Here is a 44,238-nt window from a genome sequence, read left to right as displayed (position 1 = left end):
CAGTTCGGTCCCTATCCGTCGTGGGCGCAGGAAGTTTGAGAGGAGTTGTCCTTAGTACGAGAGGACCGGGATGAACGGACCACTGGTGCATCTGTTGTCTTGCCAAAGGCATAGCAGAGAAGCCAAGTCTGGAAGGGATAAACGCTGAAGGCATCTAAGCGTGAAGCCCCCCTCAAGATAAGACTTCCCATCCAGAAATGGAGTAAGACCCCTTAGAGACTATGAGGTAGATAGGCTTAGGCTGTAAGTGCAGTAATGCATGTAGGTACTAAGTACTAACGGTTCGAGGGTTTGACCTAACAATAAAAGGTTAAAGTTGTAGTATTTGTTTTTGAGAGTATAAGGAGAAGGACACCCGAAAGGGTGTTTTTTTGTATGGGATCATTCCTGCGTATTCTATAGAGTTACAGGGTGATGAGCTAGTATGAGTTATTGTTTTTTTGAAATGCAAGAGAAAGAACCTAAAAAAGACACAAATTTGCCACAAAGATTTCTTACACTATCCTCAAGAAGTCATTCATAATAAGGAGCTTCCTTATATCTTTGAAAAGTTTTATAAGTCACATATAGAAAGTAATAAAACAGGAACAGGGTTAGGTCTAGCCATTGCTTATCAAATTGCTATAAGACATGATATAGAATTAAAGGTAGAAAGTAAAGAGGGACAAGGTACAAGTTTTAGAATGATTTTTTCTAAAAGAATGGCTATGTGACTTAATTACAGATAATAAGTAAAAAATAGTCTATACTTATTAAATAAAAATCAAAGGAGAAGGAGTGGGGGTTATGAAAAAAATGATAATAGTTCTTGGCTTAAGCCTGGTAATGCTTATAGGCTGTAGCAATAAGCAATCAGAAGAGCTTCAAGTATTAACAGCTCAAGAGGCTAAAGCCATAATAGATGATGAAGAATATGATGTTATTTTGGATGTACGTACAATTGAAGAATACAATGAAGGGCATATAGAGCATGCCATCCTTCTACCAGATTATGAGATCGAATCCAAGATAGAAGAGGTCATCTCAGACAAAGATGCACGTATCTTAATCTATTGTCGTAGTGGGCGAAGAAGTAATAATGCGGCAAATAAGCTAGTAGATTTGGGCTATACCCATGTTTATGATTTTGGGGGAATTATTGATTGGCCTTATGCTACTGTAAAAGAATAAAGAAATAGATTTATTAAACGATTAAAAGGGTTATGGAATGAGAGGCATTCCATAACCCTTTTGTCTTCAATGTAATAAGTTTTGAGGAACTATTTAATCTTCTCAAAGGGCGAGAATCATGTCTATTTTACGAACTAGATAAGCAAAATAAATTTAGCAAAAAATGAAAAAATAGTATCATTTATATAAAATTGTCATATATTGTTAATGTGTTAAGCAGTAGAAAAATGAAATCTATCATTTTTTAGCAAGTAGGAAAGGAGAATAAAGATGATTAATAGAAGACAATCTTATTATAATCGCCCAACTCCTAATGAGAATATGGGTATGAATATAATGCCTTCATCATATAGTAACAACTATGCTAACGAAGAAATACAAGAACTTCCTATCGCTATGGCTTATGTACCTTGGCAACAATGGAAAGACCTTTATGAACCCAAAGAGGCTTTTAAGAGGGGGACACTATTTAAACAATTGGATCTTCCTTTCTATGGTGGAAAGGGGACGAAAGCATGTCAATAAGAAATCAGCAAAGTGAACTATTAGATTTAATTAGTAGTATTAATTTTGCGTTATTTGATACCGTTCTTTTTTTAGATACACATCCAACGGATCAAAACGCATTAGCCTTTTATAATCAATACTTAAAATTGAGCAAGCAGGCTGTAAATGAATATGTACGTTATTTTGGACCACTTACTTCAGATGACGTTCAAGAAAGTAATGAATGGACCTGGGTTAATTCACCTTGGCCATGGGAAATGGAGGATTAAGTTATGTGGCATTATGAAAAAAGATTACAGTTTCCAGTAAATATCGCCAATCCTGATGCAAAAATGGCTCAGCTTATTATTAGTCAATTTGGAGGACCAGATGGGGAATTAGGTGCATCCATGCGCTATTTATCTCAACGCTATTCCATGAGTAATAAAAATGTCATTGGCGTATTAACCGATATAGGAACTGAAGAGCTTGCTCATATGGAAATGGTTTGTGCTATTGTTTATCAATTAACTAGAAATTTATCTATGGATGAAATTGAAAAATCTGGATTTGCTCCTTATTATATTGACCATACTACCGGTTTATACCCTGTTGCAGCAAGTGGCGTACCTTATAGTGTAATGACTTTCCAATCTAAAGGAGATCCCATTACAGATATGCATGAAGACATGGCTGCAGAGCAAAAAGCCCGTACAACGTATGATAATCTTTTGCGCGTTATAAAAGATCCTGATGTATGTGCTCCTATTAAGTTCCTAAGGGCAAGGGAAGTTACACACTATCAACGTTTTGGAGAAAGTTTACGTATGCTCCAAGATGATTTAAATAAAAAGAATTTCTATGCTTTTAATCCTTCCTTTGACAAATAGATCCATAGTTCATTCTATTAAGAAAGCTATATCAAAACTAAAGAGAAAATATACCTCAAAAGGTAGAGATTAAATAAAAAAAGTCTCTACCTTTTTTGTTTATGTTACAATAGATTTAATCATTAGAAGAGGCATATTAGCCTAGGATAGCCTAACTTTATTGAAGGGGTAACAAGTTATATAAAAAGGCTACTTGCAGGGAGTAGGAAATTAAAAGGGAGGAGAATGACTTAAAGTCTGTAAATTTTAAAAATAAAGTAGTATAATGATGCATAATCAGTAGTTTTTGCGATGGATACAATAGATTAAAAGGAGTATAGATATGGCTACAGTTAAAGATATAGCTAAAATTGTGGGGGTATCAACAGCTACAGTGTCAAATGTGCTTAATGGTAGGATAGGGGCTGCAGGTCCAGCTAAGACACGAGAGATATTTGAGGTAGCAGAGAGCTTACACTATCGTCCTAATAGCTTGGCAAAAAGTTTAAAGCAACAAAAGACTAATAGTATAGGTGTTATAACAGAAGATTTAACAGTTTTCAACACACCAGAGATTGTTGATGGGATTGATGAATACTGTGAGGAAAATAACTATGAGATTATATTGGCGAATATGCGTCTTTTTAAAAGGTATAATAATGACTTTACAGATACGCCTAAACATCAACAATTGTTTAATATGATGATTAGTAATATGGCAGCAAAGCAGGTAGAAGGCATTATTTATGTAGGATATCATTCTCGAGAGGTTACTTATTTACCCTCTCGCATTAATGTGCCGTTCGTATATGCTTATTGTTATCCTAAAGAACAAATCTACTCTTCAGTATTATTTAACGATGAGGTAGCCGCCTATAAAGTAACTAAATTGCTATTGAAAAAAAAACATAAAAAGATAGGGGTTATTTCTGGTCCACGACTTAATATAACAGCACAATGGCGATTAAGAGGATATCAACGTGCACTTCATGAACAGAATATCCCTTATAATGAGATGATCGTTTGCTATGGAGAATGGGATAGGGAGAATGGTTATAGGCATACAGATGAATTAATTGATGCAGGAGTGACAGCTATATTTGCATTTAGTGATAGGATAGCTGGTGGAGTGTATAAACGCTGTTTAGAAAAAGGTATCACTATTGGAAAAGATGTTTCATTATTCGGATATGATAACATTGATTGGTGTGAAGGTTATACACCTCCACTTTCTAGTGTGGCTCCTCCTCTTAATGAAATGGGACGCAAAAGTGCAGAATTAGTTTTTACACAAATTAAACAGCAAAAAATGCCTAGCATGGCAGAGTGTAAACCCATTCTGTTAAATTGTGAAATTTATGAACGTGCCTCTATTACAAGTCTATTATAGGTAAATAAAAGTAACCTAATCGATTCAGTTAATTTTCAAAAAAATAATAAATTTTAAAATATAACTTGAATTAATTAGTATAAATGTGCTAAGATACAAATATAAATAAACTGAATATATAAAAAATGTAGGTAAAAATTATACGAAGCGAGAGTTTGCTTCGTATAAAAAATACAGTTTACCTAATCGATTAGGTAACTATGAATGAAGTGGTGGGGGATGGTAATGAATAAAGTTCGCGCAAAGATAGTACTAGATAAGGATTTTCAAATAGGAACTGTAGATGGACGTTTATTTGGTTCTTTTATTGAACAGGTGGGAAGGGTGGTATATGACGGCCTTTATCAACCGGGTAATGTTTTATCTAATGAAGGGGGCTTTCGTAAGGATGTTATTGAAGCTGTAAAGATGCTAAGGATCCCTATTATTCGTTATCCAGGTGGCAATTTTGTGTCTGGGTATAGATGGGAAGATGGGGTAGGTCCTATTGAGGGACGTCCTAGGCGTTTAGAGCGTGCTTGGAGATCTATAGAAACTAATGAGGTAGGCCTTAATGAGTTTGCAAAATGGACAAAAGAAGTCCATGCAGATATTATGATGGCTGTTAATCTAGGGACACGGGGAATAGATGCTGCTTGTGATTTGTTAGAGTACTGTAATATGCCAAGTGGAACCTTGTATAGTGACAAGCGTGTTAAGCATGGGGTAAAGGAACCCTATGGGATTAAAACATGGTGCCTTGGCAATGAAATGGATGGTACATGGCAAATAGGACACAAAACAGCAACGGAATATGGGCGAGTAGCCTGTGAGACAGCACGTGCTATGAAATGATAGACCCTTCTATTGAACTAGTTTCCTGTGGGAGCTCGTATCCAGAGATGCCTAGCTTCCCTTGTTGGGAAGAAGAAACACTTACACATACATATGATGAAGTAGACTATATTTCTCTTCATCAATACTTAGGTAGTCGCGCAGAGGATGTGGAGGACCGATTGGCACAGTCTCTAGGTATGGAGCAGTTTATAAAAACAGTTGTAGCTGTATGTGACTATGTGAAAGCAAAAAAACGTTCAAGAAAAACACTTATGCTGAGCTTTGATGAATGGAATGTTTGGTACCATTCCATAGAAGCTGATAATAAAAAGATGCGACAGGAACCATGGAAAAAGGCACCCCAACTTTTGGAAGATATTTATACTATGGAGGATGCACTTTTATTTGGGACGATGGTTATTACCTTACTCAATCATGCGGATAGGATTAAGATAGCGTGTCTAGCTCAATTAATTAATGCAATAGCTCCTATTATGACAGAGCCTAATGGGGGAAAGCTATGGAAACAAACTATTTTTTGGCCTTTTCTTCATGCTTCACTTTATGGTAGGGGAATAGTTATGAAATCCAGTGTAGATAGTTCAAAGTATGATAGTAAAAATTTCTGTGATGTTCCTTATTTAGAAACGGCTAGCGTTTTTGATGAAGAAAAGAATGAGTTGACTCTGTTTGCAGTTAATAGAAGCATTCAAGAAACATTACAACTAACGTGTGACTTAAAAGGCTTTGGAAAGTGCCAACTTATCGAACATATTCAATTAACCTCTAATGATTTAGGAATGGTAAACACAGTAAAGAAGGAAAATATCTTTCCTACTCAATCTGCTCAGACAAAGGTGGAAGATACTTATTTAACTTCTTTACTTTCTAAAAGTTCCTGGAATGTAATTCGAATGAAGGTTCATTTGATGGATTAGATAAGAAATAGGAGAAGAAGCTTGAGTTAGTAGTATGAATACAAGATTACATGTAGCAAGAGCTACTGTAGAATAAAAAGAAAAGGGGTAATTAATAATGAAAAAGAAACTGCTTACACTTTTAATGGTTATCACATTGCCTTTTGGCGTTGTAGCTTGTGGGTCATCAAAGACTGAACCAGCCGAATCAGCTACACCGGCGACGCAGAAATCAGCTACTGCAGAAACTAAGGACTCTACAGCAGGAGAAAAAGTTCATCTTACTTATGCATTATGGGGAGGGGAAGATGAGGCTAAAAATACACAAAAAACAATTGATAAGTTTAATGCGTCACAAGATCGCATAGAAGTGGAATGTATGCCTATCCCATGGGAAACTTATATGGAAAAACTTAATACTATGGCAGCGGCTGGTCAGTTACCAGATTGTGCTATTATGAGCGAAGCCGGTGTTATTCAATGGGCAGAACAAGGAATGCTATATGATATTAGTAAAATGTATGATGGAAGTGAAGCTAGGCCACTTGATAGTTTAGCATTTACGTATCAAGGGAAACCCGTAGCTTATTCTACTGCTTTTGAATCTCTCTTACTTTATTACAATAAAGATATGTTTGATAAAGCAGGTATCCCTTATCCATCAGCTAATGCAGATGAAGCATGGACGTGGGATGAGTTTGTAGAGGTTGCTAAAAAGTTAACGTTAGATAAAAATGGTAAGACACCTAATGATCCAGGGTTTGATAAGGATAACATCGTTCAATATGGATGTATGATTGAAAATTTAACTTGGCAGCTTGAGGTATGGTGTTTATCAAATGGAAGTGGTTTTTATAGTGAAGATGGAAGCAAAGTTATCATTAATGACCCAGCAGCTATTGAAGCTCTTCAAAAAATTGCTGACTTATATTTAGTTGAACATGTTGCACCCTTATCTTCTGGTTTAACAGATGATGGTGTACAACGTTCACTTATTGCAGGAACATGTGCGATGACAACGAATGGTGCTTGGAATATAGGAACTTGCTTAGCAGCAGCGAGAGAAGAAGGCTTAAATTATGGTGTAGGTGTACTTCCTTACATGAAAGAAAAAGTAACGATTAATACAGGTGGTCCTAATGTTGTATTTTCACAGACAAAACACCCAGAAGAAGCTATGGAATTTTTAAAATGGTATGCATTAGAAGAAAACAACTGGGATGCTTTAATTGCAACAGGTATTTGGATGCCAACCTTAGATTCCTATTATAAAGATGAAACCTTAACGCGTAAGTGGCTTGAAAATCCAGCATATCCTGAATATGAAGAAGCTAAAGGGGTATTGGTAGACTATGCAATGGAATATGCGAAACCTGCATCTTGGTATTATGTAAACAACACCACAGATTTCAATAGTTTATTATCTTCTGTACTTGGAGATGTTTGGACAGGTAAGATTACAGCAGAGAAAGCAATTAATGATTGCTTTGTAGCACTAGAAGAAGCACACGCAGGAAATAACTAATCATTACTTATAAGTAGGCGCCTACTACATATTTAGGAGATGGGCGTCTACTTATATAACTGGAGGTATGAGTAATGCAAAAAAAAGAGTGTATGAAAAAAAGGGGAACTCCGGTAATGAGGCAGGAAGAAAGAACAGCATACTTATGTCTTATTCCAGCTTTTGTGGGGCTAATATTCCTTACGTATGTACCATTATTCGCTGTTCTTGTTCTTAGCTTATTTAAGTGGAAGGGGATAAGTGCACCTGTATTTAATGGGATCAATAACTATATTCGTTTGTTTGCAGTAGATCCTTATTTCAAGGACTCTATTAAAGTTACAGTTATATTTTCTATTATTGCAGTTATAGGAAGCATGATTTATTCATTAGTTATAGCAATGCTTTTGAATCGAAAGATCCCTGCAAGGGGCATGTTTAGAGTTCTTTTTTACCTTCCCTATATCTTACCAGCTGCTGCAGTTTATATCGGGTGGTCATGGCTCTATGAAACTAACTTTGGTTTATTTAATTATATTTTAAAAGCAATAGGAATAAAGAATATTATGTTTTTAAATGATTCTGTGGCAGTCATTCCATCATTAGCCTTGATTGCTGTATGGCTTTCAGGAAACCTAATCGTTATATTTTTAGCAGGATTACAAAATGTTCCTCGTGTTTATCATGAAGCTGCACAAATTGATGGAGCTAACAGTTGGCAAAGGTTTTGTAACATTACAATTCCTTGTATGTCTCCTATTATATTCTATAATTTGTTAATGAGTTTGATAACCAATATGCAAGTTGTTACGCCAGCTTTGGCACTAACAAACGGTGGACCGGGTAATTCTTCTATGTTTATGACATATTTGATGTACAAATATGCATTTAAAAGTAACCAAATGGGTTATGCATGTGCTATTTCATTTGTCTTTTTTATTATTATTGCTATTTTTACAGGAATTTTATTTAAGACAAGTAAAAGTTGGATTTTTTATGAAGGAGAGTGATAAGAGATGCAAAATGCTACCGTATCATCCACAACCCAAATGATAGTTCGTAAAAATAGTAATAAAATAGAGAAGATAGGGAATTTAATATGTTTTGCTTTTTTGATAATGATTGCAGCACTAGTGATGTTACCTATTTGGTGGATTTTTCGTTCTAGTCTCATGACCAATGCAGAGTTATATGCTTGGCCACCTGCTTTCCTTCCTAATAAATGGCTTTTTTCAAATTACAAAGAAACATTAGAGACCTTTAAGTTTTGGTTATATTTTTCAAATACAATGAAAATTATTGTACCGTCTGTGGTTGCAGGAACTTTCACAGCTACTTTATGTGGATATGCTTTTGCAAGACTTAGATTTAGAGGTAAAAAATTGCTTTTCTCTTTATGTGTAGGCTCGATGCTATTACCTAATATGGTTACATTGATCCCACTTTATATGATGTGGACACAAGGTTTTGGTTTAGGAAATACATATTGGCCACTGGTATTACCGTACTTTTGTGGAGGAGGAGCTTTTAATATTTTTTTGATTCGCCAGTTCATTAGCTCTATTCCTCGTGAATTAGATGAGGCAGCTACTATTGATGGTGCAGGGAGGATGCAGATTTTATTTCAAATTATTATACCAGCTATTAAGCCCGCAATGATTGTTGTAGCTCTCTTTTTATTTATTACTCTTTGGAATGACTTATTGCAGCAAACTGTCTATATTAATTCTCCAGATAAATTTACTATTGCCATTGGTCTATCAATGTTCAAGAGTGGATTAAAAGCAGATTGGGCAAAAATTATGTGCGCGACTTGTCTTTCATTCTTGCCTGGTGTTGTCATTTATTTATTTGGGCAAAAGTACTTTGTTGAAGGTATTGTTATGACAGGGATGAAAAATTAGGAGCTAAAAAGTTACAAGAAATAAACACATTTGTGATAGATAGCGAGGATGGATAGATGAAAAAAATAAAATTAAAGAGTATTGCATTAAGTGAGATTTCAATAAAGGATTCCTTTTGGAATAGGTATATTGATTTAGTAGATGAAATAATTATTCCTTTTTTGTGGGAGTTAATTAATGATAATGTAGAGGGAGCAAAAAAGAGTCATTGTATCCAAAATTTTAAAATAGCTAGTGGGAAGGAGCAAGGAGAGCATCAAGGATCTATTTTTCAAGATACAGATGTATCTAAATGGTTAGAAGCAGTGGCTTACTCTCTTGCAAAAAAAAGAAATCCAAAGATTGAAAAAATGGCGGATGAAGCAATAGAGTTAATAGCTCATGCACAATGTGAAGATGGTTATTTAAACACATACTATACCATTAAGGGAAAAGAGAGATGGAAAAATTTATTTGAAGGGCATGAACTGTATACTGCAGGCCATCTAATAGAAGCAGCTGTAGCCTATTATGAAGCAACGGGTAAAGCAAAAATTATGGAAGTAGCGTGCCGCTTTGCAGATTACTTATGTGAAGTATTTGGAAAGGAAGAAAATAAGATACATGGATATCCAGGGCACCCAGAAATTGAACTTGCTTTGGTTAAGTTATATCGCAGGACTGGTAAAAAGGAATATCTCGAATTAGCCAATTATTTTATCCGTACGAGAGGAGAGAAACCTTGTTATTTTTTAAGTGAAGACTGCATTAAAAACAAAAACTATCATTTTGCAGAATTTGAAGATTTTGATTTAGATTATTGTCAGGCACATATGCCTTTAATGGAGCAAACAACTGCCGAAGGACATGCCGTTAGAGCAGTTTATTTATATAGTGCAATGGCTGATTTAGCCTATGAGTATCAGGATCAAGATTTATTCCTTCAGTGCGAGAAAATTTGGAATAATATTGTGGGAAAGAAGCTTTATGTAACGGGGAGCATTGGTTCTGCTTCTTATGGGGAGCGTTTTACTACGGATTATGATCTTCCTAATAATACGAATTATTCAGAGTCGTGTGCGAGTATCGGGTTAGCTATGTTTTCCAGCAGAATGTTTCAAATAACAAGAGATGGAAAGTACATGGATGTTGTAGAGAATGCATTGTATAATACGATTCTTGCAGGAATTTCTATGGATGGAAGGCATTTTTTCTATGTAAATCCCTTAGAGGTTGTCCCAGAGATAGCCGAGAAGAATCCTACTATGCGTCATATAATAACCACTAGGCAATTGTGGTTTGGTGTAGCATGCTGTCCACCTAATATTGCAAGAACATTGGCTTCATTAGGAAATTATATTTATTCACTAGATGAAAATATAATTTACGTCAATCTATTTGTGGCCAGTAAAGTAACGGCACAATTAGGGGGGGATTGTGTAGAGTTAGAGATGCAAGCTAATTATCCGGTTGATGGGGAAATAAAGGTAGCCATTTCTTTAGAAAAAAGTAAAAATAAATTTACAGTAGCTATTAGAAAACCCGGCTTTTCTAATAAAGTGTTAGTCAAAGTCAATGGGCAAGTAGCTTCATTTATTTGTGACAAAGGTTATATTTATATAGAAAGAGAATGGGAAGATAAGGATGAGATAACTATCTCGTTAGATGTAGCTTTTAGATATGTGCATTGTAATCCAAAGGTGAGAGATAATATTGGAAAAGTATGTGTGATGAGAGGACCTTGGGTCTATTGTTTAGAGGAAGTAGACAATGGAGAGTACCTTTCTTCAATAGTAGTAGATACATCAAAGGAAATAGAAGAAGAATATGACCCCTCTCTATTAAATGGGTTATTATGTGCAAAGCTTAAAGGGAAAAAAATAGATTATTCAGAAGTAAAGCCTGTGCTATATGATGAAGGAAAACCCCAATATATTGAACAGACTTTTAAAGCTATTCCTTACTGTAGTTGGAATAATAGGGGAAAAGGTGAAATGCTCGTTTGGATGAAAGAGATGGAATAAGCTAGAGCATATAAGAGATAAAGAAAAGCCGCTAGACATTAAATAGAAAAATATTTAATGTCTAGTGGCTTTTTTGAATGTATTAGCAGCTTTCACGGATAATAAGTTCATGGGGGACGATGACTTTAAAGTTTTCCTTTAGGGTTCCTTTAATTTGCTCAAGTAAAAATTTAACTCCGTATTGCCCCATATCTTCTGTATGAATCTTAACAGTAGAAAGAGGAGGTGAAGTATACTGTGAAGTTGGAATATCATTACAACTGATAATAGCGATATCATCAGGAACAGAAAGACCTAGTTCGTTGAGTGCACGCATGGCTCCGATAGCTAAAGTATCACTAGCAATAAAAACCGCAGAGGGGATTTGAGTTTTATTTTCTTTAATTAAACTATGCATAAGCTCATAGCCATCCTTAAAGTCATAATTTCCTACTCTTACATAGCTTTCTTTATAAAGGTTTAACTTAGAGAGATAATTAATAAACTCTTCCTCCCTAGGATCTATAGGAAGTTGAGTGCTTCCTACGATATGTTCTCGTCCTCCGATATAAGCAATATGTTGATGTCCTTTGTTAATGAGATAATCTAAAACATTACGAGTAAGTAAAACAAAGTCTACTTGTATAGTGATAAAATCGAAACCAGGTGTAGCTGTATGAATAAGTACGATATTCTCAGATTGGTTTTTAAAGTATTCTATTTGATTTTTATCAAACTGTCCAAGCAAAATAAACCCATCCACTTTTTGTTCCCCTAGCTGCCAGGTTGTATCTTCCTCTCGATATATTTTTAGGAGGTTTATATTATTTAGTTTACATTCCATTTCAATCCCCATACGAATGGAAAGAAAATAAGGGTCATTAATTTCCTGAAGTTCACTATACCAATGGATAAGACCTATAGTAGTTGTGTCAGAAGGGACTTTAGGGTGACGAGGTGTTTTTTGATAAGATAAGTTTTCGGCTACTTCAAATATTCTTTTTCGTGTTTCTAGGGAAACATTAATCGTTTCATCGTGATTTAATACTCTAGATACTGTTGAGGGAGACACCTCAGCTAATTTTGCAATATCTCTTATGGTTGCCATGTGACTTTCACCTTTAATTTTTTTATTAGTATACCATATATTATAGCAGAGAATAGAGTAGTAAACAAATACAAAATATTTACTAAACACTATTGAATGTTAAGTAAACAAAATGTATAATAATAGTAAATAGCTGAATAGTTTTATTTATTTAAATAATATAAATAGGGGGTAAACGATATGAAAAAATGTGTATTTTGGTTTGTAACAGGAAGTCAACATCTTTATGGAGAAGAAACCCTTAAGGAAGTAGCGGAGCACTCAAAAGAAATGGTGAACTACTTCAATAAGAAGGAAGAAATTCAATATGAAATTATTTGGAAACCTATAGTAAAGACACAAGGTGAGATTACAGATTTATTTAAAGCTGCAAGCGGAGATGCCACTTGTGCAGGTGTCATTACTTGGATGCATACCTTTTCACCTTCTAAAATGTGGATTAATGGGCTAAAAAATTTTAAAAAGCCTATTTTACATTTACACACCCAGTTTAATGAAGAAATTCCTTGGGATACCATGGATATGGATTTTATGAATACCAATCAATCTGCTCACGGTGACAGGGAGCATGGTTTCATCTTTACACGTATGGGAATTGCTAGAAAAGTAATCGCTGGGCACTACAAAAATGAAACAGTGATTAAACGCATGGCAAGGTGGTTAAGAGTTGCTGCTGTAGCTTACTTAGGTGACGAAATTAAGGTAATGCGTCTTGGTGATAACATGAGGGATGTAGCTGTAACAGAAGGAGATAAGGTAGAAGCAGAGATTAAACTAGGCTGGTCTGTTGATTACTATGGTGTAGGTGACCTTGTGGAACGTATGGAGCAAGTAACAGATGTAGCTATTGACGAGATGATGGCAGCCTATAAAGAAAAATATGAGTTTGCAGAAGAGGTGCTCAAAGATGAAGCCAAGTATGCAGCAGTGAGATATCAGGCACAGCTTGAGGTGGCTTTAAGAGCTATGTTAGAAGAAGGTGGATACAATGCTATAGTGGATACCTTCCAAGACCTTCATGGTTTAAAGCAACTCCCAGGTTTAGCTATTCAAAATTTAATGGCAGATGGTTATGGCTTTGGTCCAGAAGGAGACTGGAAAATCGCAGCCATGACAAAGGTGATGAATAGGATTGCTGATAATAAAGGAACTTCTCTCATGGAGGATTATACGTATAATCTTGTACCTGGTCAGGAAGGGATTTTGGGAGCACATATGCTAGAGGTGTCTCCTGCTATAGCAGCTTCTAAGCCTCGGATAGAAGTACACCCATTAGGCATAGGTGGCAAAGAAGCACCTGCTAGACTTGTATTTGATAGTAAACCCGGTAAAGCAGTATGTGTTTCACTTATAGATATGGGAGGCAGGATGCGTCTTATTATTGCAGATGTAGAGGCAACCCCATTACCTCATCATTTACCTCAATTACCAGTGGCAAGAGCCTACTGGATTCCACAACCTTCTATGACAGAAGGTGCAGAAGCTTGGATTTACGCAGGAGGTGCACATCATACTGTCTTTTCTTACGAAGTAACCCCTGAAGACTTAATAGATTGGGCAGAAATGATGGATATAGAGTATGTACACATTAATAAAGATACTAAAATTGCCCAATTTAAAAAAGAGCTTCAATTAAGTGAAATACTTTGGAAATTAAGGTAGAATACCACTTAAAATTAAAGTAGAATAGAGGAAAGGCTGTAGAAGCTTAAATAAATTAGAGTAGCCAGGAGGAGTCAAAATGACACTAGTAAATCAAATACTAAAAGAAGCTATTACACAAGGGAAAACGAGCCTGGGCATTGAACTTGGTTCAACTCGTATCAAGGCTGTTTTGGTGGATGAAGAGCATCAGCCTATTGCTTCAGGAAGTCATGAATGGGAGAATAAGTTAGAGAACAATATCTGGACTTATAGTTTAGAAGCTATTTGGAAGGGGTTGCAAGGTAGCTATGCCGCACTTGCTGAGGAAGTTAAGGAAAAATATGATGTCACACTTGAAACAATAGGAAGTATCGGTTTTAGTGGAATGATGCATGGTTATATGCCATTTGATGATAAAGGCCAGTTACTTGTTCCTTTTAGAACTTGGCGAAATACCATTACACAAAGAGCATCTGATGAGCTTTCTGCATTATTTAACTTCCATATTCCACAAAGATGGAGTATTGCCCATCTCTATGAAGCAATATTAAAGGGTGAAGAGCATGTAAAAGATATTGCTTATATGACAACCTTGTCTGGCTACATTCATTGGCAGTTAACAGGGCAAAGGGTACTTGGTATTGGGGAAGCTTCAGGGATGTTTCCTATTGATTCTACTGTTAATGATTATGATTCTAAAATGATTAAACAATTTAATGAAAAAGTAGCTCCTAAAAACTTTAAATGGAAAATAGAAGATATTTTACCTAAAGTGTTAGTAGCAGGAGAAGAAGCAGGTATACTAACTGAAGAGGGGGCAAAGCTCCTAGATGTGACAGGACACTTAAAAGCAGGAAGTCTATTATGTCCACCAGAAGGTGATGCAGGAACAGGTATGGTAGCAACCAACAGTATTGCTGAGAGAACAGGTAATGTATCAGCAGGAACTTCTGTGTTTGCTATGCTTGTATTAGAAAAGCAGCTCTCTAAAGCTTATGAAGAAATTGACTTAGTGACCACACCTACAGGACATCCTGTAGCGATGGTACATTGTAACAACTGTACTTCAGATTTAAATGCATGGATTGATTTATTTAAAGAATTTACGGATAGTCTAGGAATGGCTATCGATAAAAATAAACTTTTTTCTGTCCTTTACAATAAGGCTTTAGAAGGTGATGCAGATTGTGGTGGGTTATTAGCTTATAACTATTTCTCAGGTGAACATATCACACATTTACAAGAAGGAAGACCTCTTTTTGTAAGAACACCTAATAGTCAGTTTAATTTAGCTAACTTTATGCGTGTACATTTGTTTACAGCATTAGGAGCACTTAAGGTAGGCTTAGATATTCTAATGAAACAAGAAAATGTAAAGGTGGATGAGGTTCTAGGCCATGGTGGTTTATTTAAAACCAAAGGTGTAGGTCAAAAAATACTAGCAGCAGCTATGAATGCACCTATTTCAGTTATGGAAACAGCAAGTGAAGGTGGTGCATGGGGCATTGCTATTTTAGCAGCTTATATGAAAAATAAAGCACAGGGTGAAACATTAGATAAGTATTTAAATGATAAGATATTCTGTAAAGAGCAAAGTACAAAAATAGAGCCAGACCCAAGGGATGTAGCTGGATTTGCAACGTTTATAGAACGTTATACTGAGGGCTTAGCTATTGAAAAGATGGCAGTAGAAGCACTGAAATAAGGAGGAAACCACGTGTTAGAAGCGCTAAAGAAACAAGTTTTTGAAGCAAATATGGAGTTACCTAAGAGAGGCTTGGTTGTTTATACTTGGGGAAATGTAAGTGGTATTGATAGAGAAAAAGGACTTATTGTGATTAAACCAAGCGGTGTAGAATATGAAGAGATGACAATAGAGGATATGGTTGTTATTGATTTACAAGGAAATGTAGTAGAGGGGAAATATAAACCTTCTTCTGATACACCGACTCATGTGTATCTCTATAATACTTTTAAAGAAATAGGGGGCATTGTGCATACGCATTCGAATATGGCAACAAGCTTTGCTCAAGCAGGTAGAGGCGTAAGCGCATTAGGTACAACCCATGCAGACTATTTTTATGGAACTGTTCCTTGTACGAGAGCCTTGAGAAAAGAAGAAATAGAAGGGGAATATGAAAAAGAAACAGGTAAGGTTATTGCAGAGAGCTTTAAAGAAATAGACCCTATGTCTATACCTGCAGTACTTGTAAAAGAGCATGGTCCTTTTACCTGGGGAAAAGATGCAGCCGATGCAGTTTATCATGCAGTTGTCCTTGAAGAAGTATGTAAGATGGCATTTAACACGAACTTACTGATGCAAACAGGCACCGCTGCAATGCAAAAGGCATTATTAGATAAACATTATTTAAGAAAACATGGTGCAAATGCTTATTATGGGCAAAACTAATTAGATATGTAGCTTTGACTAAAAGAGAACTACACGCTATAAGTAGCAAGTAGTTCTCTTTTTTAAACAAACAAAAATGGGAAGTTGCTTTTACTATCTATTGAAGATATTAAAGAGTATATAATTTTACATAAAAGTAGTTTAAAATATAATATAAGTAAGTAATAAATTTTAATAATTATATAATTTTTTAATTATTAAACCTTAAGGAGTGAAGTATGAAAAAAGAAGTTAGGTTTCTTACCTTTCGTGCCAAACTTGCATTATGTTTTATCTGTGGAACATTATTTGCTTTAGGTTTGCAAACTTTCTTGTTTTATTTGTCATCTTCTCAAGTTATCTATACACAAGCAGAAGAATACAGCTACAATACATTAACTAATATGCAGGGAGATATTTATAATTTCATAAGAAATATTGAGAACAATATTTTGAAAATCTATGATAGGAAGGAGTTCATGGAGGATTTAGGGACTGGAGAAAATCTCATGTTAATGAAATCTAAATATGCTAACTTAGCTTATAATATAGCCCTTGATTCTTTTGCATCCCAGCAAAATATTAATGCGATATATATATATGATAGTAACCATCAACTTATCAGTTTTTATCGTCATGCCATGACACCCAAATATTCTTACCCAGAGGATATTTATGTGGATAAGGAATATACTAATGCAGATATTGTTTTGGAGTATACAAATGGAACTAATAAAAATCTTTTGATATCTAGTTATTATAATGAGAATAGGCAAGCAAATATGATTCGTTTTGCTGTTAAAATCTATGCAGATAAAGGGCAACGTAAAATAGGATACATTGTATGTGATGCTGATCAGAAAAGTCTTCTTAAAATTATTAAGAAATATAATGATTCACAGGAGCAAATTATATGGTTGCAACCTATAGGTGATAGACCGGTTGTACAGACAGGTAGGCTAGAGGGACAAGATGCAGTCTATTATAAACAAGTTACAGAAAAGGTAGAGCATAATGATTTAGCTGAGAGTGATGATTTAAAGAAAAATAGAAGTGTTTTCTTTGAAATACCTCAGCAGAGATATAATCTAAGAGCATTTTCTTTAACGCCTCAATCCTTATTAGAACAGAATTATAAGGCTTTAACTGAAACGTTATGTATTACAGCGATAGCTATTGTTTTTATTTTTGGGATAGTTTCTACACTTATCTCAAAGAATCTTACGACTTCCCTTACTAATATGGTTAATACCATGAGCCAAATCAGAAAGGGAAATACATCCTTGCGTGTGAGTCATTTAAAATCAGATGAATTTGGGAAGTTAGGAGAAAGTTTTAATGAGATGTTAGATAGGATAGAACAGCTTATTAGAGATGAATATGAAGCTAAATTACTACTTAATGATGCTCAATATAAAGCGTTACAAGCTCAAGTTAATCCCCATTTTTTGTATAATACATTGAATACAATGAGTAGTATTGCAGCCGTTCAAAACTGTCAGCAGGTTAGTGAGCTAAGTAGTGCTTTATCACATATATTTAGATATAGTTTAGGAATGAAAGAACCTACAGCAAGTATTCGGGAAGAATTACTTCATTTAGAAAACTATATGTACATTATTAATGTACGTACACAAAATAGTATTGAAATTATTATGGATGTAGACAATAGTTTATTAGATGAGAGAATACCTAGATTATCTATACAGCCTTTGGTAGAAAATTCAGTTTCTCATGGACTTAAGAATAAAAGAGGAGATAAAAAGATTTGGATAGAAGTAAAACGATTAGAAAAGGATATGAGTATCGCTGTAAGAGATAATGGTATAGGAATGCAAGCAGATACTATCAATAAGCAATTAAATACAGCAAAATTAGCTTCACTAGAAAGAGATGCTTCTATTGGCATTGCAAATATTGATGCTAGAATCAAATTGTTATTCGGTGATGATTACGGAATAACAATTGAAAGTAAAGAGGGTGAGGGTTGTACAGCATTTTTGTATATACCCTCTATATATGAGGAGGAATGTAAAAATGAGAACTCAATATAAGGTGCTTATTGCAGATGATGAATATTGGATACGTGAAAATCTAAGGACTATTTTAGATTGGGAAAAGTATTCGTTTATATTTATGGAACCAGCTATTGATGGAGAGGATGCATTAAGAAAGATTGAAGAAGACTGTCCAGATATTTTAATTACAGATATTAATATGCCGTTCTTAGATGGGATAGAATTACTAACTATAATCAAAAAGAGGTTTCCTAAGATTATCACTATTATATTGAGTGGGTACAATGATTTTGAGTTTGTGAGACAAGCAATGCTTTTAGAAACAATGGATTATCTATTAAAACCTGTAGAACAACTAGAACTTATCAACGTATTAACAAATGCATTAAATAGATTGGATAAGAACGAGCGGCTGGCTAAAGAACAAGTAGTGATTAGGGATAAACTTAAAATAGCAGCATCTCTTATGCAAGATAGAGAATTTAGTATGTACATTGCAGGAGAGGATTTAGAGCTCGATCAAATAGTGAGTCAAGGACCCAATAAATTTATGGAATTTAAGAAATTCTATGTAATGGTTATTAGAGTGAATTATAAACATAGTACAGCACGATTACAAAATCAAGAGCAGGGTGGAAGTTATAAAGTTAAACAAAAGATTATCGATTTGATAAGTAGTGAAGAAACGATACTCTTTAATAATATATTTTCTATAAATGAATACATACTCATTTTAAATAGAAACAAAGAAGATATAAAGTCTCTTAGTGAGTTATTGATAATCTATTTAGAGGAGGTCTTATCTGCAAAGCTCCATATAGGCATAAGTCAAGAACAGTGGAACTTTAAAGAGATAAAGAATGCCTATCAAGAGGCAGTAGGGACTTTTGGATTTATACCTTATTATGAGCAGAGTATTACTCTATGGGCACAAGATGTGAAAAAAATCCCTCTCAGAAAGAGAATGGTTCAAGAACAAGAAAAGCAACTTATTGTAGCTTTACAGAATAAAAATAAGAAAATTATTAAACAACTACTTTTAGGAAATAAGGGGATAATTACTGAGCAGTGTAAACAATGGTTATTTATAGAGCTTAAGCAAACTCTTTATAGGATTATTTGGATTATAGAGAATAATATAGATGCTAATACAAAAGAAAAACAATTATTGTTAGAAAGTTTTAGTGAATGGGGAGAAGAAGCTCTAAACACTTTTGAGATAAAAGAAGTTATAGAGGTATTAGATCAAATATTAGATGAGGCTCTACCTACTAAGGAACAGGGAGATCATAATAAAACTATAAGAGATACCATTTGTTTAGTGAAAAAATATATTGATGAAAAATATTTCGAGAACCTTTCTTTGACAATCCTTTCCGAAGTTTTTTTTGTAGAAAAATCATATCTCTCCAAGGCATTTAAACAAGAGACAGGGGAAAATTTGATGTTGTATATTGCTAGAAGACGTATAGAAAAAGCTACAGAATTAATTAGAGACAACAATTTAAGCCTTACAGAGATTTCATTTTTAGTAGGATATGAGGATTATGCTTATTTTAATAGAGTATTTCGCAAAGTTATAGGTAAGAGTCCTAGAGAATATAAGTCTCAATATGAGATGCTAAAGGTTTAGTATAGTAAAAAGACAACGCTTTTTTATGAAAATAAGAGCGTTGTTTTTTGTATGTAGATAAAATATAAAAATTTTAAAATATATTTAGATAATATAAAAATAAAATTGGATATTTTTAATAAAAAATAATCTAATTTCAATATTTTATAAGTAAATTATACTATTTAATCCTAATTATATTCAGAAATTAAATGTTATATTGAAGAAGATATAAAATATATGTTTTAAGAGGGAGGCTTTTATGAATAATTGGAGAAAACGAACGATAGCATTTATATTAAGTATGGCTATGACCATGGTTTGTTTCCCAGCGAATGGTATAGTAGCAAATAGTTTGCAAAATGAAGTACCAAGTCTTGCTTATCGGTATTCTTTTGAAGATGTAGTAGGGCAAGAAGTCAAAAACGATATTTCAGGAGGTTCAAGCGCTCAACTTGGAGATTCAGCAACTGTAGTAAGAGATGATGAAAAAGGCTCTTTGGTACTTAATCTTCCAGGAGGGCCAGCAACAACAGGGAGCTGGCTTACTTTACCTAATGATTTATTTTCTCAGGTGAGCGGTGAAGATGGCTTTGCTATTTCTATGGAAGTTAAACCATCTGCAGTAAACGGACATTCATTCTCGCGTATTTTTAGTGCAAGTCCTAATGTTCTTGGAGGAACGGAACGTGGTCAAAATGGAGGATGGGATTGGCTAGACCCCGAATTTGCTATTTTGCGTGGAGGTAGTGGAGGTGGAAGCGGTTGGGACTATAACTTAAGAATGTTTAGTGGAACTCAATCGGATGGTAAAGCACAATATGGTGTAGATACTTATTTTACAAAGGGGCTTGAAACTGATACATGGCAGCGCCTTATTGTTACTATGAAAGAGGATGATTATGCTGTATATTTAAATGGAAGGAAAGTAGGTGATTTAGATTCAAGTATCAAAAAACGCTTTAATGAAACAGATATCACCGAAGCTTTAAAAAGGTTTTTTGAACCTTCTTATATAGATAAACTTATTCATTGTGCTATTGGGCAGTCTCTTTATACCTCAGATGAGAATTTTGCAGGTCAAGTGGATGAGTTTAGGTTTTATAATTCTTTTTTAGGAGAAGTAGATATTGCTAAGATAGAAGGACCTGGCAATCCAACAGAGCTGATTCAGCTTATAAATACTGCAAAAGCTATAGAAAAAGGTAATTATACTACAAGTTCTTATAACTATTTACAGGTCAGTATCGTTAAAATGGAGGACTTCTTAACTATTAAACCTTGTGAGGGACAGTTAGAAGAAGCTGTAGAGAAACTACAAGTAGCTATTGATGGTTTAAAAGAAAAGACATTAACTAATAATGGTATAGCCTTTGAGTATAACTTTGAAGCAATAGAGGATAATAAGGTAGTTAATAGTATTACCAATATAGCTGATGCTACATTAGGGGTTACTGCACAAATTGTGGATGATGAAGAAAAGGGAAGTAAAGTACTAAATCTAATGGGTGGTGATGCTAATTCTGGAAGTTGGTTAACTCTACCTGATACTTTATTTAGTAATATTGAAGCTGAAGAAGGTTTAACTATTGCAATGGAGGTTAATCCAGCGGAAATCAATAACACTCAATATACTCGTTTATTCTGTACAAGTTCCTATCCACTAGGGGGCAATTATAATGGGCATAATGGAAACTGGGTAGATCCGGAATTTGCTATTACACGTGGTGGTGGTGATTATAATATAAGATTGTTAAGTGGCAGAAATGGTGCAGGTATAGCTAAGGATGGTTTGGATATTAAATTTGAGAAAGAAATGGTAGCAAATGAATGGCAAACCATCATCATTACAATGAAAGGAGATACTTTTGCAGCATACATAGATGGTAGTGAAATAGCGGGACTAGATAGCCCTGTTGTAAAACGTTTATCAGCTACAACTGTATCAGAGGGCCTTAGTGAATTCTTTAAACAAGAAAACTTAAATTCTTTAGTGTACAATTCATTAGGACAAGGTTTATATACTTCTGATAAAAACTTTACAGGAAAAATTGATAATTTTAGGTTTTTTAATAAGTTCTTAACGAGGGAAGAGGTTATGGATTTGGTTGGTGAGGAATATAATACATCTTTAATAAGTTTTACTATTGATGGAGAAATAATTACCATGCCAGAAGGAACAACCCATTATAAGCATCCTGTGAGCAGTCTAGAAGAGGTAGAAACACCTAAAGATATTATTCTAGGAAATAGCAATGCCATATATGAAATAGAAAAGGTAGATAGTTTTACCTATTGCATCAAGGTAACATCACCAAATGGTAAATCAACTACAAATTATTATATTGATTTCGCAGATAGCACTATGGGACCTTTAGCTATTTTTGATATGAGTAAGCCGACAGGGCCTATTCAATATGGTGCAACAGGTTTCCTCTATGGGATGAGTGAACCCAATATTCCAACTGTTGATCTTTTAGGTCAACTTAAACCACAAGTTATGGTTCAAAAGGCGCCAGACGGTCTGCAACATCCATCAGGGGATGGCACACGAACAGCAGATACTATACTTGAAGCAAATCCTAATATCGACCACATAGAGATTTATGTGCAAGACACTTATTATCAATGGCCTTATGAATATAAAGGATTAGAGGACTACAAAAGTGTAGTAAGAAGTGTTCTTGAAAAGGCTAAGCAGGATAAAAATAAAGATAAGTATGTTTATGTACTATTCAATGAGCCTGACAAATTTGGTTTGGGGGTAAAATGGGAACAGGAAATGGTGAATTTTGCCAAGCTTGGAAAGAAGTCTATGACTTAGTAAAGGATATTGACCCTAGTGCTCGAGTAGCAGGACCAAATCTAGCGGACTATAATTATTGGGAAATGGATACCTTTATGAAATTTGTTTCTGAGAACAATTGTGTGCCTGATATTATGACATGGCATGAACTTTATCAAAGTGATGGAGACTTCATGTATACATGGGAAAAGCATTTGGCAGATTATAAACGCCTAGAAGAAAAGTATAATATAGGCCCACTTAAGATTGTTATTAATGAATATGCTAAATTTCATGATAATGGAACGCCAGGGCATCTTATACAATGGATTGCACGCTTTGAAAATAGTAAAGTATATGCATGCCTTCCTTATTGGTATTTAGCTAACTCATTAAATGAACTAGCGGCAGATGCAAATAAACCTAATGGAGCATGGTGGCTTTATAAATGGTATGCTGATATGTCAGGGAATACAGTTCCTACAGAGATTTATAATACAGAGGGTGATAATCTATATGGTTTAGCCTCAATAGATGATGATAAGGAAAGAGCCTATGTATTATTTGGGGGTGAAGAAGGTGCATCTTCCATAGTCTTAACAGGATTAAATGAAACAAGGACTTTTGGTGGGGAGAGTACAGCTCATTTAAAATTATATAGTACTAAATTTACAGGTTTCTATGGCCATTTTGATAAACCGTATGTAGAGTTTGATGGAGATGTTCCAATTACAAATGGGACTCTTAACTTAACAATACCTGATGCAGATAAATTAGATGCTTATTATGCAATTATTTCTCCAGCCACAGGTAAAGCTTCTAGCTATGAAAAGATATGGACGAAAACATATGAAGCAGAAGCAGCTAATTTAGTAGGCTGTACAACGCAGCAGATACAAGGAGAAAATACGTCAAATGGCTATTATGTAAAAGGTTTATCTTCACCTTCAAGTAAGGTAACCTTTAATGTGAATGTACCACAAGATGGTAAGTATAAATTAGAAATTTACTATGGTAATGAAGCACCTCTTACTCAAGTTGTGGAAGGAAAAGCACCACAAAATAGAGCGCAAGGTAAACTTGCAAAACAACTCCTTAAAGTAGATGGAGAAACACATAGTATTCGCACATATGCATCCACTATTAAATCTCATTATTTCGGCTGCGATACAGTTTATATAGATTTAACAGCAGGCAATCATAATCTGGAACTAAGTAAACACAGTGGTGTAGATGCAACACTTGATAAAATTCAATTAACCTATGAAGGTCAAATAGGAGAAGAGGAAACCTATAATTATCGATTTGAAGCAGAAGAAGCACAATATAGTAGTAGCTTCACACTTCATAATACAAAGTCAGGTTATCATTCAGCAGGTTATTTGCATGGAACGGGAGAAATAATTTTCCCAGTTGTAGTGAAGGAAAATGGTTATTATGATGTAATTCTAGAATATGCAGCTCAAACAAGTGCCACACCTACTCTCTCTAAAAAAGTAGTAACCTATGCACCTGATGCAAAAAAAGAATCTGCTATAAATACAAAGTGGAATGTACTAGACAACTATTCACTCACAGCTTCTAGTAGCTTAGTAGAAAGCAAACCTCTTAAAGTTTATTTGACAGCAGGTATCAATCTTCTTAAGTTAAATAGCATACAAAATATTGATTTAGATGGTATACAAGTTAACTATGCTAAAACAGCTAACAAAACACAAATTATAGTTATTGAAGCAGAGGACGGTAACTTATTTGGGACAGCAAAAATTATGGCTAATGAAAATGTTTCAAATGGTCAATTAGTAGGAGAAATTGGTGCTAATAGGGAAAATGGCATGAGCATTAATGTGAATGTAAAAGAAGCAGGTGATTATAAGCTATCTATTGACTACATCAACAATGAGCCAGCTCCACCGATTGTAACGTCAGAGCACCCTAATGGCTACATCCACCCGTATAATACTGACTTAGTAGAGCGTTATGCACAGATTAGTGTAAATGGAGATACGCCTCAAACAGTATATTTCATCAATACATTATCATGGGACTCTACACGTAATATAGTAGTAGATATTGTATTAGAGGAAGGAGATAACATTATCACTTTCTATAACGACAATTCATATAAGTTTAGTAATGTTACTCAATATGCACCTAACTTTGATAAGTTTGAAATTGCCAAAGCAAAGATAGATAATCCTGTAGACAAAACACTACTCCTAGAACTTATAGAACAAGTTAGAATGTTGGAGCAAGAGAAATATACAGAAAAATCTTGGATAAGTATGCAGGAGGTTTTACAAGAAGCTCAGTTAGTATTAGATAGAGAAAAAGCTTCACAAAATGAAATAGATATAACTCATCAAAAACTATTACAAGCTAAAAACAGCTTAGTCTTAAAGGTAAATGATTCTTCAGGTGGCTCATCAAGTAACTCTTCTGGTAGTTCATCAATACCACAAAAATCTACTTCGCCTATAACTTTAGAACAATTTATCGCGCAGGTTCAAAACAGAAGTGAAAAAGAAAAAAAGCAGTTTAAAACGGTTGTATTAGATAATGTGCCTTATACTCTTCCAGAAGGAATGAAGATAACAACTATCCAGTCTGAAAAATTAGGTAAAGAAGAATTAGCCCTTATTAATAAAGATATTTCTGTACTTGATAAACTAAACATAAGACTACAAGCTAATGTAGCTACTATAGCCATAAAACAGCAAGGAGTAAGAGGTTTTACAGATTTGAAACCAACACATTGGGCAAAAGGGTCTATAGATAGACTGATGAAAAAGGGGATAGTTTATGGCTATGAAGATGGTAGTTTTAAGCCGGAATCACCACTATCTTTAACAGAAGCTTTTGTATTTCTTGATAGGGTATTGGTTAGCAATAATAGTATAGACATGAAACTTCCAAGGAGCACTGTAGAGAAGTATATTACAAATAAAGATTCTTGGTCTTTCTATAGCACAGCTTCTATTAGTTCTAAGTTAGAAGAAAAATTATTAAAACAAATTAGCTCTACTATGGAAAGCAACATTACACGTGAACTTCTCGCACAAGTTTTATTTGAGATTACAAATGGTAAGTTAGAAAAAGTAAAACCTAGTATGACATTTAAAGATAATGAGTCTATTTTGTATAAAGAAGCAGTAGACTATTGCCAACAAACAGGATTAATAGCGGGTTTACCAGATGGAACTATGGAACCTAAGAGAGGACTTACCAGGGCAGAACTTATGTCAGTTTTGGAAAGATTAGATAATTTATTAGTAGTTAAAGAAAAAGATAAGTAATAACTAAAGAAATAGATTAGGTTAAGAAAAACCGTTCAAGTCTAGTTGCTTAATAAAGCAAAGGCTTGAACGGTTCTTTTAGTTAGCAAAAGCACATTTTTAAATAGAAATTAGCTAAAAACCTTAATAACACTATTTAGTGCATTAATTGAATCTATACTACTGTTCATATCCTGGTGAATTATATTCATATCAGTAACGATATTAGAGGTTTTTTGAGAGATACTTTCTATATTAGTAGCATTGTCGTTAATAATAGTTGTAATTTGCTTAATAGCTTCGATGGTAGAAGTAAGATGTGTATCCATCACTGAAGTAATCTGATTAAAATGAAGCATAAGGTCTCCTACTTTCGTAGCATCTATATTATATTGTTCACTTGTATTAACTAAAAAAATATAATCGGATAGGACAGTTTCATTAATAAAAGTAGTAATAGACTGAGAAGTATCGGACAAAGTATTTACTGCTCTAATAACTGTAGTAGCAATGTTTTGAATTTCTGATACAGTTTTTTTAGAATGTTCAGCCAAGTTACGGATTTCTTCTGCTACCACAGAAAAGCCTCGTCCGGCTTCACCAGCTCTAGCTGCTTCTATACTTGCATTAAGAGCTAAAAGGTTAGTCTGAGATGTAATATCCAAGATAGCATCAGCCAGTTGCTGAATTTTATTAACCGAAGTACTCTCTTCTATAGCAACTACGAGTTGTTTTTCTACCTTAGAAATAACACTTAAGGCCTTATTTTGAGAAATTAGAGCTTTGTTTTTTAAGGACAGGGCTCTTTCAGAGATTTCATTAGCTGTGAAGGAACCTTCTTGAGCATGTGTGATAATACTGTTCATCATATTATCGATTTCATCGGTAGAGGCATTAAGCTCTTGAATGGTAGAGGCACTTTCTTGTAGACCAGCGGATAAGGCTTCTAAGGAAAAGGATGTTTTTTCTATATTTTGATTGGTATGAGCGATATTAGTAAGACTACTTTGGGCAAAATCTTTAATTTGTGTATTTGTTGTTACGATAGATGCGATAATATTTTCTAAATGATTTATAAAAAGATTAAATGCATAAAGAAGTTTTCCTACTTCATCTTCATATGAAATATTCATTTTTTGTTTTAAATTAACGTTACCTTTTTGTATTCCTTCTATAAGCAAATTAACATTTTGTGCTGCTTTTTGGATAGGGAAAACGGTAGTACGATGAAGAAGATAAAGACTACTTAGCATGATAAGTAGAATTATAAAAAGGCTAAGATAGGCTTGACTGATAGCTTGTGTATAAGTAGCTTGAGTATTTTGCTGTTCTTTTTGAGAGCCTATAATTTCAGTCTGGATTATTTGAGTAATAAGGAGATTAAGCTCTTCGGCTAAATTACTCATATCTCCCCAAGCTGTACGTCTTGCTGCAAAAGCTTTTCCTTCACTAGATTGCTCAATACTTTTATCAAATAATATAATGTAAGATTGATAAAGGTTATCAAAGCTGGAAATTATCTCTTCTTCATAATGTGAGTTGCTTTGTAAGGAGTTTAAATGATTTTGGATAGAGGCTTTAGTAAGTGTAATTTTTTCTGTTACGGCATTTTTGGTAGCTTGATCAGGAGCAATAAAATGCTGATGACTATAATATTGTAAATCCTTAAAATCACTTTGCATTTGTTGCATTTGCACAATGCTAGGTAAATAGATAGAGGTAATAGTCGTAGAAGAATCGGTTACTCTTTTTAAGGAAAAAATATTATTTAAACATATGATTAGAATACTTATTAGAATAAAAGAGAAGCTTAATAATATTTTTGTACCTATTTTAAATTTTTTAATAGATGTTATGAATTTAAAACGAGAGCTTTTAAGTTTTTTAGACTTTCTATTGGAGAAATTTGGGGTATACATAGTCCACACCTCTATTTTAGTTAAAACTTATTTCAAATATACGTGCACTATAAGGTGGTAAGCTTACATGTAAAATATGACATGAATTATCAAAATTAAAAGTAGTAGAAAGTTGTGTTGGAAAACTACATTCAATATTTATTAAGGCATGTTTAAGTTTTTGGAGAGGGATATCTACGCTAGCGGTAGTATCTTTAGTATGCCATACTGCTAAAAAGGCTTTAGTCCCACAGTCTATACCTACGGCTAAGAACTCATCAGAAAAAGAAGCTAAACCTAAAGGCCAGAAAGGCAAACCATCCTTTAGTAAGTTATTAATTTCTTTATGATAACGAATACCTTCTTTGACGATAGCTAGACGATCTGGCGTAATTTCACCTAAGTGACCACTTTGATGAATTCTAAACAACATGCTATTAACCATATTAAAGACAACCTCTTCTAAAGTACCTTCTCTTAATGGGTAGGACCAGATTGCAGCTTGTTCTGGTGTGACAGCTGTCATGCAGTTTGCAGCTATAGCAGCCATTTTAATGTAGTTAGTTTGATCTGTAACAGATTGGATACTATGACGACAAAGCATAGAGTAGTCCATACGCATCCCACCACTACTACAGTTTTCTATAATAAGATTAGGATATTTCTCAAAAATAGCATCTAACCAAGAAAGGTAGGCGCGTGTATGTGCTAGCAATCCTTCTCCTGCGCTATCAGCATCCTTATCTGTACCTGGACCGATATCAATATTATAATCCATTTTAATATAGCCAACATTATAGTCTTCTACTAAACGCTTAATAACTGAGTCGGCATAAGCACGAACTTCTTTGTTGCGATAGTCTAATTGATAACGACCTTCATCAATAAGTGGAATGCCATTTCTTTGGAAGAACCAGTCTTTAGGAACCCTATCTACCATAGGACAGTTAATACCCATTACTTCAAGTTCTAACCATAGACCAGGAATCATACCTTTAGAACGAATATAATTAAGTGGTTCTTCAATACCATTAGGGAAGCGTTCTAAAGAAGGGAGCCATTCTCCTACACCATCCCACCAATAACCAGGGGCATACCAACCACAGTCGATACAAAAATAATCACAACCTGCAAGATGGGCAGCATCAATAAGAGGAATAAGTTTTTCAGTAGTAGGATCGCCCATTAAACAGTTCATATAATCATTAAAGATAACAGCAGGATTTTCATTATCTTTATTAGGGCGTCTAATCGCACGGCGATATTTAGTAAGTTCTTGAATAGAGCACTCAAAGTCACCAGCTACAAAGCTAAGAGCACAAGCTACGCTTATAAAGCTTTCGTTAGGTCTTAGATTTTTTATAAAATGATTATCTGTATAAGTAGGGCCAGATAGCTGTAGATAAAGTTCATTTCCACTATCACTGATTTCCCAATGCCAAGAAGAACTTGTTTCAATTTGCCAAGTAATGGTCTGATTGAGTTCACTATGTTCAAAGCTACCCATGGGTAAATATTCGCAAGATGCCCATGATCCTGTATTAGAAAGGGCAATAGGTTTAACGGAAAAACATTCACGATCATTTACAATATCATAACCTAACTCGTTGAGTGTATAAGACTTCCACTGAGCTTCTCCATACCAAGTGCTATGAGGAATATATACTTTACTACCTTTATCGCGAGGCAAGGAACTTGCTCTGGAAAGTCCGGTTAATGCAAAAGAAGAGATATATTCAATAGGTCTTATCACATTTGAATTATTTTGAAGCGAAGTCCAACACTTGATGACAGATATATGATGATAAAACTGTATATGACTAGTGACTGTTAAATCGTTATAAGATTGAACAATTTCTAATTTCCTTCCATATTCATTGAAATAATCTATATGGTTTTGATAACGCAATAAATAACCAGGACAAGTTCCAGTATGTTTGCTTCCATGATGAATATTTTGATTCATACCAGTTTCATGAACTTCTACTAGACGGTAAAACTTTTTAAAGTTTTCATCTATTTCTTGAGAAGGTTGAGGATGAGATCCTATATGTAAAAGATACACATCTCCATCTTCTGTAATGTGTATATTAATATAAATTCCATTTTCAAAAATATTGATATTCATAATAACCTCCAATAGTTTAACCTTTAACAGCACCTACTGTCATACCTTTGATAAAGTATTTTTGTAAACACATAAATAAAATAGCAATAGGTAAAACGGAAATAACGATGGCAGCAAAAGCTGTAGAATAGTCACTAGCTTGTTGAGAAAAAAGTGATTGCATGGCTACGGTAAGTGTTTTTAGTTTTTTACTGCTTACGAATAGGCTTGCCATTAAATAATCATTCCAGATTTGGAAGGATAGCATAATAGTAAGAGTAGCCATAGCAGGTTTGAGTAGAGGTAGCACAATAGAAAAGTAAGTTCTATAAATAGAACAACCATCGATTTTGGCAGCCTCCTCTAGTTCTATAGGTACGGTAGACATAAAGCTTGTCATAATAAAGACACCGAATGATATGCCTGTTGCAATATACATGAGGATAATACCTAGTCGTGTATTGGTTAAAGAAAGCTTATAACCAATAATATATATAGGTAAGAATAAAGCTTGATAAGGAATAAGAATACCTATAACGAAATACACATAGGCAAATTTGAAAAAATTACCTTTAGCTCTAGCAATAGCCCATGCAGCGGCTCCACACAATATAACGAGGATGGCAACGGAAATGGCAGTATACAATAAAGTGTTAGTAAAACTGACAACTAAATTTAATTTATTAAAAGCTGCTTCGAAATTACTTAGATTGAAAGTTTCAGGTAATGCAAGAGGGTTACCTATATAGAGTTCTTTTTTTGTTTTCATAGAATAGTTAAAGATAATTAAGATAGGAGTTAAGAAAAATAAAGCAGCTAAGGTCATGAATACTTGGAGTAAGAATGTACTTGATGTATATTTTTCTTCTTTGATTGTTTCCTTTTCTTCTTGCTTTTTTGATTTAGAGTAGATTCTTTGGGATTTAATAAATTCTGTGATCTTTTGCATTATGCTTGAACCTCCTTTTTGCGGAGAACTTTAACTTGGATTAAAGCCACAATAAGTAAAATAGCTACAAGTGAGATAGAAAGAGCACAACCGTAGCCATATTGACGACCACTAATGGCTGTCGTATAAATGAGCTGAATAATAGAAGTAGAAGCACGTCCAGGGCCACCGCCTGTAGCAGACACAAGAAGATCATAAACCTTTAAAGAGCCTGTTGTAATACCTACGATACAAATTGTAAAAGCAGGAGCTAACATGGGAATAGTGATATGAATGAATTGCCTAATTTTAGAGGCACCATCTACTTTGGCAGCTTCATAAAGATCACTTGGAATAGACTGCAAGGCAGCGAGATAAATAAGCATCCAATACCCAACCCATTGCCAATTATTAGCAATTAATAAACCGGATAAGACAGTATCCTTATTTCCTAATAATAAAAAGTTAATATTTGTGCCTAATAAGTCATTTAAAGCAGGTAAAACATTAGAAAACATTTTGAGCCATAAAAAACCTGTGACAAGTGCACTAATTAAACAAGGAAGAAAAAGGATAGTCCTATAGATTTTTTTGCCTTTGATGGAACTATCTAGGGCAACAGCAAATAATAGTGCAAATATATTTTGAAGTATTGTATTCCAAAGTGTAAATTTAATTGTGAATAGCCAAGCATCTTTGACATACACATCAGAAAAAAGTTTAATATAATTCTGAATGCCAATAAAAGGTTTATCAATAGTCATACCATCCCAATTTGTAAAAGAATAACGAAAAGCTAAAAAGAGAGGAATAATGAGCCCTATTGTAAAAATAAGCATACCGGGAAGTATGAGTGTCATATGTTGTAAAGTTTCTTTACGTTCAAGTGAATTTTTTTGCACGATATCAACTCCTTTAATAAAAGTGATAAAAGCTGAGAAATAAGCACATTACTTACTTCTCAGCTCTAAAAATTTGTGTGTTATTTAGAGGCTAATATCAAGGTTTGCTATTAGCTTTTCTAGCATCAGCAGCTTTAAGAGCATCATCTAGAGAGGCATTACCTTGAAGCCATTCAGCGATATCTTTTGCATTTTCTTCTTGGAAGCCACCCCATTGTAGTTGGTTATTTCCTGTATTAGCATCTACAATTTGACCAGAAGCAGCATATTTGTCGATATCTACCTGACTTGGATTTGGGAAGGTAGGGCTTACGTCTTTTAACATAGAGGCAGTCTTTGTATAGTTATAAATTTCAAGGGCAAGTTCTTTATCAGTGGTCATTACTTCAAATACTTTGTCAATAGCCTCTTGATATGGAGATTCCGCACTCTTCATAAGCGTAATGTTTGGTTCGAAGATGAGTTTTGCATCACCTGTTTGATTAGGAAATGGGAAGATTCCAAATTCAAAATTTTCATCGATATCAAGGAAGTTTTGAATAGACCAAGAACCAGAAACTTTCATAGCAGCTTTGCCTTGTACAAGTCTTGCATCACATTCTGTTTGTTCAAGAGAAAAGGTTTCATCTTTCCAAGTGTTATCAAAGATGAGTTTATTGTATTCGTAAGCTGAACGATATTCAGGAGAATCAATAAAGCTTACTTTATCAGCTCTTAAATCATCACCCCAAGTAGGGAATTTATTAAAAACATCATTAATAGCAAATTGCATAGTAATATTACCAATACTCCAGGTGTCTGCATGGTGTGTTGCAAAAGGAGTAATACCTAAACTATTAAGCTTATCAATTACAGCTTTTAATTCTTCTTGAGTGGTTGGAATAGCAATATTATTATCTGTAAAAATTTTTTTATTGTAGTAAACACCTTGATACAGGGCATTATAAACTAAACCATACACTTTACCATCAATTGTTACACCAGGAAGAGCCTCGCCAAGGACGTTATCCATATAAGATTTACCAGTTAAATCACCAAGCAAGCCTTGAGCTCCATATGTAGCAATATCTTGAGCCTTACCAATCATAATATCAGGAAGACCAGATTGCATATATTGTTGCATTTTAGGTTGAAAATCTTTTCCCCAGTCAATACATTCCCATTCTAAAGTGATTTCGGGATATTTTTTTGCAAGGGCTTCATCAATCATATCTTCTATTCCTGCATCTGTGGTAGACTGACCAGCTAAGACACGTAATGTAACTTTTTCGTTACTAGAAGCTGGGGCAGCTTCATCTTTTTTCTCTACGGAAGCTGGAGTTGTAATAGCACCTTCCGAACTTGTTTTTCCACCACACCCAACAAGTGTAGTAGCCCCCATGATACCAACCATCGTGAATGAACATATTTTTTTGAAATTCATATAAATCCTCCCTTAATAGTATTAAAAATAATGACTTATATAAGTATAAAGTAACTATAACAAATTAATAAAAAAACAAGTAGGATAAAATAGAAAAAACTACTTATAAAAAATAGAAAAACAAATATTTTTAGTACAATTAATACAAATGGTGGTGGTTATAATAAACAAATATTTGTAATTTATTTCAAATACAAACGACTTAAATAAGTTTTAAAATCCATTTAAGACATTTGTATTTAGAGTTATTTTAAAAAATCATATAAAATTTACACAACATATATAAAACAATCTGTCTTTTATGAATAATATTTTATAATTTTAAAATAAATAAAAAAATTAAATATCATTTACTAAAGGATAAAAAGTGGATGATAAATAATGTAAGGATAAAAAAGAAAGGGGAAAAAGATAAAAAAATGTCATATAATGCAAAAAAAGATAAAAAATAATTGAAATAGTTGAAATTTTGTTGGTTTAAATATAGTATACTTATATAGTCAAATTTATTATTATTAAAGTATAAATGGTTATAGTGCTGATTAAGGTGTTGGTAAAATTTCAGTGAGTTGAGGGTGAGAGGGCATATGATCAAGGTATTTTTGGTGGAAGATGAATTTGCAGTACGGGATAGAATGAAAAAGAATATTAATTGGGAGGATAATGGATTTCTTTTAGTAGGGGAAGCCGGAGATGGTGAGATGGCTTATCCGATGATTCAGGAAACGCAGCCAGATATTATTATTACAGATATTAAGATGCCTTTTATGGATGGTTTAGAACTGAGTAGATTGATTAGGGAGACCATGCCTCAAACGAAGATTATTATACTCAGTGGTTATGATGAGTTTGAATATGCTAAGGAAGCCATTAGTATAGGGGTTATTGAATACCTACTCAAGCCTATACCCGCCAAAAAGCTTTTAGAATCTATGAAGCATGTAGCGACGATTATTAATAAACAAAAAGAGCAACAAAGATTTTATGATAAGTATAAATTAGATACATATGAAAATGAAAAACAGGAAAAAAAACAGTTTTTTAATGACTTAATGATTTTAAAGCTTTCAGTATCTGAACTTATTAAAAGAGGGAAAGAGCTTTCTATTGAGCTTAATTCACCTAAGTATAATATATTACTTATAAAAACTTTTATTAAAGATAAAGAGGTAAATGGCTACTGGGAAAGTAGTTTAGGTATAGGCAGACAATTAGAAGACAAATTGCAGCAGTCACAAGAATACATATTATTTGATCGAGAAGAAGAAGGCTGGGTTGTTCTTATAAAAGGTGGAAGTGGTAGCATAAAGCTTTTAGAAAAGAAAGGTATTACCCTTGTAGAAGATATCTTAAAAAAAGAAGAGAATTTATCTTATTGTATAGGTGTTGGACAAGAGGTGAATAGGCTAAGTGAACTTATTAGAAGCTTTGAGGCAGCTAGTAAGGCGATAGCCTGTAGCTATATTATGCCAGATAAAAAGGTTATTTATCATGAGCAGTTAGGGGAGTATAGGCCCATGAGGGAAGATGAGTCTATTAGCATAAAAAATATAGATGTCACTAAGTTTGATAAAAAGCCTATAGAAAGTTTTTTAAGAAACGGATTAAGAAGTGAAGTTCCTCTTTTTAGTCAAAGCTATTTTAAAGAAATGGGGACCGGAGTAGATTCTTTAATGTTTCGACAGTATATTATGATGAATATCTACTTTAGTGTTATTACTTTTATTAAGCAACTTGGTTATAGTGAAGAATATATTGTGGAAGTGTGTGGTGATTTTAAAGAGGTAACGACAGTCATTCAAAATAAGGAAGATACAAAGGAGGCATTAGAGAACATCTTAAATCAAGCCTTACAATTTAGAGATAGGGTATCTACCAATAAATATAATTTACTTTTAGATGAAGCAAAGGAATATATTCGTGAAAAATATAGTGAGGAGACGATTTCCCTTAATTCAGTAGCAGAATATGTAAATGTTAGCCCTAGTCATTTTAGTACCATTTTTAGCCAAGAAACGGGACAAACCTTTATTTCTTATTTGACAGAAATCAGGATGGAAAAGGCGAAAGAACTATTAAGATGTTCCAATATGAAAACACTTGAGATAGGTTATGCTGTAGGGTATAAGGATCCCCACTATTTTAGCTACCTTTTTAAAAAAACGCAGCAATGTACGCCTAAGGAATATCGCAAGGTAAATAGAAAAGAGTAGAAAAATAAAGGGGGACATTATGAAGGAGAAGTTTACTAACATATCCTTACGAACTAAGTTAAAACTGTTTATGTTTTTTATGCTGATACCTATGATGTGTATGGTCATTTATCTTATTATCAAGCTAAGCACTTATACGGATAAATATACGCCCATTGTTAATGATGTCATGATTGCTAGTGAGTTTGATATGCGGTTTAAAGAGCAAATTGATTATACGATGTATCGTATTGCTATTGGTTCAGATGAATACGAAAACTCTAACATAGAGCAAATTTTACAGGAAATGGATGACTATCTGGAACAGCTCAAGGAAGGTACTGCCTTAGAAAGTAATAAAAAGCAAGTAAGGATGGCTCAACGTAATCTAGTAATTCTTGAAAAGAGTATTTACAAATTGATCAATAATTGTAAAGAAACAGGGCACTATGATGAAAATATGTCTATCTTAGATAATGATATTTATGTTTTAACCAAATTAATTACAGAAGAAATTCGGGAATATATGTATTATGAAGCCTTAGAACTTGAAAAGGTAAGAAAAGCTGTTGAGACAGATATTCATACGACGCTCAAGGTGGTTTTCTGTATTTTGATGGTGGTATTAGGGGTAACATGGGCGTTAGTTATTGTGATCTCTGATAGTATTTCAAAACCAATTAGGCATTTATGTGAAATTACAAAGCAAGTAGGAACTGGAGATTTTACCATGCAGAAAATTAAGGGGGGAGGGGATGAAATTGCTACCTTAGAAAGTAGTTTTAATAATATGCTTGTTAAGATTAATAAGTTAGTAGACAACATTAAAAGTAAACAAAATACTCTAAGGCTAGCAGAATTAAAGCTTTTACAAGCTCAGATTAACCCTCATTTCCTCTACAATACCTTAGATGCCATTAGTTGGATGGCAGAAGATGGGCAAAGTGAAGAAGTTGTTGATTTGGTTTCTGCATTATCAGAGTTTTTTAGAGTAAGTTTAAGTAAGGGACGGGATTACATTACCTTAAAAGAAGAGGAAAGTCATATAAGAAGCTATTTACAAATTCAGCAGTTTAGATATGCAGATATTTTAGAATATGAAATCAATATTCCACAAGAGTTAAGTGAATTTCCAATACTTAAGCTTACTTTGCAACCTATTGTAGAAAATGCTCTTTATCATGGCATTAAACAAAAAAGAGGAAAAGGTAAAATTAGTGTAGAAGGCGAATATAGCAATCAAGCCATTTTACTGACGGTAAAAGATAATGGCATTGGTATGACGCAGGAAACCTTAGATAAAATTAGAAAAAGTATAAAAAAGGAAGGACCTGTAACGTTAGATACAGGTTTTGGATTAGCTAATGTCAATGAAAGGATACGTCTAAATTATGGTAAAGAGTATGGACTTAGGATTGAAAGCGAGTACAATGTGGGGACGACGGTTGTTGTCCATCTTCCTATGAAACCTTTAGAAAAGGATTTGGAAGAAAAAAAGATAAGCTCTAAAATAATATAACTTTTATAATAAAAAAACAAACTTTTTGGACAATATAACCACAATAAATAGATAACTCAATAAATAATTCAAAATTATTCAAAATATAGTCTGTATTAAGTTAAGATAAACTTTTCTATAATAACAGTATAAACAATACTTACTCAGCTATTAAAAATCATTAAGGGGGTAAAAAAATGAAAAAGTTATTTAGTATTTTATTAGGGGCAGCAATGTTAGGCACCATGTTAGTAGGGTGTGGTGGAGGAGCTAGTGCTCCTAAAGAATCAGCAGCACCTGCACAAACTGAAGCAGCAAAACCAGCAGAGACACCAGCACAGGAAGAAGCAAAAGAAGAAGCACCAGCGAATGATTTAATTACAGTTGGTTTCTCTCAAGTAGGTGCAGAATCTGACTGGCGTGTAGCCAATACGAACTCTATGAAGGAAACACTTTCAGAAGCAAATGGCTTTAAACTTATCTTTGCAGATGCACAACAAAAACAAGAAAATCAAATTAAAGCAGTACGTGACTTCATCTCTCAAGAAGTAGATGTGATTGTTATCGCTCCTGTTACAGAAACAGGTTGGGAAACAGTGCTTGGTGAAGCAAAAGATGCAGGTATCCCAGTTATTATCGTAGACCGTATGATTAATGTAACAGACCAATCTCTTTATACTTGCTGGGTAGGATCTGACTTCTATCAAGAAGGTGTAGATGCTGTAAAATGGTTAACAGAATACATGAATGGTCTTGGAAGAGGTAGTGAAAATCTTAATGTAGCAGTACTTCAAGGAACTATCGGTTCTTCAGCTGAAATTGGTCGTACAAAAGGTGTAAGAGACGAATTATCTAAATATAGCAATTACAAAATTGTTCTTGAACAAACTGGTGAATTTACACAAGCTAAAGGTCAAGAGGTTATGGAATCTTTCCTTAAATCAGGAGAAAAAATTGATATCTTAATCGCTCAAAATGATAACATGGCTTTTGGTGCAATCGATGCTCTTAAAGCGGTAGGTAAAGTTCCAGCTAAAGATGTTATTATCGTATCTTTTGATGCAGTTAAAGCAGCTTTTGAATCAATGATTGCTGGCGATATGAACGTATCTGTAGAGTGTAACCCACTTCATGGTCCACGCGTTGCAGAGCTTGCAAAAGCTATTATGGAAGGCAAAACAGTAGAAAAAATTCAATATGTAGAAGAAGGCGTATATCCAGCAGAAACAGCAGCAGAAATTATGCCACAACGTCAATATTAAAAATAATATATAAATAGGTTTAGAACATAAAAAGTGCGAACCACGGAACCATCCATAAGGTTTCACGGTTCGCATTTTCCTTATGTTAATAATTTTAAAAAAGTGAGAGCAATATAAAAACTAGTTTATAAGGAGGTAAAGATGAAAAATATAAGGAAGAAATCACTTTCGCTTTTATTATCTTTAACTGTACTAATGAGTACATTTTTAGGATTGACGCCAGTTAATGTATGGGCAAGTTCGTCTATCTTACTCTTTGAAGATACATTCCAAAATCCTCAAACCACTAGCCAAGCATGGTCTATTAATGCAGGAACTTGGGATGCAGAATGGAGTTTAAAGAAAAATCCTACAGAAACGGAGAAAGATGCACTTTTTTATGAACGTAAAGCGAGCGAGGGCTATTTAACGGTAGGAGATACAGCCTGGTCAGATTATACAATTGAAACAAAAGTATACATGCCTACAGGTGATTCATGGATTAACCTAAGAGGGCGTGTGCAAGCAGATAGTAGTAAATATTATCAAATGACTTATAATCCTGGTACAAAAACTATCGGGTTAGAAGTAGTAACAGCAAGTGGAACAACAACATTGAAATCTTATTCAAAACAATTAAACGCCAATCAATGGTATACATTTAAAATAGCTTTTAATGGCAGTACAATTAATTGCTATCTAGACGGTGAGAAGATTATTAATGTAGTCAATAGTACTTATACTTCTGGGAAAGTAGGTTTAAGAAGTAACTGGGGAAGTATGTATGTTAGTGAATATAGGGCAAAGAGTATTCCAGTAAATACTGAAGCTTTGAGTTGTACAGCAAAAACAGCGTCTTCTGTTACTTTAGACTGGTCAGATATAACAGGTGCTACAAGCTATACATTATATCGAGCCGAAAATAATGATAGCGATTATAAAGAGGTTTATAACGGAGCAGCATCTAACTATGAAGATACAAATGTAACACAAGGAACGCCTTATTACTATAAGATGACGTATACAAACGAAGAGGAATCTCAATATAGTTCATCATTAAGAGTCATTCCTTCAGAGACAAGCTATGCGATTAGATTAGATGAGACAGCCTATACACTAAACACAGGAAAAACACATGCTACTAAAGTAACTAGAGAAAATGAAGATACATCTACGATAGATGTAACAAGTGAAGCAACCTATTCTTCATTAGATGAAAGTGTAGCTACAGTTAATGCTGAAGGTGTAGTCACTGCAGTTGCATTAGGTAGTACTAAGATTAAGGTGACTTATGATGGCAAAGACTATGAAGTGAATGTTACAGTAGCCAACGATAGGGTTGTACATTATACCTTTGATGAAGGAACTGGAACAGAGGCAAGTAGTTCAGCAGGTAGTCTTGGAAATGCTATTCTTAAAAATGGAGCACAATGGTTACCAGGAGGTGGTGTTGTCCTAGATGGGAAAGATGACTACATAGAGTTACCACAAAATATTTTAAACGGTTTAAATAATGTAACTATAACAGCACATGTCTATATAAGTCCAGAGAGTAAAAATCCATTTTGGATTTTTAACTTTGGTTCTTCTACAGACCCTAACAGCGATGGCAACGCCAATTACTTAGGCTTCCTTCAAGATGGAAGCGGTAATTATAGAGTAGCCGTTACAAAAACACGTTGGAGTGGTGAAAAAAACACCACTGCAAGTTCTCCTCTTCCAAGGGGTATCTGGAAAACAATTGCTTACTCTCAAGAAGGCAAAGTGGGCAGAATATATATTGATGGTGTTAAACTAGGAGAAACTGCAGACGTAGGTTATTTAGCAAGCGACATTATTAATACAAAGAACTTTATTGGTAGAGCTCCTTATGTATCAGATAATTACGTTAAAGGGAAAGTAAGTGACTTTACCGTTTATAATCGTACATTAACAGATGCAGAGCTTCAGAAAATCAGTGCAGCTAATAAAGCACTTGGTTTCCAAAAGGATGTAGATAGCTTATCTTTAGGAGATATAAGTGCTGTTAAAGCAGACCTTAAACTTCCTACTCAAGGAGAATATGGCACTACAATTACTTGGGCATCTAGTAATATAGCTGTTATTGGAAACGATGGTAAAGTAATGAGACCTGCTAGTAATGCAGCAGACGCAGAAGTAGTTTTAACAGCAACGATTACGGATGGTGAAAAAACAGCGACAAAGCAATTTATAGTAAAGGTTATAAAGGCACCTAGCAGTACACAAATAGTTGCTTTAGATAAAGAAGCTATTACTTTATACAATTTAGATGACTTAAGAGGAAATATGACATTACCTACAATAGGTGAAAATGGTTCAACCATTACTTGGGAATCTTCACCCAGTCTTATTACACCTACAGGAGAGGTAACAAGACCGAACCATGGAGATGGGGACAAAACGGTTACATTAACAGCCACCATTAAACATGAAGCAATTACGGATACCCGTGAATTTTCAGTGATTGTAAGGGAACTTCCAAAACAAGAAGATTTAGAAGGCTATTTATTTACTTATTTCATTGGAGATGGAAAAGGGCAGGAGCAAATGTTTTTTGCTTTAAGTGAAGGGAATACACCTTTGAAATGGCAAGCAATGAATGATGCGAAGCCTGTTTTGACAGCAAAGTTAGGAGAAGAAGGATTACGTGACCCAGTTATTGTACGTTCTCCAGAGGGTGATAAATTCTATCTTATTGCTACGGACTTACAAATTGCAGCAGGAAAAGGATGGGGAGCAGCTCAAACAAATGGTAGTAGAAGTATCTTTGTCTGGGAATCTAGTGATTTAGTGAACTGGTCTAAACAAAGATTAATGGAAGTTTCTCCAGAGCTTGCAGGTTGTACCTGGGCACCTGAAATCATCTATGATGATGATAAAGGGGAGTATGTGGTGTATTGGGCATCCAAAATCTATGCAGATGAAAGTAAGTCAGGTAGCCCTCATCACCGCATTATGTATACAACAACAAGAGATTTTTATACCTTTTCACCTGCGAAAGAATACTTTAATCCAGGGTATTCTGTTATTGATACGGTTATGATTAAAAATAATGGTAAGGTATATCGCTTTACAAAAGATGAGAGAGATAATGGGACAAATCCAGGCCAATCTAAAGAAGGAAAAATGATTTTCCAAGAGGTAGGAAGTTCTATCTTTGCAAATGACTTTACACGAACTCCAAATGACTTTGTCAAAAAAGGTGTGAAATGGGTTGAAGGACCTTTGACCTTTAAAGATAATTTAGAAGATAAGTGGTATTTGTTTGTAGATGAGTTTGGTGGTAGAGGGTATATACCTTTCTATACAACGGATTTAGGTACAGGTGAATGGATCGAAGTACCAAGTACGGATAAAAAGATGCCTTCACCCGCACCACGACATGGTACGATCTTACCACTAACAGCTTCTGAATATGCAAGATTACAAGCTCATATTCCAGTAGAATCACCTGAGAGGGTTGAGTTAGTAACAGGTGTTAACTTGCCGGCATCTTTAAGTGTACAAGTAGGGCAGGTTACAGAATTAGAAGCTACAGTTATGCCAGAAACAGCGGATAATCAAGAAGTTAATTGGGAATCAAGTGATGCTACAATAGTAACAGTAGAAAATGGTAAGTTATCTTGTCTAAAAGAAGGACAAGCAACTATTACAGTAAAAACAAAAGATGGGGGCTATATGGCTACCTGTAAGGTTACCGTAAATCCAGCAACCAACGTATCTGTACCGGTTACCAATGTTACGCTTAATACAACACAACTAGAATTAAAAGTAGGGAAAGAAAGGACATTAGTAGCTACAGTAGAACCTACTAATGCAACTTTAAAAGCAGTTAAATGGGAATCATTAGATCCTAATGTGGCTAAAGTAGATGAGAATGGAATAGTACATGGGGTAGGTATAGGAACTACACAAATTGTTGTAACGACTTTAAATGAAGGAAAAACAGCAGTTTGTAATGTAGAAGTTGTTTTAGCAGGTAATGAAGCACTTTATAAATTAGATGAGACACATGGAATAACTGCACAAGATACCTTAGAAAATAAAGCAGATGCACAGTTAAAAGGCGGAGTAACTTGGACACAGGGTATCAAGGAAGGTGCAGCTTACTTAAATGGAAGTGATGGTTATATTGTATTACCTGATAATATTATTCAAGATATGACGAATATGACTATTCAAATGTGGGTAAAACCAGATGCAGATAATAGGTGGGCAAGAATCTTTGATTTTGGCACAGGTGCTGGAGATAATATGTTTTTCACTTCCTATGGTTCACCTGGTGGTAAAAAGAATTCTATAGGGCTTCACCTTGTAGTGGGAAGTGTAGAAGATACTGTTTATGCAGTAGATAACTTTAGACTACCATTAGGTGATTGGGCACACCTTGCTATTACCTTTGAAGGAACAACTTGTATTATTTATATGAATGGTGAGGAAATAGCAAGAAATGAGAATATGCGTGTAACACCTAGTCAATTAAGTCATTCTATGAATTATATTGGAAAGTCAAAATATCCCGATCCTTATTTTAAAGGAGCAGTTGATGAATTTAGTATTCAAGAAAGAGCCTTAACACAAAAAGAAATCAAAGACGGTATTAAGACATATTTACATGAGCCAGAAGCAGTAACGATTCAAAGCTTACAAGATAAAGTAAGTATTAGTACTCAAGTAGGGCAAGCACCTATTTTACCTAACAAAGTAGATGTGACTTATAGCATGGGCATGAAAGATAAGATGAATGTGAAATGGGAGCAAGTAGATGCTTCAAAATATGCTAAAGAAGGAACTTTTGAGGTAAAAGGTACAGTGAATACCCATGAGTATCAAAATGTGAAGATTCCAGATCGTGCAGATCCTTGGGTATACAAACATACAGATGGCTATTATTATTTCACAGCCTCTTATACAGATTCTATCCATAATAACGATGGTAAGTATCAATATATTAAGCTGGTTTTAAGAAGAGCTAAGACAATAGAAGGATTAAATACAGCTGAAGAAAAAGTAGTTTATAGTATGGAGCCATTACAAGGAACAAGGAGTCCACATATTTGGGCACCAGAAATTCACTATATTAATGGAAAATGGTATATCTATTATACTCAAACAATTTCTTCAACAGATCAGTGGGCAATACGTCCTCATGTTATAGAGTGTGAAGGACAAGATCCTATGACAGATGGATGGAAAAACCCTGAACGTGTTAAAGCAGCAGCTGGAGATACATTAGCTTTTAGTGGTTTTTCATTAGATCATACTTATTTTGAACATAATGGTAGAAGTTATTTAATTTGGGCACAAAACAATCCTAACTCTAATCTATATATTGCAGAGATGGAAAATCCTTATACACTTAAAACTTCAGCAGTATGTATTGCAGTGCCTACATATAGTTGGGAGATTAAAGGCTATCGTGTTAATGAAGGGCCATCTGTTATCAAGCGAAATGGCAATATATATGTTTCTTATTCAGCAAGTGCTACAGATGCTAACTATGCAGTAGGATTTTTGACAGCATCAGAAGACAGTAATTTATTGGATGCTAATTCATGGGAAAAGACACGTTATCCAGTATTAATAAGTAATCCAGATACGGGAATTTACGGACCAGGACACAGTAGCTTTACTGTATCAGAAGATGGTACAGAAGATATCTTAATCTATCATGGACGTCCAGAGAAGAAATTAGTTAGTGGTAGTTATGAACCCCTTTATGATTCAGGTAGACATGCCTATGCACAAAAAATCTATTGGGATACAAATGGTAGACCCTATCTAGGCATTCCAAAGGGAAATACACAAGGAGAGGTAAGAACGGTAACAGCTACCATTACTGTAAGTGCAGGATCTGTTATAACGCCTACAATTACAGAACTAAAAAATGTGCAAGTAACTACAGTAGTGGGTACAAAACCTCAATTACCGCTGCAAGTTGAAGCAACCTATAGCGATACCACAAAAGCCATGGTAAATGTAGTATGGGATACTATTTTAGCAGAAAAATATGCACAAGCAGGTACATTCATTGTAGAAGGAACAGTAGAAGGGACAACACTTCGTGCTAGGACGGAAGTAACAGTTAAAGCTACTTCTTCAGGCGGAGGTGGTTCAGGCTCAAGCGGTAGCTCATCATCCGGTGGAGGAACACTCCCT

The 44,238-nt window shown here is 34.4% G+C and carries 27 protein-coding genes, 1 rRNA gene and 1 pseudogene; 23 read left to right on the top strand and 6 right to left on the bottom strand.

Translation table 11 applies throughout. The features are described from left to right. From CS063_RS14855 to CS063_RS14800, 12 genes and pseudogenes are all read left to right on the top strand, one after another. A 23S ribosomal RNA gene (locus CS063_RS14855) occupies window positions 1-299 on the top strand; the annotation flags it as partial. Between the two features lie 141 nt (window positions 300-440). Beyond that, complete coding sequence (locus tag CS063_RS14850) at window positions 441-713, top strand: sensor histidine kinase (protein WP_308415532.1); 273 nt, start codon at window positions 441-443, stop codon at window positions 711-713. Between the two features lie 73 nt (window positions 714-786). Further along, window positions 787-1,170: a rhodanese-like domain-containing protein gene (locus CS063_RS14845; RefSeq protein ID WP_099450484.1), complete on the top strand. Its 384-nt coding sequence runs from the start codon at window positions 787-789 to the stop codon at window positions 1,168-1,170. Window positions 1,171-1,440: 270 nt separating this feature from the next. Then, on the top strand, window positions 1,441-1,695 hold the full coding sequence (locus tag CS063_RS14840) for a spore coat associated protein CotJA (protein ID WP_099450483.1): 255 nt from the start codon (window positions 1,441-1,443) through the stop codon (window positions 1,693-1,695). Further along, entirely contained in the window at window positions 1,686-1,946 is a 261-nt protein-coding gene (locus CS063_RS14835; RefSeq protein ID WP_099450482.1) for a spore coat protein CotJB, read from the top strand. The genes CS063_RS14840 and CS063_RS14835 overlap by 10 nt, the downstream gene beginning before the upstream one ends. 3 nt (window positions 1,947-1,949) lie before the next feature. Beyond that, on the top strand, window positions 1,950-2,546 hold the full coding sequence (locus CS063_RS14830) for a manganese catalase family protein (protein WP_099450481.1): 597 nt from the start codon (window positions 1,950-1,952) through the stop codon (window positions 2,544-2,546). Between the two features lie 322 nt (window positions 2,547-2,868). Then, window positions 2,869-3,915 carry a LacI family DNA-binding transcriptional regulator gene (locus CS063_RS14825; RefSeq protein ID WP_099450480.1) on the top strand — a complete coding sequence of 349 codons (1,047 nt, stop codon included), beginning with the start codon at window positions 2,869-2,871 and terminating at the stop codon, window positions 3,913-3,915. A gap of 225 nt (window positions 3,916-4,140) precedes the next feature. Then, window positions 4,141-5,669 (top strand): annotated as a pseudogene (arfA, locus tag CS063_RS18240) (arabinosylfuranosidase ArfA). Window positions 5,670-5,766: 97 nt separating this feature from the next. Beyond that, window positions 5,767-7,173, top strand: coding sequence for an ABC transporter substrate-binding protein (locus tag CS063_RS14815; protein ID WP_099450479.1), 1,407 nt, complete (start codon window positions 5,767-5,769; stop codon window positions 7,171-7,173). 74 nt (window positions 7,174-7,247) lie between these two features. Beyond that, on the top strand, window positions 7,248-8,162 hold the full coding sequence (locus CS063_RS14810; protein ID WP_099450478.1) for a carbohydrate ABC transporter permease: 915 nt from the start codon (window positions 7,248-7,250) through the stop codon (window positions 8,160-8,162). Between the two features lie 6 nt (window positions 8,163-8,168). Next, the gene (locus tag CS063_RS14805) at window positions 8,169-9,056 is read left to right on the top strand and encodes a carbohydrate ABC transporter permease (RefSeq protein WP_308415531.1); all 888 of its coding nucleotides are present in this window, start codon (window positions 8,169-8,171) and stop codon (window positions 9,054-9,056) included. A gap of 56 nt (window positions 9,057-9,112) precedes the next feature. Next, window positions 9,113-11,059, top strand: a complete 1,947-nt coding sequence (locus tag CS063_RS14800; RefSeq protein WP_099450477.1) for a glycoside hydrolase family 127 protein — start codon at window positions 9,113-9,115, stop codon at window positions 11,057-11,059. Window positions 11,060-11,141: 82 nt separating this feature from the next. Here the strand turns inward: CS063_RS14800 and CS063_RS14795 are convergent, their stop codons facing one another. Next, window positions 11,142-12,146, bottom strand: a complete 1,005-nt coding sequence (locus CS063_RS14795) for a LacI family DNA-binding transcriptional regulator (RefSeq protein ID WP_099450476.1) — start codon at window positions 12,144-12,146, stop codon at window positions 11,142-11,144. 180 nt (window positions 12,147-12,326) lie between these two features. On the opposite strand from CS063_RS14795, the gene araA reads away from it, so the two are divergent. The 7 genes from araA (at window position 12,327) to CS063_RS14760 (ending at window position 25,890) form a co-directional block, all read left to right on the top strand. After that, entirely contained in the window at window positions 12,327-13,808 is a 1,482-nt protein-coding gene (gene araA, locus CS063_RS14790; protein WP_099450475.1) for an L-arabinose isomerase, read from the top strand. 79 nt (window positions 13,809-13,887) lie between these two features. Beyond that, window positions 13,888-15,495 carry a xylulokinase gene (locus tag CS063_RS14785; RefSeq protein WP_099450474.1) on the top strand — a complete coding sequence of 536 codons (1,608 nt, stop codon included), beginning with the start codon at window positions 13,888-13,890 and terminating at the stop codon, window positions 15,493-15,495. Between the two features lie 12 nt (window positions 15,496-15,507). After that, entirely contained in the window at window positions 15,508-16,200 is a 693-nt protein-coding gene (gene araD, locus CS063_RS14780) for an L-ribulose-5-phosphate 4-epimerase (RefSeq protein WP_099450473.1), read from the top strand. A gap of 218 nt (window positions 16,201-16,418) precedes the next feature. Continuing rightward, a complete protein-coding gene (locus tag CS063_RS14775; protein WP_099450472.1) occupies window positions 16,419-18,233 on the top strand; it encodes a cache domain-containing sensor histidine kinase in 1,815 nt (604 codons plus the stop codon). After that, on the top strand, window positions 18,217-19,830 hold the full coding sequence (locus CS063_RS14770; protein WP_180270815.1) for a response regulator transcription factor: 1,614 nt from the start codon (window positions 18,217-18,219) through the stop codon (window positions 19,828-19,830). The genes CS063_RS14775 and CS063_RS14770 overlap by 17 nt, the downstream gene beginning before the upstream one ends. A 241-nt stretch (window positions 19,831-20,071) precedes the next feature. Continuing rightward, window positions 20,072-22,633 carry a LamG-like jellyroll fold domain-containing protein gene (locus CS063_RS14765; RefSeq protein ID WP_099450470.1) on the top strand — a complete coding sequence of 854 codons (2,562 nt, stop codon included), beginning with the start codon at window positions 20,072-20,074 and terminating at the stop codon, window positions 22,631-22,633. Next, on the top strand, window positions 22,579-25,890 hold the full coding sequence (locus tag CS063_RS14760; protein WP_099450469.1) for an S-layer homology domain-containing protein: 3,312 nt from the start codon (window positions 22,579-22,581) through the stop codon (window positions 25,888-25,890). The genes CS063_RS14765 and CS063_RS14760 overlap by 55 nt, the downstream gene beginning before the upstream one ends. A 110-nt stretch (window positions 25,891-26,000) precedes the next feature. On the opposite strand, the gene CS063_RS14755 is transcribed toward CS063_RS14760, so the two are convergent. The 5 genes from CS063_RS14755 to CS063_RS14735 form a co-directional block, all read right to left on the bottom strand. Beyond that, window positions 26,001-27,788: a methyl-accepting chemotaxis protein gene (locus CS063_RS14755; RefSeq protein WP_099450468.1), complete on the bottom strand. Its 1,788-nt coding sequence runs from the start codon at window positions 27,786-27,788 to the stop codon at window positions 26,001-26,003. Window positions 27,789-27,804: 16 nt separating this feature from the next. Next, window positions 27,805-29,895, bottom strand: coding sequence for a glycoside hydrolase family 36 protein (locus CS063_RS14750; protein ID WP_099450467.1), 2,091 nt, complete (start codon window positions 29,893-29,895; stop codon window positions 27,805-27,807). 16 nt (window positions 29,896-29,911) lie between these two features. Beyond that, complete coding sequence (locus CS063_RS14745) at window positions 29,912-30,823, bottom strand: carbohydrate ABC transporter permease (protein WP_099450466.1); 912 nt, start codon at window positions 30,821-30,823, stop codon at window positions 29,912-29,914. After that, the gene (locus CS063_RS14740) at window positions 30,823-31,704 is read right to left on the bottom strand and encodes a carbohydrate ABC transporter permease (protein ID WP_099450465.1); all 882 of its coding nucleotides are present in this window, start codon (window positions 31,702-31,704) and stop codon (window positions 30,823-30,825) included. Before CS063_RS14740 ends, CS063_RS14745 begins: the two co-directional genes overlap by 1 nt. Window positions 31,705-31,801: 97 nt before the next feature. Beyond that, complete coding sequence (locus CS063_RS14735; protein ID WP_099450464.1) at window positions 31,802-33,127, bottom strand: ABC transporter substrate-binding protein; 1,326 nt, start codon at window positions 33,125-33,127, stop codon at window positions 31,802-31,804. A 587-nt stretch (window positions 33,128-33,714) separates the two neighbouring features. Here CS063_RS14735 and CS063_RS14730 point away from each other — a divergent pair. The 4 genes from CS063_RS14730 to CS063_RS14715 all read left to right on the top strand — a co-directional run. Further along, window positions 33,715-35,340: a response regulator gene (locus tag CS063_RS14730; protein ID WP_099450463.1), complete on the top strand. Its 1,626-nt coding sequence runs from the start codon at window positions 33,715-33,717 to the stop codon at window positions 35,338-35,340. Between the two features lie 19 nt (window positions 35,341-35,359). Next, window positions 35,360-36,838, top strand: coding sequence for a sensor histidine kinase (locus tag CS063_RS14725; RefSeq protein ID WP_099450462.1), 1,479 nt, complete (start codon window positions 35,360-35,362; stop codon window positions 36,836-36,838). 176 nt (window positions 36,839-37,014) lie between these two features. Next, on the top strand, window positions 37,015-38,079 hold the full coding sequence (locus CS063_RS14720; protein WP_099450461.1) for an ABC transporter substrate-binding protein: 1,065 nt from the start codon (window positions 37,015-37,017) through the stop codon (window positions 38,077-38,079). A 141-nt stretch (window positions 38,080-38,220) separates the two neighbouring features. Continuing rightward, on the top strand, window positions 38,221-44,238 hold a 6,018-nt coding region (locus tag CS063_RS14715), incomplete at its 3' end, for a family 43 glycosylhydrolase (protein WP_099450460.1).

The sequence above is a fragment of the Sporanaerobium hydrogeniformans genome (assembly GCF_002735925.1).
GTDB lineage: Bacteria > Bacillota > Clostridia > Lachnospirales > Cellulosilyticaceae > Sporanaerobium > Sporanaerobium hydrogeniformans.
The sequence above is the reverse complement of the archived record's forward strand: the minus strand, read 5'-3'. Positions and strand labels throughout refer to the sequence as shown.

Excerpts from the sequence above, each read along its gene's own strand:
- CS063_RS14845 (WP_099450484.1), top strand. The coding sequence starts at position 787 with ATGAAAAAAATGATAATAGTTCTTGGCTTAAGCCTGGTAATGCTTATA.
- CS063_RS14840 (WP_099450483.1), top strand. The coding sequence starts at position 1,441 with ATGATTAATAGAAGACAATCTTATTATAATCGCCCAACTCCTAATGAG.
- CS063_RS14835 (WP_099450482.1), top strand. The coding sequence starts at position 1,686 with ATGTCAATAAGAAATCAGCAAAGTGAACTATTAGATTTAATTAGTAGT.
- CS063_RS14830 (WP_099450481.1), top strand. The coding sequence starts at position 1,950 with ATGTGGCATTATGAAAAAAGATTACAGTTTCCAGTAAATATCGCCAAT.
- CS063_RS14825 (WP_099450480.1), top strand. The coding sequence starts at position 2,869 with ATGGCTACAGTTAAAGATATAGCTAAAATTGTGGGGGTATCAACAGCT.
- CS063_RS14815 (WP_099450479.1), top strand. The coding sequence starts at position 5,767 with ATGAAAAAGAAACTGCTTACACTTTTAATGGTTATCACATTGCCTTTT.
- CS063_RS14810 (WP_099450478.1), top strand. The coding sequence starts at position 7,248 with ATGCAAAAAAAAGAGTGTATGAAAAAAAGGGGAACTCCGGTAATGAGG.
- CS063_RS14805 (WP_308415531.1), top strand. The coding sequence starts at position 8,169 with ATGCAAAATGCTACCGTATCATCCACAACCCAAATGATAGTTCGTAAA.
- CS063_RS14800 (WP_099450477.1), top strand. The coding sequence starts at position 9,113 with ATGAAAAAAATAAAATTAAAGAGTATTGCATTAAGTGAGATTTCAATA.
- CS063_RS14795 (WP_099450476.1), bottom strand. The coding sequence starts at position 12,146 with ATGGCAACCATAAGAGATATTGCAAAATTAGCTGAGGTGTCTCCCTCA.
- araA (WP_099450475.1), top strand. The coding sequence starts at position 12,327 with ATGAAAAAATGTGTATTTTGGTTTGTAACAGGAAGTCAACATCTTTAT.
- CS063_RS14785 (WP_099450474.1), top strand. The coding sequence starts at position 13,888 with ATGACACTAGTAAATCAAATACTAAAAGAAGCTATTACACAAGGGAAA.
- CS063_RS14775 (WP_099450472.1), top strand. The coding sequence starts at position 16,419 with ATGAAAAAAGAAGTTAGGTTTCTTACCTTTCGTGCCAAACTTGCATTA.
- CS063_RS14770 (WP_180270815.1), top strand. The coding sequence starts at position 18,217 with ATGAGAACTCAATATAAGGTGCTTATTGCAGATGATGAATATTGGATA.
- CS063_RS14765 (WP_099450470.1), top strand. The coding sequence starts at position 20,072 with ATGAATAATTGGAGAAAACGAACGATAGCATTTATATTAAGTATGGCT.
- CS063_RS14760 (WP_099450469.1), top strand. The coding sequence starts at position 22,579 with ATGGGAACAGGAAATGGTGAATTTTGCCAAGCTTGGAAAGAAGTCTAT.
- CS063_RS14755 (WP_099450468.1), bottom strand. The coding sequence starts at position 27,788 with ATGTATACCCCAAATTTCTCCAATAGAAAGTCTAAAAAACTTAAAAGC.
- CS063_RS14750 (WP_099450467.1), bottom strand. The coding sequence starts at position 29,895 with ATGAATATCAATATTTTTGAAAATGGAATTTATATTAATATACACATT.
- CS063_RS14745 (WP_099450466.1), bottom strand. The coding sequence starts at position 30,823 with ATGCAAAAGATCACAGAATTTATTAAATCCCAAAGAATCTACTCTAAA.
- CS063_RS14735 (WP_099450464.1), bottom strand. The coding sequence starts at position 33,127 with ATGAATTTCAAAAAAATATGTTCATTCACGATGGTTGGTATCATGGGG.
- CS063_RS14730 (WP_099450463.1), top strand. The coding sequence starts at position 33,715 with ATGATCAAGGTATTTTTGGTGGAAGATGAATTTGCAGTACGGGATAGA.
- CS063_RS14725 (WP_099450462.1), top strand. The coding sequence starts at position 35,360 with ATGAAGGAGAAGTTTACTAACATATCCTTACGAACTAAGTTAAAACTG.
- CS063_RS14720 (WP_099450461.1), top strand. The coding sequence starts at position 37,015 with ATGAAAAAGTTATTTAGTATTTTATTAGGGGCAGCAATGTTAGGCACC.